The organism is Streptomyces sp. NPDC088812 (assembly GCF_044750285.1).
Taxonomy (GTDB): domain Bacteria; phylum Actinomycetota; class Actinomycetes; order Streptomycetales; family Streptomycetaceae; genus Streptomyces.
Window position 1 is genome coordinate 185,341 of sequence record NZ_JBIVJP010000004.1, and the last position, 55,600, is coordinate 240,940.

General features: G+C 73.1%; 54 protein-coding genes, 1 other RNA gene, 2 pseudogenes and 1 riboswitch (2 of these 58 running past the window's edge). Of the genes and pseudogenes, 31 read left to right on the forward strand and 26 right to left on the reverse strand.

The window, feature by feature from the left end; all coding sequences use genetic code 11:
* The 3 genes from ACIP67_RS09155 to ACIP67_RS09165 all read right to left on the reverse strand — a co-directional run.
* Window positions 1-543 carry the start of an FAD/NAD(P)-binding protein gene (locus ACIP67_RS09155; RefSeq protein WP_401690301.1) on the reverse strand. It extends 1,422 nt beyond the left edge of the window, so only the first 543 of its 1,965 coding nucleotides appear in the window; the start codon lies at window positions 541-543; its stop codon lies beyond the left edge, outside the window.
* 163 nt (window positions 544-706) lie between these two features.
* Window positions 707-2,332 (reverse strand): alkaline phosphatase D family protein, encoded by a 1,626-nt coding sequence (locus ACIP67_RS09160; RefSeq protein ID WP_401689721.1) that lies wholly within the window; start codon window positions 2,330-2,332, stop codon window positions 707-709.
* 212 nt (window positions 2,333-2,544) lie between these two features.
* The gene (locus ACIP67_RS09165; protein WP_401690303.1) at window positions 2,545-3,189 is read right to left on the reverse strand and encodes an HNH endonuclease family protein; all 645 of its coding nucleotides are present in this window, start codon (window positions 3,187-3,189) and stop codon (window positions 2,545-2,547) included.
* Window positions 3,190-3,611: 422 nt separating this feature from the next.
* On the opposite strand from ACIP67_RS09165, the gene ACIP67_RS09170 reads away from it, so the two are divergent.
* The gene (locus ACIP67_RS09170) at window positions 3,612-4,193 is read left to right on the forward strand and encodes a TMEM165/GDT1 family protein (RefSeq protein ID WP_401689723.1); all 582 of its coding nucleotides are present in this window, start codon (window positions 3,612-3,614) and stop codon (window positions 4,191-4,193) included.
* A gap of 402 nt (window positions 4,194-4,595) precedes the next feature.
* Window positions 4,596-5,273 (forward strand): HAD-IA family hydrolase, encoded by a 678-nt coding sequence (locus tag ACIP67_RS09175; RefSeq protein ID WP_401689726.1) that lies wholly within the window; start codon window positions 4,596-4,598, stop codon window positions 5,271-5,273.
* Window positions 5,274-5,575: 302 nt separating this feature from the next.
* On the opposite strand, the gene ACIP67_RS09180 is transcribed toward ACIP67_RS09175, so the two are convergent.
* Entirely contained in the window at window positions 5,576-7,240 is a 1,665-nt protein-coding gene (locus ACIP67_RS09180; RefSeq protein ID WP_401689729.1) for a peptidoglycan-binding protein, read from the reverse strand.
* Between the two features lie 144 nt (window positions 7,241-7,384).
* Here ACIP67_RS09180 and ACIP67_RS09185 point away from each other — a divergent pair, with 144 nt between their 5' ends.
* A complete protein-coding gene (locus ACIP67_RS09185) occupies window positions 7,385-9,433 on the forward strand; it encodes a DHA2 family efflux MFS transporter permease subunit (protein WP_401689732.1) in 2,049 nt (682 codons plus the stop codon).
* Window positions 9,434-9,582: 149 nt separating this feature from the next.
* On the opposite strand, the gene ACIP67_RS09190 is transcribed toward ACIP67_RS09185, so the two are convergent.
* Entirely contained in the window at window positions 9,583-10,521 is a 939-nt protein-coding gene (locus tag ACIP67_RS09190; RefSeq protein ID WP_401689735.1) for an alpha/beta fold hydrolase, read from the reverse strand.
* A 277-nt stretch (window positions 10,522-10,798) separates the two neighbouring features.
* Between ACIP67_RS09190 and ACIP67_RS09195 the strand changes: the two genes are divergently transcribed.
* The 3 genes from ACIP67_RS09195 (at window position 10,799) to ACIP67_RS09205 (ending at window position 13,275) form a co-directional block, all read left to right on the forward strand.
* The gene (locus ACIP67_RS09195; protein WP_401689738.1) at window positions 10,799-11,389 is read left to right on the forward strand and encodes a TetR/AcrR family transcriptional regulator; all 591 of its coding nucleotides are present in this window, start codon (window positions 10,799-10,801) and stop codon (window positions 11,387-11,389) included.
* A 285-nt stretch (window positions 11,390-11,674) separates the two neighbouring features.
* Window positions 11,675-12,352: a hypothetical protein gene (locus ACIP67_RS09200; protein WP_401689741.1), complete on the forward strand. Its 678-nt coding sequence runs from the start codon at window positions 11,675-11,677 to the stop codon at window positions 12,350-12,352.
* A 5-nt stretch (window positions 12,353-12,357) separates the two neighbouring features.
* The gene (locus ACIP67_RS09205; RefSeq protein ID WP_401689744.1) at window positions 12,358-13,275 is read left to right on the forward strand and encodes a hypothetical protein; all 918 of its coding nucleotides are present in this window, start codon (window positions 12,358-12,360) and stop codon (window positions 13,273-13,275) included.
* 109 nt (window positions 13,276-13,384) lie between these two features.
* Here ACIP67_RS09205 and ACIP67_RS09210 read toward each other — a convergent pair whose 3' ends face one another.
* Entirely contained in the window at window positions 13,385-13,810 is a 426-nt protein-coding gene (locus ACIP67_RS09210; protein ID WP_401689747.1) for a DUF1992 domain-containing protein, read from the reverse strand.
* A 99-nt stretch (window positions 13,811-13,909) separates the two neighbouring features.
* Between ACIP67_RS09210 and ACIP67_RS09215 the strand changes: the two genes are divergently transcribed.
* Window positions 13,910-14,302 (forward strand): hypothetical protein, encoded by a 393-nt coding sequence (locus tag ACIP67_RS09215; RefSeq protein WP_401689749.1) that lies wholly within the window; start codon window positions 13,910-13,912, stop codon window positions 14,300-14,302.
* Window positions 14,303-14,325: 23 nt separating this feature from the next.
* Here the strand turns inward: ACIP67_RS09215 and ACIP67_RS09220 are convergent, their stop codons facing one another.
* Window positions 14,326-14,997 (reverse strand): O-methyltransferase, encoded by a 672-nt coding sequence (locus ACIP67_RS09220; RefSeq protein ID WP_401689752.1) that lies wholly within the window; start codon window positions 14,995-14,997, stop codon window positions 14,326-14,328.
* A gap of 168 nt (window positions 14,998-15,165) precedes the next feature.
* Complete coding sequence (locus ACIP67_RS09225; protein ID WP_401690306.1) at window positions 15,166-16,398, reverse strand: DUF2330 domain-containing protein; 1,233 nt, start codon at window positions 16,396-16,398, stop codon at window positions 15,166-15,168.
* Between the two features lie 393 nt (window positions 16,399-16,791).
* Between ACIP67_RS09225 and ACIP67_RS09230 the strand changes: the two genes are divergently transcribed.
* Both ACIP67_RS09230 and ACIP67_RS09235 read left to right on the forward strand, forming a co-directional pair.
* Window positions 16,792-18,828 carry a bifunctional glycosyltransferase 87/phosphatase PAP2 family protein gene (locus ACIP67_RS09230; protein ID WP_401689755.1) on the forward strand — a complete coding sequence of 679 codons (2,037 nt, stop codon included), beginning with the start codon at window positions 16,792-16,794 and terminating at the stop codon, window positions 18,826-18,828.
* A gap of 118 nt (window positions 18,829-18,946) precedes the next feature.
* A complete protein-coding gene (locus ACIP67_RS09235; protein ID WP_401689758.1) occupies window positions 18,947-19,618 on the forward strand; it encodes a hypothetical protein in 672 nt (223 codons plus the stop codon).
* 6 nt (window positions 19,619-19,624) lie between these two features.
* Here ACIP67_RS09235 and ACIP67_RS09240 read toward each other — a convergent pair whose 3' ends face one another.
* Window positions 19,625-20,002, reverse strand: coding sequence for a hypothetical protein (locus ACIP67_RS09240; protein ID WP_401689760.1), 378 nt, complete (start codon window positions 20,000-20,002; stop codon window positions 19,625-19,627).
* A gap of 102 nt (window positions 20,003-20,104) precedes the next feature.
* On the opposite strand from ACIP67_RS09240, the gene sigJ reads away from it, so the two are divergent.
* Entirely contained in the window at window positions 20,105-21,007 is a 903-nt protein-coding gene (sigJ, locus tag ACIP67_RS09245) for an RNA polymerase sigma factor SigJ (RefSeq protein WP_401689763.1), read from the forward strand.
* A gap of 21 nt (window positions 21,008-21,028) precedes the next feature.
* Here the strand turns inward: sigJ and ACIP67_RS09250 are convergent, their stop codons facing one another.
* A complete protein-coding gene (locus ACIP67_RS09250) occupies window positions 21,029-21,478 on the reverse strand; it encodes an ATP-binding protein (RefSeq protein ID WP_401689766.1) in 450 nt (149 codons plus the stop codon).
* A gap of 91 nt (window positions 21,479-21,569) precedes the next feature.
* Here ACIP67_RS09250 and ACIP67_RS09255 point away from each other — a divergent pair, with 91 nt between their 5' ends.
* Together ACIP67_RS09255 and ACIP67_RS09260 are read left to right on the forward strand one after the other, a co-directional pair.
* Window positions 21,570-22,406: a helix-turn-helix domain-containing protein gene (locus ACIP67_RS09255; RefSeq protein WP_401689769.1), complete on the forward strand. Its 837-nt coding sequence runs from the start codon at window positions 21,570-21,572 to the stop codon at window positions 22,404-22,406.
* Window positions 22,378-22,569 carry a DUF397 domain-containing protein gene (locus tag ACIP67_RS09260; protein ID WP_401689772.1) on the forward strand — a complete coding sequence of 64 codons (192 nt, stop codon included), beginning with the start codon at window positions 22,378-22,380 and terminating at the stop codon, window positions 22,567-22,569. The genes ACIP67_RS09255 and ACIP67_RS09260 overlap by 29 nt, the downstream gene beginning before the upstream one ends.
* Window positions 22,570-22,584: 15 nt before the next feature.
* On the opposite strand, the gene ACIP67_RS09265 is transcribed toward ACIP67_RS09260, so the two are convergent.
* The 4 genes and pseudogenes from ACIP67_RS09265 to ACIP67_RS09280 form a co-directional block, all read right to left on the reverse strand.
* Complete coding sequence (locus ACIP67_RS09265) at window positions 22,585-23,274, reverse strand: YoaK family protein (RefSeq protein ID WP_401689774.1); 690 nt, start codon at window positions 23,272-23,274, stop codon at window positions 22,585-22,587.
* Between the two features lie 116 nt (window positions 23,275-23,390).
* Window positions 23,391-23,810, reverse strand: coding sequence for a transglycosylase SLT domain-containing protein (locus ACIP67_RS09270; protein WP_401689777.1), 420 nt, complete (start codon window positions 23,808-23,810; stop codon window positions 23,391-23,393).
* A gap of 426 nt (window positions 23,811-24,236) precedes the next feature.
* Complete coding sequence (locus ACIP67_RS09275) at window positions 24,237-24,572, reverse strand: hypothetical protein (RefSeq protein ID WP_401689780.1); 336 nt, start codon at window positions 24,570-24,572, stop codon at window positions 24,237-24,239.
* Window positions 24,573-24,685: 113 nt separating this feature from the next.
* A riboswitch (TPP riboswitch) is annotated at window positions 24,686-24,875 on the forward strand.
* Window positions 24,876-24,930: 55 nt separating this feature from the next.
* A pseudogene (locus tag ACIP67_RS09280) lies at window positions 24,931-25,189 on the reverse strand (hypothetical protein); the annotation flags it as partial.
* 398 nt (window positions 25,190-25,587) lie between these two features.
* Between ACIP67_RS09280 and ACIP67_RS09285 the strand changes: the two are divergent.
* Both ACIP67_RS09285 and ACIP67_RS09290 read left to right on the forward strand, forming a co-directional pair.
* Window positions 25,588-25,803: a hypothetical protein gene (locus ACIP67_RS09285; protein WP_401689783.1), complete on the forward strand. Its 216-nt coding sequence runs from the start codon at window positions 25,588-25,590 to the stop codon at window positions 25,801-25,803.
* A 506-nt stretch (window positions 25,804-26,309) separates the two neighbouring features.
* On the forward strand, window positions 26,310-26,762 hold the full coding sequence (locus tag ACIP67_RS09290; protein ID WP_401689784.1) for a hypothetical protein: 453 nt from the start codon (window positions 26,310-26,312) through the stop codon (window positions 26,760-26,762).
* A 117-nt stretch (window positions 26,763-26,879) separates the two neighbouring features.
* On the opposite strand, the gene ACIP67_RS09295 is transcribed toward ACIP67_RS09290, so the two are convergent.
* A complete protein-coding gene (locus ACIP67_RS09295) occupies window positions 26,880-27,536 on the reverse strand; it encodes a GNAT family N-acetyltransferase (protein WP_401689787.1) in 657 nt (218 codons plus the stop codon).
* A 233-nt stretch (window positions 27,537-27,769) separates the two neighbouring features.
* Window positions 27,770-28,477: a hypothetical protein gene (locus tag ACIP67_RS09300; RefSeq protein ID WP_401689790.1), complete on the reverse strand. Its 708-nt coding sequence runs from the start codon at window positions 28,475-28,477 to the stop codon at window positions 27,770-27,772.
* A 64-nt stretch (window positions 28,478-28,541) separates the two neighbouring features.
* Here ACIP67_RS09300 and ACIP67_RS09305 point away from each other — a divergent pair, with 64 nt between their 5' ends.
* Window positions 28,542-29,033: a CGNR zinc finger domain-containing protein gene (locus ACIP67_RS09305; RefSeq protein WP_401689792.1), complete on the forward strand. Its 492-nt coding sequence runs from the start codon at window positions 28,542-28,544 to the stop codon at window positions 29,031-29,033.
* 144 nt (window positions 29,034-29,177) lie between these two features.
* Here ACIP67_RS09305 and ACIP67_RS09310 read toward each other — a convergent pair whose 3' ends face one another.
* Window positions 29,178-29,837 carry a TetR family transcriptional regulator gene (locus tag ACIP67_RS09310; protein WP_401690309.1) on the reverse strand — a complete coding sequence of 220 codons (660 nt, stop codon included), beginning with the start codon at window positions 29,835-29,837 and terminating at the stop codon, window positions 29,178-29,180.
* 280 nt (window positions 29,838-30,117) lie between these two features.
* Here ACIP67_RS09310 and ACIP67_RS09315 point away from each other — a divergent pair, with 280 nt between their 5' ends.
* The 3 genes from ACIP67_RS09315 to ACIP67_RS09325 are packed head-to-tail and all read left to right on the forward strand — an operon-like array spanning window position 30,118 to window position 33,547.
* On the forward strand, window positions 30,118-31,680 hold the full coding sequence (locus tag ACIP67_RS09315) for a glycosyltransferase family 4 protein (protein ID WP_401689795.1): 1,563 nt from the start codon (window positions 30,118-30,120) through the stop codon (window positions 31,678-31,680).
* A complete protein-coding gene (locus ACIP67_RS09320; protein WP_401689798.1) occupies window positions 31,674-32,480 on the forward strand; it encodes a class I SAM-dependent methyltransferase in 807 nt (268 codons plus the stop codon). Before ACIP67_RS09315 ends, ACIP67_RS09320 begins: the two co-directional genes overlap by 7 nt.
* Window positions 32,477-33,547 (forward strand): prenyltransferase, encoded by a 1,071-nt coding sequence (locus ACIP67_RS09325; protein ID WP_401689801.1) that lies wholly within the window; start codon window positions 32,477-32,479, stop codon window positions 33,545-33,547. Before ACIP67_RS09320 ends, ACIP67_RS09325 begins: the two co-directional genes overlap by 4 nt.
* 103 nt (window positions 33,548-33,650) lie before the next feature.
* Here ACIP67_RS09325 and ACIP67_RS09330 read toward each other — a convergent pair whose 3' ends face one another.
* A complete protein-coding gene (locus tag ACIP67_RS09330) occupies window positions 33,651-33,944 on the reverse strand; it encodes a hypothetical protein (protein ID WP_389511844.1) in 294 nt (97 codons plus the stop codon).
* 168 nt (window positions 33,945-34,112) lie between these two features.
* On the opposite strand from ACIP67_RS09330, the gene ACIP67_RS09335 reads away from it, so the two are divergent.
* From ACIP67_RS09335 to ACIP67_RS09345, 3 genes are read left to right on the forward strand one after another with little or no spacing between them, the layout of a single operon-like run.
* Window positions 34,113-35,468 carry a hypothetical protein gene (locus ACIP67_RS09335; RefSeq protein WP_401689805.1) on the forward strand — a complete coding sequence of 452 codons (1,356 nt, stop codon included), beginning with the start codon at window positions 34,113-34,115 and terminating at the stop codon, window positions 35,466-35,468.
* Window positions 35,465-37,051 (forward strand): substrate-binding domain-containing protein, encoded by a 1,587-nt coding sequence (locus ACIP67_RS09340; RefSeq protein WP_401689807.1) that lies wholly within the window; start codon window positions 35,465-35,467, stop codon window positions 37,049-37,051. The genes ACIP67_RS09335 and ACIP67_RS09340 overlap by 4 nt, the downstream gene beginning before the upstream one ends.
* Window positions 37,038-37,820: a hypothetical protein gene (locus ACIP67_RS09345; RefSeq protein WP_401689810.1), complete on the forward strand. Its 783-nt coding sequence runs from the start codon at window positions 37,038-37,040 to the stop codon at window positions 37,818-37,820. Before ACIP67_RS09340 ends, ACIP67_RS09345 begins: the two co-directional genes overlap by 14 nt.
* 118 nt (window positions 37,821-37,938) lie before the next feature.
* Here ACIP67_RS09345 and ACIP67_RS09350 read toward each other — a convergent pair whose 3' ends face one another.
* The 3 genes from ACIP67_RS09350 to ACIP67_RS09360 all read right to left on the reverse strand — a co-directional run bounded on the left by ACIP67_RS09350 (window position 37,939) and on the right by ACIP67_RS09360 (window position 41,573).
* Window positions 37,939-38,739, reverse strand: a complete 801-nt coding sequence (locus ACIP67_RS09350) for a hypothetical protein (RefSeq protein WP_401689813.1) — start codon at window positions 38,737-38,739, stop codon at window positions 37,939-37,941.
* Window positions 38,740-38,909: 170 nt separating this feature from the next.
* Window positions 38,910-39,854 (reverse strand): N-acetylmuramoyl-L-alanine amidase, encoded by a 945-nt coding sequence (locus ACIP67_RS09355; RefSeq protein ID WP_401689816.1) that lies wholly within the window; start codon window positions 39,852-39,854, stop codon window positions 38,910-38,912.
* A 195-nt stretch (window positions 39,855-40,049) separates the two neighbouring features.
* Window positions 40,050-41,573: an MFS transporter gene (locus ACIP67_RS09360; RefSeq protein WP_401689819.1), complete on the reverse strand. Its 1,524-nt coding sequence runs from the start codon at window positions 41,571-41,573 to the stop codon at window positions 40,050-40,052.
* A 316-nt stretch (window positions 41,574-41,889) separates the two neighbouring features.
* Between ACIP67_RS09360 and ACIP67_RS09365 the strand changes: the two genes are divergently transcribed.
* Together ACIP67_RS09365 and ACIP67_RS09370 are read left to right on the forward strand one after the other, a co-directional pair.
* The gene (locus ACIP67_RS09365; protein WP_401689822.1) at window positions 41,890-43,629 is read left to right on the forward strand and encodes an MFS transporter; all 1,740 of its coding nucleotides are present in this window, start codon (window positions 41,890-41,892) and stop codon (window positions 43,627-43,629) included.
* 109 nt (window positions 43,630-43,738) lie between these two features.
* Window positions 43,739-44,389: a class I SAM-dependent methyltransferase gene (locus ACIP67_RS09370; protein WP_401689825.1), complete on the forward strand. Its 651-nt coding sequence runs from the start codon at window positions 43,739-43,741 to the stop codon at window positions 44,387-44,389.
* Window positions 44,390-44,489: 100 nt separating this feature from the next.
* Here the strand turns inward: ACIP67_RS09370 and ACIP67_RS09375 are convergent, their stop codons facing one another.
* A complete protein-coding gene (locus ACIP67_RS09375; RefSeq protein WP_401689827.1) occupies window positions 44,490-45,983 on the reverse strand; it encodes a hypothetical protein in 1,494 nt (497 codons plus the stop codon).
* A 263-nt stretch (window positions 45,984-46,246) separates the two neighbouring features.
* Here ACIP67_RS09375 and ACIP67_RS09380 point away from each other — a divergent pair, with 263 nt between their 5' ends.
* Window positions 46,247-47,104, forward strand: coding sequence for a MaoC/PaaZ C-terminal domain-containing protein (locus ACIP67_RS09380; RefSeq protein WP_401689830.1), 858 nt, complete (start codon window positions 46,247-46,249; stop codon window positions 47,102-47,104).
* Between the two features lie 225 nt (window positions 47,105-47,329).
* On the opposite strand, the gene ACIP67_RS09385 is transcribed toward ACIP67_RS09380, so the two are convergent.
* Both ACIP67_RS09385 and ACIP67_RS09390 read right to left on the reverse strand, forming a co-directional pair.
* A complete protein-coding gene (locus ACIP67_RS09385) occupies window positions 47,330-47,482 on the reverse strand; it encodes a hypothetical protein (protein ID WP_401689833.1) in 153 nt (50 codons plus the stop codon).
* A gap of 95 nt (window positions 47,483-47,577) precedes the next feature.
* On the reverse strand, window positions 47,578-48,822 hold the full coding sequence (locus ACIP67_RS09390; protein WP_401689836.1) for a hypothetical protein: 1,245 nt from the start codon (window positions 48,820-48,822) through the stop codon (window positions 47,578-47,580).
* 194 nt (window positions 48,823-49,016) lie between these two features.
* On the opposite strand from ACIP67_RS09390, the gene ACIP67_RS09395 reads away from it, so the two are divergent.
* From ACIP67_RS09395 to ACIP67_RS09405, 3 genes are read left to right on the forward strand one after another with little or no spacing between them, the layout of a single operon-like run.
* Window positions 49,017-49,865: a Nif3-like dinuclear metal center hexameric protein gene (locus ACIP67_RS09395; protein ID WP_401689839.1), complete on the forward strand. Its 849-nt coding sequence runs from the start codon at window positions 49,017-49,019 to the stop codon at window positions 49,863-49,865.
* A complete protein-coding gene (locus ACIP67_RS09400) occupies window positions 49,862-50,605 on the forward strand; it encodes a zinc ribbon domain-containing protein (protein WP_401690312.1) in 744 nt (247 codons plus the stop codon). The genes ACIP67_RS09395 and ACIP67_RS09400 overlap by 4 nt, the downstream gene beginning before the upstream one ends.
* 12 nt (window positions 50,606-50,617) lie before the next feature.
* A complete protein-coding gene (locus ACIP67_RS09405; protein ID WP_401689842.1) occupies window positions 50,618-52,012 on the forward strand; it encodes a bifunctional RNase H/acid phosphatase in 1,395 nt (464 codons plus the stop codon).
* Window positions 52,013-52,154: 142 nt separating this feature from the next.
* Here ACIP67_RS09405 and eda read toward each other — a convergent pair.
* A pseudogene (gene eda / locus ACIP67_RS09410) lies at window positions 52,155-52,793 on the reverse strand (bifunctional 4-hydroxy-2-oxoglutarate aldolase/2-dehydro-3-deoxy-phosphogluconate aldolase); the annotation flags it as partial.
* 76 nt (window positions 52,794-52,869) lie between these two features.
* Entirely contained in the window at window positions 52,870-53,652 is a 783-nt protein-coding gene (gene yaaA, locus ACIP67_RS09415; protein ID WP_401689845.1) for a peroxide stress protein YaaA, read from the reverse strand.
* Window positions 53,653-53,826: 174 nt separating this feature from the next.
* Between yaaA and ACIP67_RS09420 the strand changes: the two genes are divergently transcribed.
* The 4 genes from ACIP67_RS09420 to ACIP67_RS09435 form a co-directional block, all read left to right on the forward strand.
* Window positions 53,827-54,405, forward strand: a complete 579-nt coding sequence (locus ACIP67_RS09420; RefSeq protein ID WP_401689848.1) for a Uma2 family endonuclease — start codon at window positions 53,827-53,829, stop codon at window positions 54,403-54,405.
* Window positions 54,406-54,468: 63 nt separating this feature from the next.
* Window positions 54,469-54,872, forward strand: an RNA gene (gene rnpB / locus ACIP67_RS09425) — RNase P RNA component class A.
* 103 nt (window positions 54,873-54,975) lie between these two features.
* Complete coding sequence (locus ACIP67_RS09430; protein ID WP_401689851.1) at window positions 54,976-55,305, forward strand: plasmid mobilization protein; 330 nt, start codon at window positions 54,976-54,978, stop codon at window positions 55,303-55,305.
* Window positions 55,302-55,600, forward strand: the 5' portion of a protein-coding gene (locus tag ACIP67_RS09435; protein ID WP_401689853.1) for a hypothetical protein. 187 nt of this gene lie beyond the right edge of the window; 299 of the gene's 486 nt are visible here — the first part of the coding sequence; the start codon lies at window positions 55,302-55,304; its stop codon lies off the right edge, out of view. Before ACIP67_RS09430 ends, ACIP67_RS09435 begins: the two co-directional genes overlap by 4 nt.

Here is a 55,600-nt window from a genome sequence, read left to right on the forward strand (position 1 = left end):
GCCCTGCGCGAGGACCACGGCGGCCAGTCCGGGCAGGATCCGGCCGTCGTCCAGGGTGAGCGCCTGACGGCCGTCCACGGCGTCGTCCAGCCGGACCGCGCGGGCCGCGTGCGTCTCCACCCGCACCTCGGGCGGGGCCTGGCGGACGGTCCGCGCGAACACCCACTCCAGGTAGCGGCCGTAGTCGGCGCGGGTCGGGTAGTCGTCCGGGCCCAGTGTGCCGGCCGCCCACTCGTGCAGGCTGGGGCCGGGCCGGACGGGGCCGGCGCAGTCCACGCTGTCGTCGGTGAACAGCGTCACCTGGGAGGCCACGGTGTTCATCAGCAGCTCCCGCGACTGCGCCGTACGCCACACCCGGCCCGGTCCGGGCGGTGCCGGGTCGACGACGTGGACGGTCAGCCGCACCCCGGGCGGGAGCAGCTCCGGGGCGGACGCGCAGAGGCGTTCCAGCACACTCGTGCCGCGCGGCCCGGCACCCACCAGGGCCACGGCGACCGACGCCGGTCGCGGGGTGTCGAGGGGGGACGCCGGTACCGCGTTCACTGAGGACAAAGGGATGACTCCCGGGCGTGTGAGGCGCAATGGAGCGAGCCGTCGAACGCCTCCGCGGGCTTCGGTGGGCCCTCGGGAAGCGGACGGTCCGCCTCATCATGCCCCCGGCACCCACGGAAGCCAACGCGCGTCCCACAGGCCCCGGTTGTCCCGCTCAGGAGGTCAAGTCGGACTCCTCCACGGTTGTCAGCCCGCCCTTCTCCCGCGCCTGCTCCAGCCGCAGCCGGGCCGAACGCCCGTTCAGCGTCAGGGTCATGAGCTGGTTGCCGAACCAGGGCCCGCCGGTCTTGCGCCAGTCCACGACCGGCCGGGGGCAGCGCCCGTGCCGTGCGAGCCGGCGTCCGAGGGCGCGGGCCGGGGCGCTCCAGCCGACGCGGAAACCGAGCCGCATCGACAGGGGGATGGAGTTGTGCACGGGCGAGCAGGTGAGCTGGAGCACCCGCGCGTCCGGAGCGGCCGCCCGCCACCGCGGCTCGGCCACGTACGCGTGGTGCACGTCCCCGGACAGGACGAGCACGCTCGCCGGCGCCTGCGGTCCCGAACCGACCGCGGCGAGCAGCTCGGCGAGCGCGGTGAAGGAGGTGGGGAACGCCGCCCAGTGCTCCAGATCGGCCGCCCGCCGCACCTTCTCCGAGAACCGCGCCCACCGCGGGCCCCGCTCCCCCCGGCACAGGGCCGCGTTCCACGCCTCGGCGTCGTGCACCAGGTGCGGCAGCAGCCAGGGGAGCGAGGAGCCGACGAGGAGGTGGTCGTAGGAGCCGGGTCCGTCCAGGGCCTGTTCGCGCAGCCACGCGGCCTCGCCCGGGTCGAGCATCGCCCGCCCGCCCTCCTCCAGCACGCGCGCGGCCCTGCTGTCCACCATCAGCAGCCGGACGCGCCCGAAGTCGCGCCGGTAGCTCCAGCGCACGGAGGCGGGGTCGTCGTCCGCCCGGTAGGCGAAGTCGCGCAGGGCGTCGGTGCCGTCGGGGGCGTCCCGTACGGTCGCGAAGAGCGGGTCGGCGGCGAGTTCGGCCGGGGAGAGGTTGCCGATGTGCTGGTGGACCCAGTACGACATCAGGCCGCTGAGGATCCGCTCGCGCCACCAGGGGGTGGCCCGCATGTCGGCGAGCCAGGCGGCGGAGGTGTTCCAGTCGTCGATGACGTCGTGGTCGTCGAAGATCATGCAGCTGGGGACGGTGGACAGCAGCCAGCGGACGTTGGGGTCGAGCCAGGACTCGTAGTAGAGCCAGGTGTACTCCTCGTAGTCCGCGACCTCGCCGCCCGGCGGCTCGGCCGGGTCGCGGCGGGTCGCCAGGCGCCGCCGGGTCGCGTCGGAGGTCTCGTCGGCGTACACCTGGTCACCGAGCAGCAGCAGGACGTCGGGCCGCTCCCCCTCCGGGTCGGCGGCGATGCGCGCGGCCAGGCTGTCCAGGGCGTCGGGGCCCACCGGGTCCTGCTCGTCGGCCGGGGGCGCAGCCCACCGGCAGGAGCCGAAGGCGACGCGCAGCCCGTCGTCGCCGGCCGGGGTGCGGATGACGGACGGCGGCAGGCGCGCGTCGGGCGGCGGCCACACCTGGGTGCCGTCGAGGAGGACCTCGTACGCCGTCGCGGTGCCCGGGGTCAGCCCGGTCACCGGGACCAGGGCGTAGTGATGCCCCGCCACCTGGAAGGTGCCGGCCGTGCCGCCGGCGCCGTCCGCGCACCGCACCTCCGCGACACACGGACGGCTCGCCTCGACCCAGATGGTCGCGGACGAGCCGTCGGTGTACCTCAGCAGGGGTCCCAGCCGTAGTCCGGCCACGTGATCGCCTCCTCCGTCGATCCGTACGGTACGGAACGACGGCGGCCGCGGGCGAGGTCCCGACGCCGAAATCCGGCCGTACGGCGCCGGGGGACTCCGTAGGTGGCGGTGCGGTGCGTCGCCGGGTGCGGGTGGTCCGTGGCTCGTCGCGCCGTTCCCCGCGCCCCTTCGGGGGCGTGCACCGCACGCACCTCAGGGGCGCGGGGCCGGGATCAGCAGGCGGAGAGGTAGCTCGTCAGCGCGCTCTTCTCGGCCGAGTCGACCGAGAGGCCGTAGTAGTACTTCACCTGGACCCAGGCGCGGACGTAGGTGCAGCGGTAGGACGTGACGGACGGCATCCAGGTGGCGGGGTCCTGGTCGCTCTTGGCCTGGTTGACGTTGTCGGTGACGGCGATGAGCTGCGGGCGGGTCAGGTCGTTGGCGAACGCCTGGCGCTGGGCGGTGGTCCAGGAGTCGGCGCCGGAGTCCCAGGCCTCGGCGAGCGGCACGAGGTGGTCGATGTCCAGGTCGGAGGCGGCGGTCCAGGTGGCGCCGTCGTAGGGGGAGTACCAGCTGCCGCTGGTGGCGGCGCACGCGGAGTCCTGGACGACGTTCGTGCCGTCGCGCTTGAGGACGACCTCGCGGGTGTTGCAGGTGCCGGACTGGGTGATCCAGTGCGGGAAGAGGTCGCGGTCGTAGCCGGTGCGGTCCTCGGTGGCCACGGTGAGCGAGGCGAGGTACGTGCGGGCGGTGGCGGCGCTGACCGGCGTCGGCAGGGCCGCGGAGGCGGTCGGGGAGTTGAACAGCGCGACGGAGGCTATGAGGCCGGTGAGCGCCGCGAGTATGCTGACCCGTCGACGCGCGTAGACCTTCGACATGCGTGACATGCGAACTCCCTGGGGGGTGTGGGGCGTTGGGGTGCGAGCGAGTGAATGCTCGTGGCGCCTCGTTGCGGGGGGATGTGCGCGCGGTAAGAAACTAGTGACGCGTACATGACAAGACAAGACGTGTGACATGACTTTCACCCCCGCCGGACCGGCCCGAACGTCACGTAGGATGGGCGGCGCAGAAGGGGAGTAGCTCTTCGCCGGACCGTCGACACACTGCTCAGCCCGTCCCCCGGGACGGCCGAGCCGGCGCCCGGAGGCAGGCCCGTGGACGGGTCGGCCAGCGAGACCTTCGGCAAGCAGTGCACACCTGTGCCGTACGGCACGGGTGCCATGTGTGCTGCCGTGCCGAGGCGTCTTCGAGCGAAGGAAGCAGCACTCTCGGTGGGGCGGCCCCGACCGATTGAGGACCCTTGATCAGCCTGACCGTGACGGCGCTCGTCTTCGGCGTCGTCTTCCTCGCCGAACTGCCGGACAAGACCGCCCTCGCCGGCCTCGTCCTCGGCACGCGCTACCGCGCCTCCTACGTCTTCGCCGGCGTCGCCGCCGCCTTCACGCTGCACGTCGTTCTCGCCGTGGCCGCCGGCAGCGTGCTCACCCTGCTCCCGCAGCAGATCGTGCACGCGCTGACCGGTGTGCTCTTCCTGGGCGGCGCCGCGGTGCTGCTGATGAAGAAGGACGAGGGCGAGGAGGAGATCCGCAAGCCGGAGAACCAGTCCTTCTGGAAGGTCTCCGGGGCGGGCTTCATGCTCATCCTCGTCGCCGAGTTCGGCGACCTCACCCAGATCATGACGGCGAACCTCGCCGCCCGCTACGACGACCCGCTCTCCGTCGGCCTCGGCGCGGTCCTGGCCCTGTGGGCGGTGGCCGGACTCGGCATCGTCGGCGGCAAGGCCCTGATGAAGCGGGTGCCGCTGAAGCTGATCACCCAGATCGCTGCCGTCCTGATGCTCGGCCTCGGCGTGTGGAGCCTGTGGGAGGCGATCGCGGGGTGAGGCCGCAGACGCCGGGCGCTCGGCATCGGGTGCTCGGGGGCGGGCGCTCGGCTCCGGGCGCTCGGCTCCGGGCACTCGGCTCCGGGCACTCGGCTCCGGGCGCTCGGTACCGGGTGGCCGTGCTGCGGCGGCCGGTGTGCCGGGGTGACGGCGGCTGGTGTGCCGGGCTGACGGCGGGCTGTGTGTCGGGGTGGCGGCGGCCGGTGTGCCGGGGTGGCGGCGGGCGGGGGAGCGGAACGGAAAGTGAACGCTTTCCGGGGGGAGTGGCGTGCGGCCCCGATTGTTTTGTACCGTGGGGAAACAAAGTGGCTCCCGCCCGTTTTCCCTGACCGGCGGGCGGGGCCGCCTTGTTTCCCCCGGGGGACCGGCCTGAGCGTCCCCCGTCCCTGCCTGGAGTCGCCGATGCCGGCCGCCGCGTCCGCCACCGTCCTGACCGCCCGTGCCCTCCTCCTCGACATGGACGGCACCCTCGTGAACTCGGACGCCGCCGTCGAGCGCGTCTGGCGGCGCTGGGCCGAACGGCACGGTCTGGACGGCGACGAGGTGATGAAGGTCGTCCACGGACGCCAGGGATACGCGTCGATGGCCGTACTGCTGCCCGGCCGGCCGATGGAGCGGAACCTCGCGGACAACGCGCGGATGCTGGCGGAGGAGACCGCCGACCTGGAGGGCGTCGTACCGGTCCCCGGGGCGCCCGGGTTCCTCGCCTCGCTGCGGGACGTTCCGCACGCGCTGGTGACCTCGGCGGACGTCCCGCTGTCCACGGCCCGGATGGCCGCCGCGGGGCTCCCCCTGCCGGAGGTCCGGATCACCGCGGAGTCGGTGGGCGCCAGCAAGCCGCACCCGGAGGGCTTCCTCAAGGGCGCGGCCGAGCTGGGCGTCGACCCGGCGGAGTGCGTGGTGTTCGAGGACTCCGGGGCGGGGATCGCCGCCGGGCGGGCGGCCGGTATGCGGGTCGTCGGCGTCGGGCCGCGGGCGGTGGCGCACCGGCCGGACGTGGTGGTGCGGGACCTGACCCGGGTGCGGGTGGAGACCGCCGCGGAGGGTGTCCGGATCCACGTCACCGGGGTGCGGGGCTGAGGCTGTCGCCGGGGTGCGGGGGTTGAGGCTGTCGCCGGGGTCCGGGGGCTGAGGCTGTCGCCGGGGTCCGGGGGTTGAGGCTGTCGCCGGGGTGCAGGGCTGAGGCCGTCACCGGGGTCCGGGGGCTGAGGCTGTCGCCGGGGTGTGGGGGAGGCCGTCGCCGGGGTGTGGGGTTGAGGCCGTCGCCGGGGTCCGGGGGTTGAGACTGTCACCGGATGCCGGATGCCGGATGCCGGATGCCGGATGCCGGATGCCGGATGCCGGATGCCGGGTGCCGGGGCTGAGGCCCGCACCGGCCGGCCTCACGGCTCCTCGGTCACCGCCTCCAGCTTCGCCCGTGTGGCCGCCCCGTACACGCCCAGTTCCTCGCCCTGGATCCCCCGCGACCACTGGAAGTTCCGCAGCGCCTCCTCGACCCTGCCGGTGAAGACGCCGTTCACGTCGTCGTTGTAGAGGTACAGCTGCTTCAGCCGCAGCTGGAGTTCGGTGACCTCGGGCCCCCGGTCCCCGCGCCGCAGCACGGTGGCCGCGGGGCTGCTGTCGGCCTCGTCGACCTCGTCGGCGCCGCTCTCCGGGGTCAGGGAGCCCGTGGCCTGAGCGGTCGGCGTGCTCGGGCTCGGCTCGGCCGTCTCGGACGCGGACGGCGAGGCGCTCGAGGCCGACGGCGACGGCGAGGAGCTCTCGCTCTCGGACGGGGACGGGGAGGCGCTGGACGCCGAGGGGGACGCCGAGCGGCTCGCCGACTCCGACGCCGCCGCGGTGCTCCGCGAGGTGTCCGGTACGGCCACCCGCACGTCCTCGGGGGCGGCGCCGTCACGGCTCGGCGTCTCGTAGGAGAACAGCCCGCTCGCGAACCCGGCCGCCGCCACGACGGCCACGGCCGCACCGGTGCAGGCGACCAGCAGCATCCGCCGGCGCCGACCGTGCGGCCGCTCCTCGTCGGCCGGGACGTGCACGGTGTGCCCGTCGGCGTCCACCGCCTCGAACAGGCTGAGGTCGGTGGCGTTCGGCTCGGAGACAGCCGGGGCGAGGGGCGTTGGCAGCGCCGCGGCCGACGGCTCCCGGCGGCCGGCCGGATCCACCGCCCGCAGGGTCATCGTCGACTCGGAGACGGACGGCACGGGCACGGTCGCGTCGGTGACCGGGGGCAGGGCCATGGTCGCGTCGGTGACCGAGGGGAGAGCCCCGGTCGCGCCGGAGGCCGACGGCGACGGCGCGGTCGCGCCGGAGGGCGGCGGCACGGGCGCGGCCCCGTCGGTGACCCGCGGCAGGGGCATGGTCACGTCGGCCGGCGCGGACGCCTCCGCCGCACCCCGGCCGACCCCGGGTGTCTGACCGACCCCGGGTGCCTGGCCGGTCCCGGGTGTCTGACCGACCCCGGGTGTCTGACCGACCCCGGGTGTCTGACCGGTCCCGGGTGCCTGGCCGGCCCCGGGCATCTGACCGGCCCCCGCGCTGTCCGTGCCGCCCCCGCCCGGTCCGTTCCGCCCGTCCTGCCCGCTCCCCATGCCCATGCCCACGCCCACGCCCGCGCCCGCACGCGCGGCCGAGCGCGCGGCCGCGTCCGACGCGTCCGCCGTCGCACGTCCGGCACCCGCCGTCGGGCCCTCGACGCGGTCTACGCCCCCTGTGGCCCCTACGCCCCCCGTGGCCCCTGCGCCCTCTGTGCCTTCTTCGCTCTCCGCGCCCTCCGCGCCCTCCGCGCTCTCCGCACCCTCCGCGCCCTCCGCGCTCTCCACGAGCTCGACGTACGGCCGTATCCGCAGCGGATCGAAGTCCTCCGCCGCGGCCGCCTCCGCCTCGCGGGTGTCGCGCAGGGCCTCGGACGCCCGCAGGGCGCAGCCGCACGAGGGTGTGTTGTCCGCCGCGCGGAGCGCTCCGCACTCCGGGCACGGATGCCCGTGCTGCCCGGGCCGCGGTCGCTCGCGCCGCCCCATCGGTTCGTCCACCTGTTCGTCCCTCCCCATGCGAACTTCAGAGATTATGCAGATCCTCCACACAACTTCTCGCCCGCGACCCCCGGAACGGCCGGTTCCGAAAGGACTCGGGAGGCCATAACGGGACACACCGATCACGATGGAAAGATGTCACGTGAGCCTCGGGAGGCATCCATGGCCTTGGACGCGCACGCCAGGACCGGGGATCCACGCGATCCGCGACAGGAGCATGTTTCCGGCAACGTCCTCGTCTCCATCGGCGCGCTGCTGCTCGGCATGCTGCTGGCCGCCCTGGACCAGACCATCGTGTCCACCGCGCTGCCCACGATCGTCAGCGAGCTCGGCGGTCTGGAGCACCTGTCCTGGGTGGTCACGGCGTACCTGCTGGCGTCGACGGCGGCGACGCCGCTGTGGGGGAAACTGGGCGACCAGTACGGGCGCAAGAGGCTGTTCCAGACCGCGATCGTGATCTTCCTGCTGGGTTCGGCGCTGTGCGGAACGGCGCAGGACATGCCGCAGCTCATCGCCTTCCGGGCGGTGCAGGGCGTGGGCGGCGGCGGGTTGATGGTGCTGTCGATGGCGATCGTCGGTGACCTCGTGCCGCCGCGTGAACGCGGCCGGTACCAGGGTCTGTTCGGCGCCGTCTTCGGTGCGACCAGCGTCCTCGGCCCCCTCCTCGGCGGCCTGTTCACCCAGCATCTGAGCTGGCGCTGGGTCTTCTACGTCAACCTCCCCGTCGGGGTCGTCGCGCTCGCCGTCATCGCGACCGTCCTGCACGTCCCGCGCACGGCGACGCGGCACGTCATCGACTACCTCGGCACCTTCCTCATCGCCGCCGTCGCCACCTGCCTGGTCCTCGTGGCCTCCCTCGGCGGCACCACCTGGGGCTGGGGATCGCCGCAGATCGCCGGTCTCGCCGTGCTGGGCGTCGTGCTCGCCGTCGTGTTCGTGGCCGTGGAGCGCGGGGCGGCCGAACCCGTCCTGCCGCTGAAGCTGTTCCGCATCCGCACCTTCACCCTCTCCGCGGTCATCAGCTTCATCGTCGGCTTCGCGATGTTCGGCGCGATGACCTACCTGCCCACCTTCCTCCAGGTCGTGCACGGCGTCTCGCCGACCATGTCGGGCGTGTACATGCTGCCGATGGTGGCCGGTCTGCTGCTGTCGTCGACGGTGTCCGGGCAGATCGTCAGCCGCACCGGCCGCTGGAAGGTCTTCCCGGTCGCGGGCACCGGCGTGACGGCCCTCGGCCTGCTCCTCCTGCACCAGCTCGACGCGGACAGCTCCACCGCGGAGATGAGCGCGTACTTCCTCGTCTTCGGCGCGGGCCTCGGCCTGGTGATGCAGGTGCTGGTCCTCATCGTGCAGAACGCGGTGTCCTACGAGGACCTGGGCGTCGCCACCTCCGGCGCGACCTTCTTCCGCTCCATCGGCGCGTCCTTCGGCGTCGCGATCTTCGGCACGGTCTTCGCGGGACGCCTGGGCGACATGCTCGCGAACGCCTTCCGGGGCGTCGACCTGCCGCCCGGTGTCTCGGCCGGCGCGCTGGAGGCCGACCCGCGCCTCGTCGGCGACCTGCCGGCCGCCCTGCGCCCGCCGGTCCTCGACGCGTACGCGTCCGCCATCACGGACGTCTTCCTGTACGCCGCCCCCGTCGCCTTGCTGGGCTTCGTCCTCGCCTGGTTCCTGCGGGAGGACCGGCTGCGCGGTTCGGTCACCGCACCGGACGGCACCGAGACCCTCGCCAGCAACCCCGTCGAGCGGTCGTCGTACGACGAGGTGTGCCGGGCGCTGTCCGTCCTCGGCACCCGCGAGGGCCGCCACGAGATCTACCGCAAGATCACCGACCGGGCCGGCTACGACCTCCTCCCGGCCGCGAGCTGGATGCTGCTGCGGATCAAGCGGTACGGCAGTGTCGAGCCCGGCATGCTCGCCGAGCGCACCAACGTCCCGCTGCCCGCGGTGCTGGAGGCCGCCCGCCAGATCGAGGAGCGCCGCCTCGCCCGGCGTGAGGGACTGGACCTCCTCCTGACCCCCCGGGGCCACGAGGTCGCCGGACGCCTGGCCCGGGCCCGCGAGGAGTCGCTGGCCGAACTCCTCGGCGACTGGTGGGGCCCCGACCGCCCCACCGACCTGACCCGCCTGGTGACGGAACTGAACGAGGAACTCTGCGGATCGGACCGCGAACAGCCCCACGACATGCGGCCGGTCGTACGGCTCGGGTGAGGAGCGAACGGGCGCCACCCGCCGGGGTGTCGACCGGACAACGGGCGACACGCCGGGCGCGCGGGCATCCCCCGCATGGCCTGGTCGGTGGACGTTGCGCATCCGAACGGCCGAGGAGCGCACGAGGACCGCACGGGACAGGACCGGTGTCAGTCGCCGGCGAGGATGAAATCGGCTAGAGCGGCAGCGACGGCTTCGGGCTGCTCATCGGGGATGAAGTGCCCCGCGTCGGGCACGACGACTCCGGTGGCGCCGTCGGCCCATGGGCTGATGGAGGCCGCCATGTCCGGGATGGAGCCATGGCTGCCGGAGATTCCGAGGAGGGGCACCGTCAGGTGCTGCCGCTCGAGCGCCTCGTGGTTCTTGCGCGCCGACTCGGCGGCGTCCCGGTAGTAGGCGAGGGAGGCGCGGAGGCCACCGTCGGCGGCGATGGCCTCCGCGTAGTGGTCGAGTTCGGCGTCGTCGAACGTGTCGGGAGAGAGGGCCTTCGTTCTCAGGAACCAGCCGACATAGTCCCGTTCGCGGCCGGCAAGCAGTGTCTCGGGCAGGTCGGGCACGAGGTGGAACGCGAAGTGCCAGGTCTTCCACGCGCGGTCCGGGTCGGTGGGAATCGCCTCGGGCAGGGTGATGCCGGGAATTCCGGCGTCGAGCAGAGCGACCCCGCGTAGGTGGCTTTCGTATGCGAGTGCGAGGGAGAAGGCGACCCAGGCGCCGATGTCGTGGGCGACCAGCCAGTAGGTCGACACTCCGAGAGCCTTCACGGCGGCGTGGACATGCGCTGCGACCGTGTGCGTGTCGTAGCTGCGCTCCGGACGCTCGGAGTGGCCCTGCCCCGGCAGGTCGATCGCGATGACGTGGAACCGGCCGGCGAGGCTGGGCATGACCTTTCGCCACGCCCACCAGGTCTGCGGGAATCCGGCGAGCAGGACAACGGCCGGGCCGGTCGGCCGGCCGCCTTCGACGGCATGAAGACGGACGCCGTCGGCGTCGACCCAGCAGTGGGTGAATCCCGCCAGGTCGTGCAGGGGCAGATCGCGGACAGGGTTGCTTTCGCAGCCGTGCCGAGCGCTGGTCGCAGGGTCGGTCACAGGGATCCTCCGTCGGTGTCAGGTGTTCTGGTTCCGGCACTTCGCCCGAGGAGCAGGCCCTGTCGTCACCTGCCCGTCGTCGCGTCGCCCGAAGGGCGGCCCTGGGGCGTCAGGTGCGTGCTCCGGGGGTCCCCCCGGCCGAAGGCCGGGGGAGCGGGCCGACGCCCGGCCGTCACCAGGCTTGGACGCTAACACATCTTGAACTGATTGGTTCAAGATAGGATGGTGCGCAGCGCAGCGCAGCCCAGACATCGACATGCCGGCAAGGAAGTGCCACGTGGCAGGCAGGAAGCAGTTCGACATGGACGCGGCACTTGACGCCGCGATGATCCAGTTCTGGCGTGCCGGCTACGCCGACACCTCGGTGGACGATCTGTCCCGGGCGACCGGCCTGAACCGCAGCTCCATCTACTCCTCGCTCGGCGACAAGGACACGCTCTTCCTGCGCTGCCTGGATCGCTATGCCGCGCGCTACGGCGACGCGTACGACGCCGCCCTGTCGTGTGCCGCCTCGGAGCCCCTCGCCGCCGTTCGCGCGTTCTTCGACGTCACCCTCGAGCGCATCGCCGATCCCGAACTGCCGGACGGATGCCTGGTCGCCCAGTCGGCCATGGCGATCCCGGTGCTGAGCCCGAGCGTCGCGGCCCGCGCGAAGGAGGCGCTGGGCTTCCAGCGCTCGCGTCTGCGCGCCGCGCTGAAGGCCGGCCGCATGACCGACCAGGACGCCGAGGCCTTCGCCGAACACGTGGCGGCCGTGAACCAGTCCCTCGCCGTCATGAGCAGGGCCGGGGTGAGCCCGGCGCAGCTCCGGGCCGTTGTGCGCGTCACCGCCGACGCGCTCTCGCAGGCGTTGCTGGCGCGCAACTAGGTGTCCGGTGTCAGATTCGGATCACGTCGGCCGGAGGCTGCGGATCCCGATGACGGCAGCGCGCAGGCGGAGTCCGACGGGGTGGCTGGTGGCGGTCCCGTCGTAGCGGGTGGCTGGTTCGGCTCGACGACCGTGGACAGTCGCCCCGTCTTCACGTCGTAGGCGTAACGGCCGATCTTGAACTTGGCGGAAAGGGCGCCGAAGGCCGGGTGCCGTTTGTCCGGCGCCGTCCGGGCAACCCGAATCGTGAACCGGCCCGAGGGGCCGACACACCGGAAGGCAACCATGTCCACAGGCCTGATCATCGCTCTGATCGTGATCGTGGCGGCCGTCATCGCCGTCGCGGCCGTCCTGGCCGTGCGGGCCCGAGGGTCGCAGTCAGGACGCAGCCTGAAGCAGCGCTTCGGGCCCGAGTACGACCGGGCCGTCGCCCGGCACGACGGTGACGTCAAGGCGGCCGAGCGGGAACTCGGCACCCTCGTGGAGCGGCACGGCGGCCTGCACGAGCGGCCGCTGGAGCCCGCGGAGCGCGAGCGGTTCGAGGCCGCCTGGACGGCCGCGCAGGAGCGCTTCGTCGACTCGCCCCGCGAGGCGGTCGCCGAGGCCGACCGACTGCTCGCCGACGTGGCCGGAGCCCGGGGCTTCCCGGCCGGCACGCAGTACGAGGAGCAGGTCGCCGCGCTCAGCGTGCACCACGCGCGCCACGTGCACGGCTACCGGCGCGTCCACCAGGTCGCCCGCTTCCACACGGACGGCGGCGCCCGCAGCGGCCAGGCACCCGGCACCGAGGACCTGCGGTCCGCCCTGGTCGAGGCCCGTGCCCTCTTCGACGACCTGCTGACCGACGGCCGGTCCGGCTCAGGCCGCCACGCACTGACCCGGCCGGCGAGCCGGGAGACCAAGGCCCGCGAGGGCCACCACATGCCGTGGGGCTTCCACCGGCATCAGACGAAGCAGGGGTGAGAAGGATGCCCGACGTGACACCGAGCGGCGAGGAACGACGCGGGACGCGGCCCGAGCAGCGGGACGCCGAGGCCGGGCGGACCGACCGCCGCGCCGAACAGCAGTCCGAGTGGATCGAACGCGGCGAGCGCACGTCCGTAGTGGGCGGCGGCCAGGAGGCGCCGGCGACGGCCGCGGAACGGCGGGGCGCCTTCGCCGAGATGAGCGGTGACGCCCGGGACGAGACGACCGGCGGCGTGCGGGAGGCGCGGAACGCCCGTGAGGCCCGCGAGGCCAGGGAGATCAGGAGCGCCCGTGAGGCCAGTGGCGCCGGAGAGGGGAACGCGATGAGGGGCGGGACGAGGACCGGGGCGGGCGCGTACGAGGGCAAGGACGCGGACACCGGTCAGGACGCGTACGCCGGCAAGGACGCCTACGGCGGCCGGGACGCGTACGCCGGCCAGGACCCGGAGCCGTACGGCGGCGGCGACGCGTCCGGCGAGCAGGGCCGCACCGGTGCCCACGCCCTCCGCGGCACCGAGCCGGGATCGCCCACCGCGGCCGGTACTGCCACCGAGGCCGGTACCGCCGCCCCGGCGGGCCGGTCCGAGCGGACCGGCCAGGCCGCCGCCCCGCACACCGCGTCGTCGGCCTCCTCCCTGCTCCCGGGCGACCAGTGCGACAAGCTCACCGCGCGCATCCAGCACGCGGTCGCGGAGTTCGTCGACCGTCCCCACGACGCCGTCGAGGAGGCGGACCACGTCCTGGAGGAGCTGACCGCGTCGTTCACCGACGCCATGAACCGCCGCCGCCGTACGCTGCGCGGCTCCTGGCAGCTCGCGGACGACACCCGGGGCGACCGCGACACGACCGCCGACACCGAGCAGCTCCGGCTGGCCCTGCGGGACTACCGCGAGCTCACGGAACGGCTGCTGCACATCTGACGGCCCGCGCGGCCGGTGCACGGCCCGCTCCTCGGCCCGGCCTGCCCGGCCCGTGTGCCCCGGCCCGGCCTGCCGGCCCGTGTGCCCCGTGGCCTACTCGGCCCGCGTACTACTCGGCCCGCGTGCCCTCGGCCGCCGCCCGGCGCTCCCGCCACTCCCGTACGACCGTCTCGACGTCGTAGGGCTTCATACCCAGCGGGGGGCCGGGCGGCGGCTTGAACATCATGTCCCGCAGCTTGACGTTGACATCCGTGACGATCTTCCGGACGAGGCGTTCCGAAGGGGCCGCGTACGCCGCCGCGAGCGCGTCCTCCGCCTCCTTGCGCAACGCGAGCGCCGGCGGAAGCACCGAGAGCCCCTCGCGCGCCATCTTGCGCCGGACCCACCACAGTTCGTCGTACGAACTCTCGATCTCAGGGGGCAACGGCCTGCCCGCACCCGGGAGTTGATCGAACTCGCCCCGCCGCTCCGCGTCCCGGATCTGCTTGTCCACCCAGGACTCGAACGGAACGCCGGGTGGCTTTCGCTCGGTCATGCGTCCATTGTGCCGGACGCCACGGCCCCGGGCGATTTAGTATGCGGCCGCTGCACAAAGGTCACACAGCAACCGTCGGACACCTCACGAGGAGCGCACGTGCTCGAACTCACCATGGCCACCGTCTCGGGGACGGAAGAGGGTGCCACGGCCGGCATGCTCATGGCCGACGCGCCCAGCGACCCGGGGGCCGTGCTGCGGGTGGGCCGGGACAAGTCCGTCTGCCGTCTCGTGACGCCCGAGGACTGGCTGTTCGTCTCCCGGGTCCACCTGGAGTTCCTGTGCGGCCCCGAGGGCGTCTGGCAGGTCACCTGGCTGCGCGGCTCCCAGCCGGACCCGTCCTCCGAGGTGCGGCTGGTGGTCGGGGAGTACGCCCAGACCATCGCCTACGGCGGGACCGTGCAGCTGCCGCGCGGCGGCGCCGGCGAGATCATCGTCGTGGACCGCACCGGGCCGCGCAGCGTCAACGTGGGCTTCTACCACGAGGCGTAGCCCTCACCGGCCCGGCCCGGCCCTCACGCCAGGACGCGGGCCAGCGCGAACCCGTCGTACCCCTTGGAGCCCACGGTCTGGATCGCCGTACCGCTCAACCTGGGGTGCGCGCCGATGAGTTCGATGGCGGACCGGGTGCCGAGGACGTCCCCCGCGTCGCTGGCGGCGTCGGTCACCCGGCCGCCCCGGACGACGTTGTCGACGACGATCAGGCTGCCCGTGCTGGTGAGCCGCAGCGCCCACTCCAGGTAGTGCGCGTTGTTGACCTTGTCGGCGTCGATGAAGACCAGGTCGAACGGGGGCGGGTTCTCGTCGGCCAGCCGCGGCAGCGACTCCAGGGCCGGGCCCACCCGTACCTCCACCAGCTTGTCGAGTCCCGCCCGCGCGATGTTGCGGACCGCGACCTCCGCGTGCCGCGGGCTGTACTCCAGCGAGATCAGCCGGCCGTCCGCCGGGAGCGCGCGGCCCAGCCAGATCGTGCTGTACCCGCCGAGCGTGCCGATCTCCAGGATCGTGCGCGCCCCCTGGATCTCGGCGAGCAGCTGGAGGAGCTTGCCCTGGGTCGCCGTGACGTTGGCCTGCGGGAGCTCGGCGGCCTCGCTGTCGCGCAGCGCGGCCGCGGTCACCTCGTCGTCCGGGGCGAGGTGGGTGGTGAAGTAGGCGTCGACGGCGTCCCAGACGTGCGACTCGCTCATGCGCTCTGCCTCTCGTGTACCTGACGTAACCGTGGCCTGCGTGGATCATCCCGTTAGGAGCGCTAACTACTATGCCAACGGCGCCGGTTGCGCCCGGGTTCCCCGTCCGGGGCGCCTCATGGGTTTCCCCGGCCGGGCCAATGCGGCCGTTCGGTCCGCAAGGCGGATTCAGCCGGTACGGGGGCCCGGGGGCGGCGAGGCGGGCGGCACCGGCGGCCGAGGGGGCACCGTGGGCCGGGGCGGTGCCGCGGGCCGGGGAGGCGCCGCGGGCCGGGGAGGCGCCGCCGACCGCGCGGGTGGAGGCGCCACGGGGTGCGCGGGCCGGGCGCCCCGGTGCCGTCGCGCCCCCGTGTACCCCCGGCGCACCCGCCCCCGGCGCACGCCGAGCACCACCGCGCCCGTCACCAGCGCCGCGGCCACGCCGGCGACCGTCAGCAGCCACACCGGCGCCCCGCCCACCGTGAGCAGCCGGTTCTCGTAGACGACCTGCCGGAACGCCGTGTCCTTCGCCGTACGGCGCAGTTCGTGGTCCGCCGAGATCGACGACGGCACCGGGAACTCCTGCACGAGGGCCGTCAGGAACGGCGTGCCGTCCGCGAGCTCGCCCAGCGGCCCCGCCGTCGTGCCGATCCGCCCCGCGAACGTCACCCGGGGCCGCTCCCCGCCGATCCGTGACACCGGCTCCATCCGGTGGCCGGCCAGGACGTACAGGCTCAGCGACTGCGGGGTGGCGGCGAGCCGGGACAGCCGCATCGGATAGACGAGGGTGTCGCTGGCGAAGCTGAGGTGCAGCGGCTCCAGGTCACCGCGGAGCGGGGTGCCGGCGGTCTCCGGGGCCAGCCGTACCGCCACGTACTCCCAGCGCCGGTCGACGTACGGCTGGAGCGCCGTCTCCAGACGGGGCGGGAAGACGAAGCCGTTGTCGCCCAGCCAGCCGTCCAGGGCGGCCGGGTCGGTGGCCGTCAGCCGGGCCACGTCGAACGGCCCGAGCCGCTCGCGCCCCACCACGCCCACCCCGGGCGCGGCGCCCGGCGGCGGAGGGGCCGCCCCCGCGACGCCGTCGCCCGTCGTCAGCGGCCAGTCGCCGTCCTGCGGCCAGAAGTGGTAGCGGGTGCGCTCCTCGGGCGCCGTGGCCTCGGTCAGCTGGGAGAACACCTCCGGGTCGCCGAGCCGCACGTCCGCCCGGTTCGGCACCGGCATGATCCAGGCGGCCCGGTCGGCGTCCCCCGTGACCGACAGCCCCATGACGATCTGCTCCCGCTCCCCGTCCCAGCGCACCGCGGAGACCTCCCGGCGCACCGCGACCTGCCGCTCGTCGCCCGGGACGAGCGCACCGCAGCCGCAGGCGTAGGCGGGGGCGACGAGGGAGCCGAGCTGGGTCGCGAGGAGCGCGAGGAGCAGGACCGCCAACCGTCCCCGCCACGCCCTCCGCGACACCCCTTGCCACACCCTCCGCGACACCCCCCGCCATACCCCGCGTTCGTGTCGTTCCCGCAGGAAACCGACCATGTCGCGCAGCCCCTCCGTCACTGGTCACCGCCTGTGGACCTACGACGGTACGAGCGAAGATCCGGTTCCGTTCGGCTCCGTCCGCGCTGTGACTCAGATCGCACCCCGCGGAGGCAACCCTCCCCCCGGCGCACTATCGTCTTCCGGACAAAAGGAGAGCGGACGTCAGGTGAGAACAGGGTGGCCTGCGTCCCTGTCCGGGGGTGGTGCGAGCCTCATAGGGTTCGCAAAGTACACCTCACGCGTGTGACGCGTGGGACGAACGGGGCGGGAGGCCGACGAGGCGTGGCGAATGCGGAGCACAGCGGACGGCCGGCGGAACCCTTCGGGGCGACGACGGCCGACACGGCGAGGGCGCGCCTGCGCGTGGCCCGCCTCGGCCTGTGGCTGGTGGCGGTGGTCCTCGCCGTCCGGCAGGTGGCCGTCGTCCTCGGCACCCCGAGCGGAGAGCGGCTGACGGACCTGGAGACCTGGGTCGGACCGGACGGCGTCCTGCACGTCAACGGTTCGCTCTACGACTCCACCCGCTTCACGGGCACCCCCTTCGGCGGGCTCGTCCTCAAACCCCTCACGCGCGCCGCCGAGCAGGCCCTCGGCTGGGGCTGGACCTTCGGCACGCTGCTGCTGGTCGTGGCGCTGGGCCTGGTCGCGGCGCGCGCCCTGCCGCAGCCGGTCAGCAGACGCACCTCGCTGCTCGCCGCGCCCGTCGCGATCGTGCTGCTGATGCTGTCGCTGCCGGTGCGCAACACCCTCTGGCTCGGCCAGACCAGCATCATCCCGGTCCTGCTGGTCCTGCTCGGCTGCCTGGTCGTGCGGGGACAGCGGGCGGGCGGCGTGCTCATCGGCGTCGCGGCGGCGCTCCAGCCGACGGTCCTCCTCTTCGTGCCCCTGCTCTGGTTCACCGGCCGCCGCCCGGCCGCGCTCACCACGGGCGGCACCTTCGCCGCCGCCACGCTGCTCGCCTGGGCGGCGATGCCGCACGACTCGTACACCTACTGGGTCCACCACATGGCGGGCGTCGGCCTCGGCGGCCAGGCGGACGCCCTCGCCAACCAGTCCCTGCACGGTGCCCTGCTCCGCCTCGGCCTGTCCGGCCCACTGGAGATCGTCCTCTTCCTGGCGCTGGGCGCGACGGTCGCCGTGCTCGGCGTGCGGCGGGCCGTGCGCTACGCCCGCGACGGCCAGCTGCTGCTGGCGGTCGCCCTCACCGGCTGCGCGGCGGTCGCCGTGTCCCCGACCACCTGGCAGCACCAGCTCCTGTGGGTCCTCCTCGCCGTCGTCGGCCGCGTCGGCCGGCGCGCCTCCGACCGCTACGTCTGGCCGGTCGCCGTCGCCCTGGTGATGACGCTCCCCGCGCGGATGATGCTGCCGAACGTGCCCGCCCTGCACCCCGTCCGGGACAACGCGGTGCTGCTCGCGGCGGTGGCCGCGGCGACGGTCGTGCCCTTCCTCTCCCGGACGTCGGAGCACTACCGCACACCCGTCCCCACCGAGTACGCCGCCCCCGTCCCGGCCCGCTGGAAGCACGTCCCCCTGCTGCCGTTCCTGCGCCGCGTCCTGACCCGCCCCAACCTCCTCCTGGAGCTGCTGCTGATCCGCGTGACGTACGCGGCCTACCAGCAGGTCCGGCTGGCGGCGACCGGCGGCCGCGAGCGCGCGGAGGCCCACGGCCAGGAGGTCCTCGACCTCGAGGGCGCCCTGCACATCGACATCGAGCACACGGTCAACCACTGGGTGGTCGGCGTCGACTGGCTGCGCCACTTCTTCGACTTCTACTACGAGTCCTTCCACTTCGTGGTGCCGCTGTCCGTCCTCGCCGTCCTGTACTGGCGGCGCCCGGTCGACTACCGCTGGGCCCGCGCCTCCCTCGGCTTCGCCACGCTCCTCGCCCTGCTCGGCTTCTGGCTGTACCCGCTGGCCCCGCCCCGCCTGATGCCCGCCCTGGGCATCATCGACACGGTCCACGGCGTCCAGGACTTCTCCCAGCCGGACTACGGCACCCTGACCGCCCTGACCAACCAGTACGCGGCCATGCCCTCGCTGCACTTCGGCTGGTCGCTGTGGTGCGGACTGGTCATCGCGCTCGTGGCGCCGAAGTGGTGGATGAAGGCGCTGGGCCTCCTCCACCCGCTGTTCACGGTGTCCGCGATCGTCGCCACCGGCAACCACTGGGTCCTGGACGCGGCGGGCGGCGCGGCCGTCGTCCTGGCCGGCTTCGGCCTGGCCTACCTGCTCCAGGGCCCCCGGGCACGGGCGACGGCGATCCCGAGGCAGGCCGTGGCCGCCCCGGCGCTGCCGGAGAAGGACCGGACCCCGAGCTGATCACCGCCCGGCCGGGCCGTACCAGGTGTGACCGGGCCTGACCGGGCCCCTCTGGTCGTGCTCAGGTCACGCGAGGCGTCTAACCTCCTGTGCGGGAGGACTGATGTTCGGAGGAAACGTGCGGAGGGTGTTGGCCGGCGCCGCGACCGCCGCTGTCGTGGTGCTGTCCGGGGCGGCCTGCTCGGGCCAGGACACGGGCGCGGGGGAGGCGAAGAAGGGGGCCGCCGTCCCCTACGACGAGCTGAGGGCCCTGGCCTTCAAGGACGGCGAGGTGCCCGACGTCCATGACACCCCGGTCCAGGAACCCAGCCCCGGGATGAGCGAACCGGCGGCCCCGCCGGTCTCGAACGCGTCCTGCGCGACCGTCCTGGCCGCGGTGAACGCCGCCGGCGCCCCCACCGTCGTACGCCAGGTCTTCAACTGGAAGTACGACCTCTGGGGCGGCTCCTCCACCCTCGCCTCCTACGACGGCGACGGCGCCCGCCAGGCCTTCGGCCGCCTCCGGTCGTCGCTGGGGACCTGCTCGTCCTACAGCGGCGTCTCCTACGACGGCCCGTACACGACCGAGGTCACGCCGGCGAACGCCCCCCGCCTCGGCGACGAGGCCCTCGCCTTCCGCACCACCACGCCCACCAAGGACGGCCTGGTCCTGCACCGCGAACACGTCGTCGTCCGCATCGGCACCCTCACGGCGACCTTCACGAAGGTGGAGGCCGCGGGCGACGCGAGGTTCCCGCGGGAGCTGATCCGGCGGCAGGTGGAGCGGTTGGCTGGAACGCAGCGGGGCTGACCGCCGTCATGACCCCGACCCGTTGCGGGCCGTCAGCGCCAGCACGCTCAGCCCGAACATCAGCACCCCCAGGGGGAGATGGACCGACGGGACGTGCGCGATGCCGAGGACGACCTGGACCGAGGCGAGGAGGAGGAAACCGGACGCGTGCCAGACGGGCCGGGGCGAGCCGCCGCCCGGCTTCCACGCCAGCACCGCCGCGAGCACGTACAGCATCGACGCCCCGTACATCACACGGGCTCCGACACTGTGCAGCGTCTCTCCGTAGGACGCGGTCAGCAGCAGTCCGGCGGAGACCGCTTGAAGGAAGATGGTCAGGGTCTGCAGGACGATCGCGTACCGCAGGAACGAGAAGCTGCGCTGTGCCGTCGCCTGGGTGGCCATGTCACGGTTCTCCTGTTCCGCCCGGAAGCAGTAGATCGATAAGGTCTCACCAGCCCGACGACGCGGGCCTGCGAAAGGTAAGGCGAGGCGGCGGTCGGGAGCATGGGGATGGCTGGGACGAGCACCGATGAGACAGCCGGTGAGCGGCGGCAACTGATCAATGTCGCCTACCGGTTGCTCGGTTCACTGGCCGAGGCCGAGGACGCCGTGCAGGAGGCTTACGCGCGCTGGTACGCGCTTCCGCGAAGTCGGCAGGAGGAGATCGTGGCGCCTGGCGCCTGGCTGACGACGGTGACCGGCCGTATCTGCCTGGACCTGCTCGGCTCGGCGCGGGCTCGGCGTGAACGCTATGTCGGTGCGTGGCTGCCCGAGCCGCTGCCCGACCGCGCCGAGTGGGACCACGGCCACGGTACCGACCTCGCCGACCAGATCGTCCTGGACGAATCGGTGACCATGGCCTTCCTCGTCGTCCTGGAGTCGATGACGCCCGCCGAGCGGGTGGCGTTCGTCCTGCACGACGTGTTCCGTTACCCCTTCGCCGAAATCGCCGGCGTCCTCGGCCGGACCCCCGCTGCCTGCAAGCAACTGGCGGCCTCCGCCCGGCGGCGGATCGGCGTCGTGCGCGCCCCGGTGACGGCGGCCGGGCAGGCTGACGTGGTGCGGCACGTCAAAGAGGCATGGGAGAGGAAGGACATCGCGGCCCTGGTCGGACTCCTCGACCCGGCCGCCGTGATGACCGCCGACGGCGGCGGCATGGTCGGTACCGTCCTGCGCCCGGTCGAGGGCGGCGCCCGCATCGCCCAATACATGGTCGCCATCGCCGACAGGGCTCCGGGGCTCGAACTCCTGGAGCGGTCGGTCAACGGTGTGCCGGGCCTGGTGGCCCAGCGCGCCGGCGTCGTCCTGACCGTAGCCTCGTTCGACGTCTCCGACGGCCGCGTCAGCCGAATCTGGGCCGTCCGTAACCCGGGAAAGCTGCGGCCGTGGGCGCGGGACGGCCGCTAGCCGGGTGCCGCTGAGGCGACGTCACCGGACGGGCGCCGCACAGGGTGGCGGTTCTTCCGGCAGGCACTCGAACCACACCGTCTTCCCGCCCCCGGGCATCGGTGACACTCCCCACGTGTTCGTGACCGCGGCCACGAGGAACAGGCCCCGGCCGCTCTCCGAGGTCGGGTCGGGCTCCGCTGCCGCGCGCGGGAGCCGGTTGTCGCCGTCCCTCACTTCCACCCGGACTCCCGACTCCCGCTTCCGGATCAGCACCTCGCAGCGGCGGTCCGGGACGTGGCGGACCACGTTGGCGATCAGTTCCGTCAGCGCCAACTGCACCGCCTCCGTGAGGTGGTGCAGGTCCCAGTCCTCCAAGTGCCCTCGCGCGACACGGCGGACGTGGCGGGCCGAGTGCTCGCCGGCCGTGAGGGTCAGACGGTGCTGGATCGGGACGGGGGAGGCGAGGACGGAGGGAAAGTATTCGTTCACGGTACGAGCGTGACCTGCCGCTACTACCCTGGGCTACCGCTTGAATACAACCCGTTCAGGCGTGAGCAGCGCTGCGTGAGAGGGGCCTCGCGTGACCCACGTCAACGTCCTCGACCCGGGAGCTTCACCGCTCGACTACTACGGCTTCGAGCTGCGGCGGCTGAGGGAGTCCGCCGGGCTCAGCCAGCGGCAACTCGGCGACATCCTCAACTACACCGGGTCGTTGGTGGGCCAGATCGAGACCGCCAGGAAGGTCCCGACCGTCGAGTTCAGTGAGCGGGTGGATGCCGCTCTGGGGGCCGGTGGCCTGTTCTCGCGGCTCCTGGAGCTGGTGCTTCGCAGTCAACTTCCGGCCTGGTTCAGGCAGGTGGCCGAGCTGGAGGCTCGGGCGATCGAAATCTGCGCCTTCCAGATGCACATGGTGCACGGTCTACTGCAAAGCCCGGCCTACGTGCGTGCCGTTCTCGGAGCGCTGGACGAGAACGACCTCGACGACCGCACCGCCGTACGGCTCGCCCGGCAGCGAATCTTCGAGAAGGCGGAGCCGCCCATCTTCTGGGCGGTGCTGAGCGAGGCGGCGTTGTGCCAGGAGATCGGTGATCGGGAGGTCATGCGGGAGCAGCTCGCCCACCTTGTGTCCTTCGAGCGGAACCCGCGGATCAACATTCAGGTGCTGCCCTTCTCGGCGGGGGCGCACGCCGGGCTGACAGGCTCATTCACTCTCTTCCGCTTCACGAGTGATCCGACGATCCTCTACACCGAGGGGTATGGCAGTGGACATCCGTCCGCCAACCCGGCCACGGTGAAGGATTGTTCACTCCGTTACGATCATCTACGGGCCGCCGCGCTCTCCCTCAAGGACTCGGCGGAGCTGATCCGGCGAGTGATGGAGGAACGCTATGGAGAACAAGGCGATTCAGTGGCGTAAGTCCAGCTACAGCAGCGATCAGGGCGGCGAGTGCGTCGAAGTTGCCGAGACCCCCGCCACTGTGGCCGTACGCGACTCCAAGTCTCCGGCGGGCCCGGTCCTCACGCTTCGACCCGCCGTCTTCACCGCGTTCGTCGCGTGGGCCGGGACCGCCGGCGAGTAATTGGCCCCGGGGTGCTCAGGGACGGCCCGACGCCGTACAGGCCAGTGCGCCCGACAGGAGTGCCGCCAGGAGTAGGGGCACCCCCAGGCCGTGGTGGAGGAGGAGCCAGGCGCCGAGCAGGCCGCCCGTGAACAGGGCGGCCACGGCGGTGGCGCGGCGGCCGAAGCGGGTGCCGTGGCCGCCGCCCGCGTGGGACTCGGAGGCCATGCCGGTCAGGGTCATCGTGAGGACCGTCGTGGGGAGGTCGGGGACGCCGAGGTTGCGGACGGTCGCCGTGCGCAGGCCCAGGGCGAAGGCGGTCAGGACGATCACCGTGTAGATCGTGGCGCGGGCGTCGTCGGGGGCGGTGAGGGCGACGCCCGCCGCGGCTGCCAGCAGGGCTGCCTCCACGGCCAGTGTCAGGCGGGCCCGCAGGCGGTGCGAGCCGACGTCGTGGACCACGCGGCCCCCGGCGACGGCGCCCGCCAGGAAGCAGCCCAGCGAGGTCAGCGAGTGGGGGACCGAGAAGCCGGGGACGCCCGCCGCGGCGAAGCCGACGACCAGGACGTTGCCGGTCATGTTCGCGACGAAGATGTGGTGCAGGCCGAGGAAGCTGACGGCGTCGATCAGGCCGCTGGCCAGGGTCAGGACGAGCAGGACGGGCACGAGACGTAGACCGCGGGCTTCGGGGTCGGGCGCGGACGGTGCCGAGGGCTCGGGGGTCATCCACCCAGTTGATCACGAGCGGGGCGGAAAGCCGCGAAGGTGACGGAAAAGGCGAAAGCGGCGGTCCGGGGATCGGGGACCGCCGCTTTCGCGTCAGTGGGGGCGTGGGGCCGGGATCAGTACCAGCCGTTCGCCTGCCAGAAGGACCAGGCGCCGGTCGGGCTGCCGTAGCGGGAGTTCATGTAGTCGAGACCCCACTTGATCTGGGTCTTGGCGTTGGTCTTCCAGTCGGAGCCGGCCGAGGCCATCTTCGAGCCGGGGAGAGCCTGGACGAGGCCGTAGGCGCCGGAGGAGGCGTTGGTGGCGTCGACGTCCCAGTTGCTCTCGTGCTGGACGATCTTGCTGAACGCGTTGAACTGCGCGGCGTCCGGAATCATCTGGTGCGCGATCGCCTGGGCCTGGGAGGCGGAGGCCATGGCGGGGGCCGCCTGGGCGGGCGCCGCGGTCAGGGCCATGCCGGCGGTGGCGGCGGCCACGGCGACGGCGGTGAGGGTCTTCTTGGGGGAGGCGATGCGGCGGATGACGGAGACGGACACGGAGAACCTTTTTCCTCGGGGACGATGACGTCGCGGGGCGTGCCGGAATCACGCGGTACGTGGCCGGACCGCGTGAGGTGCGGTGGGTGGCTGGCATGCCGTGGCGCCGAGGCCCGGGGGCTTGTCGGCGCCGTGCGACGTCATCCAGAGAAGCAGGGCGGGCGGGTGTCCGCAATGACCCCTTTTACTAGTTGTGGCCGCATGTGCTCTGCCTGGTGCGGCTGTGAGCTGGCTCTCAAAGTGCAGGTCAGAGGCCTGATTTCCATGTGCATGACGTCCGAATTGTCCAACTAGGCCGGATCGTAGGTGACGTGCGTCATGTGCGGTGCTTCACCGGTCCGCGGCCCTCGTCTCACGCGCCGCGCACGCGTGCTCACGGCCCCGGGGGGTGCGGCACGGCAAGGGGGACGGCGGTGGCGCGGCGGATCACGGCTGCTTCCGGCGGCCGCTGATCAGGAAGCCGATGCCGATGCCGGCGACGAGGAAGACCCCGACGGTCCACCAGGTGCCGTAGCCGTCGTCGGAGTCCTTCTCCTTCTCGCTCGGGTTGTCCGACGTCTGCGTCGTCGCCGGTGCCGGGTCTGTCGCGTTCAGTGCGGCGACCAGGTCCGTGCCGCCGTGCACACCGGCGGGGATCGCCACCAACGGCGACGGCGACGGTGGCGGTGACGTGGACGGGGGCAGGTTGGCGGCCGTGGCGGGTGCCGCCGCCGCGATCATCGCGGTGGCGGCCAGGGCCGCTGCGCTGTGGCGGACATTCATCGGCGGATGCCTTTCCCGGTAGGACGGTTCATTGTGTCCTGCCGACCACTCTAAAAATCTTCTTCTTTGGGGGTTGCATCACACTATGGGCGTTCTATCCTGGTAGTGGCCTACGAGGCGAGTGAGGGAGTTCGACCGGAGTAGCCGACTTCGGCGAGACGGCGTGGCGGGACGTCACGGCATCCGCCGGTGGCCGACATCGACGGTCGGGCTGAGAGGCCGGAAGGCGGTAGTCGAGCCGGACGGCGACCCCCATTACCTGATCCGGGCAATACCGGCGAAGGGAACCCGTCTCGTAGGTTTTTCGTGTGCCCGCACGGCCGGTTTCCCGTGCACTCGCACGGCCCGTTTCCGGTGCGCTCAGCTCCGGGTCGCGGAGCCGAGAGGTGATGAGTCCGTCCGGGCGCCTGGGCTGCTCGGCGGTGATCACGGCGGCGGCTCGCGGTCCTTCCTCGCGGCCGTCGGCCGGTTGGGGCCCGACGGGGTGGAGCGTGCAGTTCCAGCCGCCGTGGAAACGGTGCCGGCTCATCGGGAGCGCATCGATCTCGGCGTCGGTGACCTTTACCCCCGGTGAAGTAGGTGCCCGGGTCGAGTTCGGCGCGGACTCTCAGTCCGGTGCGGGGGAACCGGTGAACTCGCCAGACTCCACACCCCGACGGACGTGGCCGCCCACCTCGATACATACGGCAGCCAGGCCCCGAGGGAGATCAAGCCCGCATGTTGATCCTCCGCGAGCCCTTGGACAGAAAAAGGCGGCCGACCTCCAGAGGGGCCGCCATGCCTCCCCCGGAATTCAATTTCATCCCGCACTAAACTACCCTTACGGGCATCCTCGCTCCTGCCCTTCACCCGTTTGGGGGAGCGCAGAATGCTGCGAGTTTCGTGCGCCGGTGTGCTTCTGGATGGAATGCCTTGCTCCGCCTATACACCTTCAATGGCGGTACTCGGTGTATCGAAAGCGCGCGCCCGCGGCCTTGACCCGCACTCCGCGCCCCCACCACCAGAGGAGAATCCCGTGGCTACCGGAACCGTGACCATCAACGGCCAGACCCACACCGACCCGCACGGCTGCTACAACATCGACGGCGGCCAGGCCGAGATCACCTACGACATCGACGTCCCCCTCACCGTGTACTCCGAGGCCGACGGCAAGGGTGACACCGTCTCCCACGTGGGAGGCGGCAGCGGAACAACGACCATCGCCCCTGCCGGAAGCGTCGTCATCGGCTGACCTGCTCACCCGACGACCGCACCGCGCCCGCCTCGACCGCAGAGCGAGTTGATCCGACGACGGGACCCGCCGATCTCGTCGTCGGCGACCGAGGCGAGCGGGCGCGTCTCGCCGAGGCGTTCTGCGGTGCTGCCGACCCCGATCCCGGAGTTGCGGACCTTGTTCGCATTGCCGAGCGAGTCGAGGAACAGGAATACGTCGGCCCCGGGGCGGACGGTGAATGCCGTCCCGGCGGGCAGCCGTACGCGTGTCGGTACCGCCTCCTCTTGCCGCAGACAACGGAGCCGCTTTGCGCACGACCTTCCGGCCGTTCCCGCAAGTCGTGATCAGTCGTCCCGCAGATAATCGCCGAGTTCACTCGCGAAACTCATCCCCGTCGCCGTTCGTGGCGGCGCTCCACATGCGGAACCCGGTTATCGGTTCTAAGTTTCTTGGAGAGGTTTCGCCGGTCATCGTTCGCTATGGGATGGCTAGGCGCCTTGTCACCTACCTGGAGGTAAGCGTCCATGAATCCGCAGAGCCGCGCCCCGAAGGGAAGCTTCGCCGACAGCGTCGAATCGGCGCCATCGGAACTTGTACGGGGCGAGCGACCGTTCAAGATCAGACTCGCTCACAACGGCACCCCCCAGGGGTACCTGGGCCTCTACGGAAACGGCTGGTGCATTCTGTCCGGCGACGGCCTCGTGTTCGACGCGTACACGCACGAGAAGGAAAAGACGTACTTCCGCGTCACCCAGGGCGACTGGAAGGACTACTACCTGTCCGTGAACAGCAGCGCCTACCTGGGGCTCTACAACTGGAGCAACGCGGTCGGCTGGGACTTCGAGGCCGTCAACGGGAAGGAACGACTGCGGTGCCTCTGGAACCACCAGGTGGCGTCGTTCCACTCGGACGAGGACCAGTACGTCTACGCCTGGGACGACTACCACAAGCTGGAAGCACACAAGGAGCACGTGTAGTCCGAGCGTCCGAGCCCGCGGCCTCCACTCAAGAGAGCAATTGAAGGCACTCCCTGGAAGCAGGGCGGTTCCGCGTCGCGTGTCGGCGGGCGGGCGGGCGGCGGCGGGTTCGTTCCGTCAGGCCGGGTTCGGTCGGCCCCGCCGCTCCTCCGGCCGGGCGAGCACCGTGGCGTCGGGCCAGGTGAAGCGGAGCTTGGCGGGGGAACCGGTGAGCCGGGAGGGGACTCCGCCGGGGGCCGCCACCGCGGCCCGTTCCGCGCAGGTGCCTCCCAGCGCCAGGTAGAACTCCTGAGCCGCGGTATTTTGCTCGAGCACCCACAGGTACAGCGCGTCGGCACGCGCGTGTTCGGTGACGGCCTCGGCGGCGCGGGACAGCAGTTCGGTGCCGAGGCCGGTGCGACGGCGGCGCGGGCTGACGTGCAGGCCGTCGATGAGACTGCCCCAGCGGCCGTCCTCGTCGAAGACGACATGGACGAGTCCCGCGAGCCCGGCGTCGTCCTCGGCCAGGACCGTCGCGGTGCCGTCCGGGCTGGACAGACGCGAGGACCAGGCGGTACGCCACTCGGCCACCAGATCGCCGTCCAGGAACGTGTCGGAGAACGCGCCGCGGTAGTGGCGGCGCCAGTTGGCCACCTGCAGCCGTGCGATGGCATCGGCGTCGCCGGAACCGGCCGGACGGAACCGCGGTGGTGCCGGAGGCGAACCCGTGAAGTGCGAGGACACCGACGACTCCGGGGCCGCCGCGTTCCTCCTGCCGAAATTGCTCTCGCTCAACCTGAACTGCTCCCTTCGCTGTGAGACGTCGAGGGTGGCCCGTACGACCGGTGCGCAGCGCTGCTGCGCGGGCCGAGTGGCGGCCGAGGGTGGCCGTGAGGCCCGTATCGTCATCGCCCTGAGTCGGTGCGGGATGCGGGGATGCGGGGACGCGGGATGCGGGGACGCGGCAACGCGGCCGGGGCCTCGGGCCGGCCCCGGCGCGCTCCGTCCGGGGCCCGGCGCTCGGCGGCTCAGTCCTCGAACAGGAGCCAGGCGATATGCAGTTCTTCCGCGCCCGGGCGGAAGATCCGCAGGAGCTCGGCGCGCTCGGGGTCGCCTTCGGGGAGGTACTCGGCCAGCAGCGCCTGCGCGGCGATCGTCTGCGGGCGGGCGCCGAGCGCGGCACGCAGATGGAGCGAGCGGCGCAGCATCGCCAGCCGCTCCGCAGGCTCCTTGTGCGGCGCGAGGTGGCGGATGATGTAGGACTCGAAGAGCCCGTCGCCGGACTTCGTCGCGACCTCGAGCGCCGTCTCGTACCGCGGGAGAGCGCCGGCCGCGTCTTCGTCGATGTTGTCCAGCAGGACGGCCCAGTGGTACTCGGCCCAGGCGCTCAGTATCTCGTCGCCGTCCTCGGCTGCCGCGCGGTAGGCGGCCTCAGCCGCGGCGCGGTCGTCGGCCTCAGCCGCGGCGCGGTCGTCGGCGCAGGTGTCGCGTCGCCGGAACAGCAGGCGGCTGTAGGCAAGCCGTCCGGTGAGCAGCTGTGCGGTCGGTGACGCGGGATCGAGTGCCGCTACCGCCTTCTCGGCCTCCGCGTGGTGTTGCCTCCGGAAGAACCACCGGTCGACGGCGATCTCCGCGCGCAGCTCCGGCGCGGCGTCCGGGCCCAGGACGGCGAGCGCGGCGTCCCACTCCCCGAGCAGATGCAGACGACTGGCCATGTAGGCGTCGTTAGATATCATGGCGCCTACAGTACGAAGGAGCCATGTAGGGGGTCAAGTGCAATACGGTGACTACATCGGGAACGTGACGCGGCTGGCCGTCGAGCTGGCCAATACCGGAACCCTCGACCAACACGGCGAACTGGTCGCCGCGTTCTTCGCAGAACACGAAATCGTCCCGCCGCCGGAGGGTGACTACGGCGACCTTCCCGAGCTCGTACGCACGGCCCTGGCGCAGATGGTCGACGGCACCGACCCCGACGCCGTACACCGCCTGCTGCGCGACTATCCGCCGGAGATGCACCTGTCCGACCATGACGGCCTCGGCGGCTGGCACATCCACTTCAGCCGCAACGGCGCCCCGGCCAAACGCTGGGTAGGACAGCAGATCGCCGCCAAGTTCGCCCTGGTCACCGCCGGGGATCCGGCGGTGACCCTGGGACGGTGCGCCGCGGCCGGGTGCGGGAACTACTTCGTGGACCAGTCGCGCAACCGCACACGGCGGTTCTGCTCCAACGCGTGCGCGAGCCGGACGACAGTCGCGGCCTATCGGGCCCGCGCGGCGAAGAACTCCTAGCCTCGCGCTGTCACGAGGTGGGCTGTCCGAGAGTTGATCAGAAACACGGAAAGTGCCTTTGGCCTGCAATGCCGGTGATGTGGATCGTCTTTCGGCTGGTCGAGCCGACCAGAGCCACCTCGACCAGCCGGAAAACGACCCGAATCACCGGTACCGGACCTGGTCGTGCCCCCGCGGATCCGTCACCTCGATCAGCCGGCACGCCGTCTCGATGTCGGCGCGCACCTGGGCGATGGAGGCCCGCCCGGAGAGCCAGGTGACGAGCGCCGAGTGCCAGGTGTGCTCGATGACGCGGACCGCGGAGAGCTGTGCGGGCGTCGGGTCGGCGGTGAGGTCCATCGCGTCGAGGATGATCGCCGTCGTCCGACGGGAGACCTGGTCGACCTCGGGGCTGACGCTGCGGTCGGCGAAGGTGACGGCGCGGACCATCGCCTCGGCGAGACGGGGCTCGCGCTGGAGGGCGCGGAAGGCGCGCATCAGGGTCACCGCCACACGCTCGGCCGGGGTGTCGCCCGTCGGGGGCCTTTTGCGCAGCGTGCCGTGCAGGTGCTCCAGCTGGTCCTGCATGACGGCGACCAGCAGGTGCACCTTGGACGGGAAGTAGCGGTAGAGGGTGCCCAGGGCGACCTGGGAGGACTCGGCGACCTCCCGCATCTGGACCGCGTCGAAACCGCCGCGGCCCGCCAGCCGCGCGCTCGCGTGCAGGATGCGCCGGCGGCGGGCCTCCTGCCGCTCGGTGAGGGGCGGCGAGGCCGGGCGCGCGGTACTGGCTTCCACCTTGTCCCCCTTGGCTTCCGCGGTCATGGGTCCGGTCACTTCCGCAGTCATGGGTCCCGTCATGGGTCCCGTCATGGGTCCCGTCATGGGTCCGGTCATGGGTCCCGCTCCGTGACGGTCGGTGAGGGCCCGCGATCGCACCGCACTCCAGGGCGCCCGGCCGTGGCGTGAATCACCTGATCAACTGCTCCGCGCATCCCTACCTGCCGGTAGATTCAGAGCCTCCCGAACGATCAAGTCTGGAACTTGTTCTAGATTAACGTCCCGTCGTAGTCTCGCGGGACAGTGCAGGCAGAAGGGGGCCGGAGTGACCGCTGAGGCCAGTCAGGCGGGGCCTGGGCAGGCCCCCGCCGCGGACGGCGGGCGACCGCTCGACATCGCGCTCCTCACCTACAAGGGGAACCCGTTCTGCGGTGGCCAGGGCGTCTACGTACGGCACCTCTCCCGCGAACTCGTCCGCCTCGGCCACCGGGTCGAGGTCATCGGCTCCCAGCCGTACCCCGTCCTCGACGACCTCGGCGACGACCTCGACGGGCGCCTCTCCCTCACCGAGCTGCCCAGCCTCGACCTGTACCGCCAGCCCGACCCCTTCCGCACGCCGGGACGGGACGAGTACCGCGACTGGATCGACGCGCTGGAGGTCGCCACGATGTGGACCGGCGGCTTCCCCGAGCCGCTGACCTTCTCGCTGCGCGCCCGCCGCCATCTGCGCGCCCGGCGCGGCGCGTTCGACGTCGTCCACGACAACCAGACGCTGGGATACGGGCTGTTGGGGGACGTCGGCGCCCCGCTCGTCACCACCATCCACCACCCCATCACCGTCGACCGGCAGTTGGAGCTCGACGCCGCCGAGAGCCGGCAGCGCCGCTGGTCGGTGCGCCGCTGGTACGCCTTCACCCGCATGCAGAAGCGCGTCGCGCGCCGGCTGCCGTCCGTGCTCACCGTCTCCGGCTCCTCACGCCAGGAGATCGTCGACCACCTCGGCGTCCGTGGGGACCGCGTCCACGTCGTGCACATCGGCGCCGACACCGACCTGTTCTCGCCCGACCCGTCGGTGCCCGTCATACCCGGCCGGATCGTGACGACGTCCAGCGCGGACGTCCCGCTCAAGGGCCTGGTCTTCCTCGTCGAGGCGCTCGCCAAGGTCCGCACCGAGCACCCCGACGCCCACCTCGTCGTCGTCGGCAAGCGCCCCGAGGAGGGGCCCGTCGCCCAGGCCGTCGAGCGCTACGGCCTCGCCGGCGCCGTCGAGTTCGTCAAGGGCATCTCCGACGCCGAACTCGTCGACCTGGTGCGCTCGGCGGAGGTCGCCTGCGTGCCGTCCCTGTACGAGGGCTTCTCGCTGCCGGCCGCCGAGGCCATGGCGACCGGGACCCCGCTCGTCGCCACCACCGGCGGCGCCATCCCCGAGGTCGCCGGGCGCGACGGCGAGACCTGCCTCGCGGTCGCGCCGGGCGACTCCGGCGCGCTGGCTGCCGCCCTCGGCCGGCTGCTGGCCGACCCCGCGCTGCGGTCCCGCCTCGGCGCGGCCGGACGGGAACGGGTGCTGGAGCGGTTCACCTGGGCGCGGGCCGCCGAGGGTACCGTCGCCCGATACCGCGCCGCCATCGAGCGGGCGGGCGGCGGGCGTTCCCCGCGCCCGGCCGGGCCGGACGCCGGCCCCGCCGTGCGCACGCGCCGTACGGCTCCCGCGACGGCGACGGCGACGGCGGCTGCGGCCGCGGCTGCGGCTGCGACTGTGACCAACGGTATGGCCGCGACCACCGGCACGGCCGCGACCACCGGCGTGCCCACGGCCACGACCGCCTCCGAAGCCGTTGACGTTGACGTTGACGTTGAATCCGATCGTGAAAGCAGGGCCACGTGCTGACCGTCGACTTCTCCCGGTTCCCGCTCGCCCCCGGCGACCGTGTCCTGGACCTCGGCTGCGGAGCCGGCCGGCACGCCTTCGAGTGTTACCGGCGCGGCGCGCGGGTCGTGGCGCTGGACCAGAACGGCGAGGAGATCCGCGAGGTCGCCAAGTGGTTCGCGGCGATGAAGGAGGCCGGCGAGGCCCCCGAGGGCGCCACCGCCACCGCCATGGAGGGGGACGCCCTCGCGCTGCCCTTCCCCGACGAGTCCTTCGACGTCGTCATCATCTCCGAGGTGATGGAACACATCCCCGACGACAAGGGCGTCCTCGCCGAGATGGTGCGCGTCCTCAAGCCGGGCGGCCGGATCGCGATCACCGTCCCGCGCTACGGCCCCGAGAAGGTCTGCTGGACCCTCTCCGACGCCTACCACGAGGTCGAGGGCGGCCACATCCGCATCTACAAGGCGGACGAACTGCTCGCGAAGATCCGCGAGGCCGGCCTGAAGCCGTACGGCACCCACCACGCCCACGCGCTGCACTCGCCGTACTGGTGGCTGAAGTGCGCCTTCGGCGTCGACAACGACAAGGCGCTGCCGGTACGGGCGTACCACAAGCTGCTGGTCTGGGACATCATGAAGAAGCCGCTGGCCACCCGGGTCGCCGAGCAGGCGCTGAACCCGTTGATCGGCAAGAGCTTCGTGGCCTACGCGACCAAGCCGCACCTGCCCGCTGTGGACCCGGCTGTGAACCCCGCCGTGGACCCGGCCGCGAACCCCGACGTGAACCCCGACGTGGACCCCGCCGTGGACGCGCGGTGACCACTCCCCGCACGGAACACCTGGTCCTGCCCGGGGTGCTCACCGCCGAGCAGGCCGCCGTGACCGTCCGCGGCATCCTCGCCGTACAGCGGGAGGACGGCGCGATCCCGTGGTTCCGGGGACACCACCTCGACCCGTGGGACCACACCGAGGCCGCGATGGCCCTCGACGCGGCGGGCGAGCACGAGGCCGCCGCGCGGGCGTACGCGTGGCTCGCCCGGCACCAGAACGAGGACGGCTCCTGGTACGCGGCCTACGCCGACGGCGCCTTCGACGACGTCACCGACCGGGGCCGGGAGACGAACTTCGTCGCCTACGTCGCCGTGGGCGTCTGGCACCACTACCTGTCCACCGGCGACGACACGTTCCTGGACCGCATGTGGCCGGTCGTCCTGGCGGCCGTCGAGTACGTGCTGCGGCTCCAGCAGCCCGGCGGCCAGATCGGCTGGCGGCGCGACGACGACGGCACCGCCACCACGGACGCGCTGCTGACCGGCTCCTCCTCGATCCACCAGGCGCTGCGCTGCGCGCTGGCGATCGCCGAGCAGCGGGAGGAGCCGCAGCCGGACTGGGAACTGGCGGCGGGCGCGCTGCGGCACGCCCTGCGCCGGCACCCGGAGCGGTTCCTGGACAAGGGGCGCTACTCGATGGACTGGTACTACCCGGTCCTGGGCGGCGCGCTCACCGGTGCGGAGGCCAAGGCCCGCATCGAGGAGTCCTGGGAGCGGTTCGTCGTGCCGGGGCTGGGCGTGCGGTGCGTGGTGCCCAACCCCTGGGTGACGGGCGGTGAGTCGGCCGAACTCGCCCTCACCCTCTGGGCGATGGGCGAGTCCGACCGCGCGCTGGACATCCTCCAGTCCATCCAGCACCTGCGGGACGCCGAGTCGGGCCTGTACTGGACCGGCTACGTCTTCGAGGACGAGGCGATCTGGCCGCGGGAGCTGACCACGTGGACGGCCGGCTCCCTGCTGCTGGCGGTCGCCGCGCTCGGTGGCCACGAGGCCACCTGTGCGGTGTTCGGCGGCGAGCGCCTGCCGGCGGGACTGGACCCGGACTGCTGCGGCTAGCCCCCGGCGGGTGCGCCTCGGAGCGCGGGGGTGCCGCCGCGGGCCGGGTGCGGGTCCGCGGTGGCCGGTCGCGCAGTTCCCCGCGCCCCTTCGGGCGCGGGGCTCAGTGGCGGTGGACCCGGTTGGCGATCGCGTGGCCCACGAACAGGTAGACCACCGCCGCCAGACCGTAGCCCGCGACGACCCGCGCCCACGCCTCGTCGAACGTGAACAGGTCGTGCGACCAGCCCGCCAGCCAGCGGGCCACGTCGTGCACGAGCTGCACGAAGTCGTTGCCCCGGTTGGCGTCCAGCAGGTACATGAGGATCCACAGGCCCAGGATGAGGGCCATGACGTCGGCCACGACGGCGATGACCGTACCGGCCTGGTTCGCACCGTTCCGATATCGAGGTGACATGCTGTTCGGTTTGCCGTTCGAAGCGGGATGAAACCCGGCCGGTTCCCGCCGGTTCCCGCCGCCCATGGGCCTCGGTTTTCCCGTCGTTGGTATGGAGTTCCCCCTTCCGGGGGACATCGTTCGAACACGTGGTTGATGATCCTGGCCCCTTGAGTGGCAGGAGGGCCGTTGTCCGACACCGCACGAGCCCACACCGGAAGACCCGCGCCGGAAGAGCCGCGGCTCACCACGCGCCAGGCCAGACGCCGTCCCGTCCCCCGCCGGGTCCTCGTCGCGCTGGTGCCGGCGCTGGCGGGCCTGCTCTCCCTGACCATCTCGGGCAACACGTTCCGCCCCTTCGAGCGGATCACCACCCTGGAGGCGCGGATGGCCTCCAAGTCCGACTTCTTCAAAGACCCTGAAGTGCAACGGCTGTTGCTCGAACACGGCTTACGGGTCGACATCCACCGCCTGGGCTCCCGGGGCATCGCCACCCAGTCCCTGACGGACATGGACGTCGTCTTCCCCTCCGGGCAGCCCGCCGCGAAACTCGTCCTCGACCGGCAGGACACGTCCGTCCGCTCGGTCCGCCCGTTCGTCACGCCCCTGGTCCTCGGCACCTTCCGCGCCTACGCCGAGACCCTGGTGAAGGCCGGCGTCGCCACCCCGCAGGAGAACCCCGACGGCGGCCCCACCCTCTACTACGACCTCGACATGGCCGCGTTCATGACCCTGCTCGACGGCCGGGAGGACGGCCGGACCACCGCCGACCAGGACGGCGACGGCCGCGTCGAGGGCGCCGACACCTGGAACGGCATCGGCTACGACCGGGACGGCGGCAGTGGCGACGGCGGCAGCGGCGACGGCGGCAGTGGCGACGGCGGCCGCAGCAACGGCGGCCGGGTCCTGGTGCGCACCTCCGACGTCTGCGAGTCCAACTCCGCCGGCACCTACCTCAGCCTCCTCGCCTTCGTCGCCAACCGGAACAGCACCCCCGGCACACAGAACACCGACGACCCCCGGCTCGCGGCGGACGCGGTCACCGCACTCGCCGCGAAGATCAAACCCCTGATCAACCTCCAGGGGATGTGGGCCGACGAACAGGCCGACAGCTACTTCTCCGACCTCGGCGAGAGCATCGCGCCCCTCTCCCTCCTCTACGAGCACCAGTACCTGGCCCACCAGCTCACCTACCACGAGCAGCACGACAAGCAGGACACCAACCGCGTCCTGCTCTACCCCACGCCCTACGCCCTCACCGAGCCCCAGCTCATCTCCCTCACCGACCAGGGCGACCGGCTGGTCCGACTGCTCCAGGAGAACGAGGAACTGCGCGACCGGGCCATCGAACTGGGCTTCCGCGTCCGCGTCTCCGGCGAGGACGGCACCGGCGAGCGCCTCGGCGACCACCTGCGCGACCACGGCATACAGGAGCCCGTCCCCAACCGGGACCAGACCAAGTCCTACGAACCCGAACTGGACGTCCTGGAACGGATCATCGACCACGTCGGCACCTGCCCGCCGCCCGCCCAGGACACCCCGTGACACGGCGTCCCGGCACCCTCGTGGCCGTCCTCGCCCTCGCCCTGCTGACCACCCTCACCCCGGCCTGCACCGCGGACGACGACCAGGTCACCCTGCGGGTGCTGGCCAGCCCCGAACTGGCGGACGTGGCACCGCTGCTGGACCGGCTGGAGGAGGAGACCGGCGTCGGGCTGGAGATGGACTACACGGCGACCGCCGACCTCGCCGGCCAGCCGCCCGCCCCCGGCGAGAAGGCGACGTACGACCTGGCCTGGCTCGCCTCCGACCGCTCCTTCCACCTGCGCGTCCAGGACTCGGCGGGCCGCCTCGCCCGGCCCGAGTCCACCGCGATCATGCGCTCACCCGTCGTCGTCGGACTCACCCCGGACACCGCCGACGCGCTGCGCGCACGGGCCCCCGGCGGCCGGATCTCCTGGGCCGACCTCGCGGACGCCGCCGCCGACGGCACCGTACGCTTCGGCATGGCCGACCCCCGGCGCAGCGACACCGGGCGGGCCGCGCTCGTCGGCGTCGCCACCGCGGCCGCCGACACCGGCGGCGCCCTCCGGGAGGAGGACGTCTCCTGCGACCGGCTGCGCGGCTTCCGCTCCGGCCAGACCCTCACCGGCGCCAGCTCGCGCGAACTGATCGACACCTACGTCGACCACCAGGACGCCGCCGACGCCCTGATCGCCCACGAGTCCGAACTGCTCACCCTCAACGCCCAGGGCCGGCTCGACCGCCCCCTGGAGATCGTCCACCCGGACGACGGCATGGTCCTCTCCGACTTCCCGCTGCTCCTCCTCGACCCCGGCGAGCGCGCGGCGTACGGCAAGGTCGTCGACTGGCTGCTCGGCGCCGACGTCCAGCGCGAGCTGATGCGGCGCACCCACCGCCGGCCCGTCAACCAGGACGTCGAGCCCTCCCGCGAACTGCGCGCGCCCGTCGGCAACGCCCTGTCCTTCCCCGACCGGCTGTCCATCGTGGAGCGGCTCGTCGACGACTACGGCGACCCGGTGCACGCCACCGGCGACCAGGTCGTGTTCGTGCTGGACTTCTCCACGTCCATGCGCGGCGAGCGCATCGCCGCCCTGCGGGCCGCCTTCGCGGGCCTGAGCGGCGCCGACCGGTCCGCCACCGGCAAGTTCGCCCGCTTCTACCGGGGCGAGCGCCTCACCGTCGTCCGCTTCGGCGGCCGGGTGCTCCAGGAGCGCACGGTCACCGTCCGCTCCGACGCCGACCTGCGCACCCTCGACCGGATCGTCGCGAACGGCGGCTTCGACGACGCCACCGCCGTCTGGTCGGCCCTCGACCGCGGATACCGCATCGCCACCGACGCCGTACGGGCCGCGCCCGAACGTCCCGTCGCCGTCGTGCTGATGACGGACGGCGAGAACAACGCGGGCCTGTCGTACGCCGAGTTCCTGGGCCGGCACGACCGGCTCGGTTCCGCGGCCGACGCGGTGCCCACCTTTCCCGTCCCGTTCGGAGAGGCCGACGCCGGCGCCCTGGAGCGGGTCGCCACGGCGACCGGCGGCCGCGTGGTCGACGCCGGGCTCTCCTCGCTCTCCGACGCGTTCAAGGAGATCCGTGGGTGTCATTGACAGTCAGTGGTGGGGCCTGTGGTGGCCGTGGCTGGTCGTCTGGGCGGTGACGGCGGCGTCCCTGGCCGTCGTCGCCCGGCACGCCCTGCTGCGCCTGGGCCGGTCGCGCCGCCGCCGCGACGACGGGCGCACCGTCCACGGCATGTGCTTCTTCCTGCACGACAAACGGGTCATGGACCTCTACCAGTACGGCGGGTTCGCCGACGCGCTGGAGGCGGAGGTCGCCGACCGGATGAACGTCGACACCGGCATCGGGCTGCGCGCCCGGCTGGGTCTCGGCGGCTCGGGCGGGGCGCACCGCCAGGTCACCAAGGAGCGGGTCACCGCCTACATCCAGCAGAGCACGCCGATCACGGTGATCCGGCTGCTGATGGACACCATGCGCAAGGAGGACGCCGTCGTGCACGCCGACCTCACCACCGGCGTGGTCACCCCGAACCGGGCGCTCGAGGACTCCCTGGGCGACCAGGGCGGCGACGGCAGGGTGCCGCTGACCGCCGTGGGCGTCGCGTCGGCGTTCGTCTCGGTCACCGGCCGGTTCACCGCCGTGCGCGCGGAGAACGGCGACATCGTGCTGAGCGCCCGGTACGGCACCGGACGGCCGCCCGCGCGGGTGCGGATCGTCTGCGAGGCGGCCGGGGTGCGCGAGGGCTTCCAGAACGCCGACTACTTCACCGGCGAGTTCCAGGCCCGCTGCCTCGGCAAGGTGCCGACCTGGAACCGCGAGCGGGGCGAGCTGACACTGAACCCGATCGCGATTTTTCTCTGAAGACGACTATGGCAGAGGTGTGCTGACGGTCAGTCAGCGACGCGCGGAGTGGTACGGCGACGGCCCCCCGCCCGAGCGGGCGAGGGGCCGTGCGGTGGTGCGGTGGTGCGGGCCGGGCTCAGCCGCGCTGGATGCCGGAGGTGTCCCGCAGGACACCGCGCCGGCCGTCCTGGGTCTGCGCGATGAGACCCTGGGCGCCCTGCTCGACGGCCAGGTACCAGGTGCCGGGCGCCAGTTCGGCGATCGGGGTGGGCGCGCCGTCCTCCGCGAACAGCGGACGCGGCACCGGCACGGCGAACCAGAACGGCGAGAAGTCCGGGGCCGGCGGCTGCGCCGGACCCGGCTGCGCGCCGAACGGCGGCTGCCCCGGCTGCCCCGGCTGCGGCTGCCCGCCGAACGGCGGCTGCTGCGCGCCCGGGTAGCCGTAACCACCGGGCGGCTGGGCGCCGTAGGGCTGCGGCGTCGGCGGCTTCGGGGCCGGGATCAGCGCCGCCTGGAGGGCCGGCACCAGCGGGCCGGCGATGGCGGCCGCGGCCAGCAGGAGGGCGGCGATCAGGCCGAGGATGAGGCCGGCGCCGGTGTCGATGTCCGCGCCGTCGAAGGCGTCGGTGAACGCGCCCAGCGGGTCGATGATCGACCAGAACGACGTCCACGCGGCGAAGACGGCCAGCGCGACGCCCAGCTGGCCGAGGTCGAGGCCGGCGACCTTGCGCGGCTGCGGGAGCGCGCGGGCGACGACGATCAGCGCCGCCCCGATGATCCCGCCGATGTACATGCTCATCAGGAGGCCGAGGTTGTCCCAGGCGTTGGGGACGTCGTCACCGGAGCCGTCGAACGTGTCCAGGAACGACGCGATGAACAGCAATACCGCTGCTCCGATCACCACGCCGTCGCCTCGAGTGAGGGAGCGGATATTCACTTCAGGTCCTTCGTCAGTCGTCTCGTCATCGGTCCACGCATCGGTAGAGGCGTCGCTGTCACCATGTCGCCGTCAGGCCCGGGTGGGAAGCGCGGGGGCGGCCCCTGATCGTAGGGACGACACTATCGTCCGTACGATCGGACTGTCCGCCGGGATCAGTGCGCCGATCGCTACCCGCGCAGGAAACTCACGATTCCCTCAGAGATCCCTTGCGCCGCCTTCTGCCGCCAGGCACCGCTGGTCAGCAGCGCCGCGTCCTTGCTATCGCGCATGTTGCCGCACTCGATGAACACCTTGGGAACCGTTGACAGATTGAGACCGCCCAGGTCCTCGCGCGTGACGAGACCGCTGCCGTCGCCCACGTAGTTGGCGGGGGCGCTGCCCGTGACGCGCCCGAAGTCCGTGGCGATCAGCTTCCCGAGTTCCCGCGAAGGGCCCACGATGGCACGGGTGTCGGCGGCGCCCGCGCGCACCTCGCCCGGCAGGATCACGTGGTAGCCGCGGTTGCCGGTCCCCGAGCCGTCGGCGTGGATCGAGACGACCGCGTCGGCGTGCGCGGCGTTCCCGATCCGGGCGCGCTCGTCGACGCAGGGGCCGTAGGGCCGGTCCGCGTCCTGCGTCAGCGTCACCGTGGCGCCCTGCCCTCGCAGCAGGGCGCTCAGCCGGTGCGCCACGTCCAGGGTGAACGCGGCCTCGCTGTAACCGGAGTTGGTGGACGTGCCGGTGGTGTCGCACTCCTTGCGGTGGGTGCCGACGTCCACCTTGCCGTTGATCTCGTCGGGGTGCCGGAAGTTGGTCGGGTTGTGGCCCGGGTCGATGACGACGACCTTCCCCGCGAGGGAGGCGGCCGTGGCCGTGGCCGTGGCCGTGGCGGACGGTGAGGCGGAGGCGGCGGGCTTCCCGTCGCCGTCGCCGGCCGCCGTCGCCCCCGGCCCGCCCGACGCCGCCCCCGTCACCCGGCCCGCCCCGCCGTCCCCGGTCCCGCCCAGCGCTTCGTACCCCAGCCACCCGAGCAGCGCGCCGGGCACGAGCACGGCGAGCGTCACGGCGAGGGGGCGGCGCAGCCGCGAGCGCCGGGGGAGCGGATGATCGAATTCCGGGCCTGTGTACGACACGCGTGCCACCCTAGGCCCTGTCGTGGACCGTACGGCGCGACCCGGGGGCGACGGCCGGACGAGTCGTGGGTACGGGGGCCCCGGCCCGGGACCGCGTCGGAGCCGTTGCCGTCCCCGGCCCGGGACCGCGTCGGAGCCGTTGCCGTCCCCGGCGCGGGAGTCGTGTGCGGGGGTGCCGGCCGGCCGCCCGGCGGCTCACTTCACGGGTGTGCGGGAACCCTCCGTGGCCGAGGAGGCCTCGGCGACCGGGGCGCCCGTCGCCGGCCTCCGCGGCAGCCACACCAGCATCAGCGCCGCCGCCGCGAGCAGCACCCCCGTACCCGTGCGGAACGCCAGCGCGTAGCCCTCGGTCAGCGCCTCCGGCGTGGGGCGGCCGTCGGTGCGGGCGGCGGCCACCGTCGACAGCACCGCCAGGCCCAGCGAACCGCCCATCGTGCGGGAGGTGTTGACCAGCCCGGAGACCAGACCGGCCTCGCCCGGCGCCGCCCCGGAGGTGGCGAGCGCGGCGAGCGGGGTCGCCGACAGGCCCGCGCCCAGCATCATCAGGACGCCCGGCAGCATGATGGCGGTGAGGTAGGCGCCGTCGGCGGTCATCGTCGACTGCCAGCCGAACCCGGCCGCCGCGACCAGCGCGCCCAGCGCGGCCACCGTGCGCGCCCCGGCCGTCCGCATGAGGCGGGGCGCGAGCTTCGAGCCGAGGACGATGGCCAGGGAGCTGGGCATCAGTGCCAGGCCCGCCCCCAGCGGTGTGTAACCGAGCGCGTTCTGCGCGTACAGCGTCATGAAGTACCACATGCAGAACATGGCCGACCCGGTCAGGAACATCGCCGTGTTCGCCGACGCCACCGGACGCAGCCGCAGCAGCCCGAGCGGCATCAGCGGGGCCGCCGTGCGGGCCTCTACGGCCAGGAACAGGGCGATCAGCGCGAGCCCGGCGGCCAGCGGCACCAGCACCGCCGCCGCGGTCCACCCCTCGGCCTCGGTCCGGGAGATCCCGTACGCCAGGGTGGCCAGCCCGGCCGTCACCAGCAGGGCGCCCGGCAGGTCGAGGCGGCGGCCGTCACCGGCCCGGCTCTCGGTCAGGCGGGCGAGGGCGCCGGCCAGGACGACCGCGCCGACCGGCACGTTGATCAGCAGCACCCACCGCCATGACAGCAGGTCGACCAGCACGCCGCCGACGAGTCCGCCCGCGGCACCGCCGCCCGCGCCGACTGCGGTCCAGGTCGCGATCGCCCGGGCCCGTGCCGCGCCCTCCGGGACGGCGGCGGTGACGATCGTCAGCGTGGCGGGCGCCAGCACGGCCGCGCCCAGCCCCTGCACGGCCCGCGCGAGCAGCAGCTGCCAGTCGTCCCGGGCCAGCCCGCCGGCCAGCGAGGCCACCGTGAACAGGGCGAGCCCGACCAGGAACATCCGCTTGCGCCCGTACAGGTCACCGGCCCGTCCGCCGAGCAGCATGAACCCGGCGAAGGAGATGGCGTACGCGTTCACCACCCACTGGAGACCCGCGGCGCCCATCCCCAACTCGGCCCGTATCGACGGCAGCGCCACGTTCACGACGGAGACGTCGAGGACGACGAGGAACTGCCCGGCGCAGGCGAGCGCGACGACGAGCCAGGCGGGGGAGGAGGCGGAGGAGGGGGAGGCGGAGGAGGCGGAGGAGGGGGAGACGGGGCGGCGGGGCGGTGGCACGCTGTCGGTCGCTTCGGGCATGGACGTCATGGTCTCAGGGCTCTGTCGCCCCTTGCATCGGGATTCGGGCGTAGGTCCCGGGCCGTAGCCCGGCAGGCCCGCGGCAGGCGCTCGCCAGGCCCGCGGCAGGCCCTCGGTAGGCCCGCAGCAGGCCCGCGGCAGGCCCGCGGCAGGTCCGCGGCAGGTCCGCGGCAGGTCCGCGGCAGGCGCTCTCTCCCAAGAGAAGGTCAAGATTTCGTTAGTGTGCCGAAGCATCGGAATAGTTGCTCATGCATACGTGGTTCAACATGCACGTATCCCACCCTCATCTCGTCTCACCTCACCTCAGGCCTGGAGGCCCCCCTTCATGACGCACACGCCGACCGACCGGCCCCGACGCGGAGCGAACGGTGCCGTAGTCCCGGTGCTCGCCTTCGCGGGCATCGTGGTCGCGGTGATGCAGACCCTGCTCGTCCCGGTCGTCAAGGACCTGCCGCAGCTGCTGGGCACCGCCCCCGGCGACGCCACCTGGGTCCTGACCTCCACCCTGCTCTCCGGCGCCGTGGCCACGCCCATCATGGGCCGCCTCGGCGACCTGTACGGCAAGCGGCGCATGCTGATCCTCAGCCTCGCCGTGATGGTCGTCGGCGCGCTGGTCAGCGCCGTCACCAGCGACCTGCTCACGATGATCGCCGGCCGCACCCTCCAGGGCTTCGCGATGGGCGCGATCCCGCTCGGCATCGGCCTGATGCGCGACATGCTGCCCCGCGAACGGCTCGGCTCGGCCATGGCCCTGATGAGCTCCTCCATCGGCGTCGGCGGCGGCCTCGCCCTGCCCGCCGCCGCACTGATCGCCCAGCACAGCGACTGGCACGCCCTCTTCTACGGCGCCGCAGGCCTCGGCGTCCTCGCCATCGCCCTCACCCTCCTCGTCGTCCCCGAGTCCCCGGCGCGCGCCGAGGGCTCCTTCGACCTGCCCGGCGCGCTCGGCCTGTCCGCCGGACTCGTCCTCTTCCTGCTGCCCATCACCAAGGGCAGCGACTGGGGCTGGACCTCCGCCACCACGCTCGGCCTGTTCGCCGCGGCGGCGGCCGTCCTCGTCCTGTGGGGCGTGATGGAGCTGCGCCTGAAGGCCCCGCTGGTCGACCTGCGGACCACCGCCCGCCGCGAGGTCCTCCTCACCAACCTCGCCTCGATCATGGTCGGCGTCAGCTTCTACGTCGTCTCGCTCGTCCTGCCGCAACTGCTCCAGCTGCCGACCAGCACCGGCTACGGCCTCGGCCAGTCGATGGTCACCGCGGGCCTGCTCGTCGCCCCGCTCGGCCTGACGATGATGTTCACCGCGCCCGTCTACGCCCGGCTGTCCGCCCGCTACGGCCCCAGGATCACGCTGATCCTCGGCATGCTGATCATCGCCGTCGGCTACGGCGCCGGCCTCGGCCTGATGAGCGCCGCCTGGCAGAGCCTGGTCATCGCGGTGGTCCTCGGCGCCGGCATCGGCCTCGCCTACTCGTCCCTGCCCGCGCTGATCGTCGGCGCCGTCCCCGCCTCCGAGACCGGCGCGGCCAACGGCCTGAACACGCTGATGCGGTCCATCGGCACGTCCGTCTCCAGCGCCGTCATCGGCATGGTGCTCGCCAACACCGCGCACACCGTGAACGGCGTCGCCGTCCCCACCCTGCACGGCTTCCGCGTCTCCTTCCTGATCGCCACCGCCGCCGTCGCCGTGGGCCTGGTCCTGGCTCTCCTCCTGCCCGGCCGCACCCCGTCGGCCGTGCCGCAGCTGCGCGCCAGCAGCGAGGAGGACGCCAACCTGGAGCGCGCCGAGGCCGCCCTGCGGGCCTTCCGCGGCCGCGTCCTGGACGCCGGCGGCACCCCGGTCGCCCGCGCCCGGGTCACCCTCATCGACCGCCGCGGCCGGCAGGCCGGCGCCACCCTGTCCGCCGAGGACGGCAGCTACGCCCTCACCGTCCCCGCCCAGGGCTCCTACGTCCTCGCCGCCCGGGCCACCGGCCACGGCCCCCACGCCTCCGCCGCGACCCACACCGGCGACGACCGCCCGGTCGACGTGGACCTGGCGCTGCCGGGAGAGACGGTCACCGCGTAGGAGCACCGCCCAGGCCTCGGAGTTCGCTCGCCGCACCCCCCGTCGCAGCGCCGACGGGGGGTGCGACAGCATGGGGCGCCGACACACCCGTACGACCGAGGGGGACCCCATGACCGCGGCACCCGCGCCCGAGATCCTGGCCGCGTTCGAGGCCGCGAAGGGCTTCATGCCCGTCGACGAGGGGCTCGCCCTGTACGCGGCGGCCGCGGCGGCGGGGCGGCTCGGCCTGCCGCTGCTGGAGGTCGGCACCTACTGCGGGCGCTCCACGATCCTGCTCGCCGGCGCGGCCCGCGCCGCCCGGGTCACCGCCCTCACCGTCGACCACCACCGGGGCAGCGAGGAGCAGCAGCCCGGCTGGGACTACCACGACCCGGAGACGGTCGACCCCGGGACCGGCCTGATGGACACCCTGCCCACCTTCCGCCGCACCCTCCACCGGGCGGGCCTGGAGGAGCACGTCGTCGCCCTGGTCGGCCGTTCGCCGCAGGTGGCGAAGGTGTGGGGCACTCCCCTCGGCCTGGTCTTCGTCGACGGCGGCCACACCGACGAGCACGCGAACGCCGACTACGAGGGCTGGGCCCCGCACCTCGCCGACGGCGGTCTGCTCGTCATCCACGACGTCTTCCCGCACCCCGCCGACGAGTTCACCGGCCAGGCCCCCTACCGCGTCTACCTGCGCGCCCTGGCCTCCGGAGCCTTCACCGAGGTCTCGGACACCGGCTCGCTGCGGGTGCTGCGGCGCACGGGCACCGGGATCTGAGGGGGCGGCTGAGGCCACCGCGAACCGAGGGGCGACGGCGGTCACCGCGATCCGGGGCGACGGCCACCGCGATCCGAAGGGTCGCGGCCGGGAGCGGCTCTCAGCCCGCCCGCTGCTGCCGCTGCCGCCCCCGGCGACGGCAGCAGCGGGCGGCCGCCAGGGCCACGGCCACCGCGAACGCCCCCGCGGCCCACAGCCGGGCGTCCCGCTGGGGCCGGTAGGGCAGGGCGGGCGACGCCCGGAGCGGGATGGCGGCGGTGTCGTTGCCGGGAGTGCGGTCGTAGGGGTTGTACGTGCGGATGGTGCCCCGCGCGCCGGGGACCTGCCGGTCGATGCGGACGCGGAAGCCGATGGCGGTCGTCCCCCCTTCGTGCCGCACCTCGTAGAACCGGTCGTGCCCGATCTCGCAGACGAACGCCCCGCCGGGCTCCTCCGGCCGGTCGCACGCCCACCGGCCGCCCGAGTCCTCGAAGGTGTACGGGACGGAGGTGACCGTGGTGCCCTCCGGCGGGACCACCTCGAAGCGGCCCAGGTCCTCGCTGTCGAGGATCCGGCCGGGGCCGAGGTCGCGCACCCCGAGCCGCACCTCCACCGTGTCGCCGACCCGGCCCCGCACCGTCGCGGTGACCGGCCGGTAGTCGACCTGCACGGTGGTGCCCACGCCGAGGGTGCCCTGCCCGCTGTCGAAGCCCCGGTCCGCCGTGCGGACCAGGGTGAGCGCGGCGCCCGTTCCGCGCACGGTGTGGCCGGCGGGCCGCTGCGGGGACGCCGACCAGGTGTAGGTCACCGTGCCCTTCAGCTCCCCGGGCGGGGCCGTGTACACCAGCGGCGCGCCGGTGCGGAAGGCGGCGCCCGCCGTGGCCTCCGCCGGGAACGTGCACCACGCCGAGGTGGGCGCCGAGCCCGCGTAGAAGCAGTTGCGGTACCGGGGCGTCAGCGTCAGGCCCGTCACGTCGACCTGGAGGGCGACGCCCTGCGGGGTGGGGAACGCGGAGTGGTTGGCGAACCCCGGTGTCACCGTCGCCGCCGTGCCCGGCTCCAGCCCGCTCACCGCCGGCTCCTCGCCGGGCGCGTACAGCGTCGGTCCGCCGACGACCATGCGGGTGGTGCCGGTGACGGGGGCGGCGTTGCCGGCGGTGGCGGTGTACGTCACCGTCCCGCTGTCGCCCGGCCGCACGCCGTCCAGGCCGTGCAGGGTGAAGGGCGCGTTGGTCTCGCCGTCGCCGTTCTGGAGGGTGCCGTACGTGCAGGTGAACACCGGTCCCTCGCCCGCGCAGTTCCCGTAGCCGCCCTTCACCGCGCGGGCGACACCCGCCAGCCCCGAGGTGTCCACGACGACGGTGACGTCGCGGGCCGGGCCCCCGTCACCGCGCACCACGGCGACGGGCACCACGAAGTCGTCGTTCTCGGCCCGCGCGCCCTCGTCGGCGTTGTACATGGTGAAGCTCTCCGGGGCCTCCAGACGCAACGCCACCTGCCCGGAGCCGTCCGCCACGGCGGGAGCGCCGGCCGTGGCGCCGGCCGTGACGAGAACGGCGGCGAGACTCACCGCCAGTGCGGCCGCACGTCTGCTGATCCGTATCGGTAGGAGCATGCGGGCACTATGCCAGCGTGCCGCCCACTGCCGGCCGCCCACCGTCCACCGTCCATCGCCCGTTGCCCGAAGCCCGCACCCCACGGCCCGCTGCTGCCCGACGCCCGCCTCCCACCGCCCGCTGCTGCCCGAAGCCCGCACCCCACCGCTAGCTGCTGCCCGAAGCCCGCACCCCACCGCCCGCTGCTGCCCGCTTCCCGCCGCCCACCGCTCGGTGTCACCGTCACCGCCGCGCGACGCCCGCCGCCACCGTCAGGAGTCCCATGCCCATCGACGCAGCCGAGGCGCTCGCCGCCGCGCCCCGCTCCCGCGAGATCACCTGGACCCCCGAGGACGTCCTGCTCTACCACCTCGGCATCGGCGCGGGCCGCCCCGCCACCGACCCCGACGAGCTGCGCTACACCCTGGAGTCACAACTGCACGTCCTGCCCAGCTTCGCCACCGTCGCCGGCGCCGGTGCGCCCGGGGTGATCGAGGCACTGTCCATGCCCGGCGTCGACGTCGACCTCGCCCGCGTCCTGCACGGCGGCCAGTCGCTCGTCCTGCACCGCCCGGTCTCCGCCGAGGGCACCGCCACCGCCACCAGCCGGATCACCGCGGTGTACGACAAGGGCACCGCCGCCGTCCTCGTCCTGCGCACCGACGTCACCGACGCCGACGGCCCGTTGTGGACCGACGACGTCCGGATCTTCGTACGGGGCGAAGGCGGCTGGGGCGGCGACCGCGGCCCCTCCGCCCGTCCCGTCCCACCGGCCGGCGACCCCGACACGGTGCTCGAACGGCCCGTCCGCGAGGACCAGGCCCTGCTCTACCGCCTCTCCGGCGACCGGAACCCGCTGCACGCCGACCCCGACTTCGCGCGGCGCGCCGGATACGAGCGGCCCGTCCTGCACGGCCTGTGCACCTACGGGATCACCCTCAAGGCCGTCGTCGACACGCTGCTCGACGGGGACGTGACCCGGGTGCGCTCGTACACCACCCGCTTCGCCGGAGTCGTCTACCCGGGGGAGACCCTGCGCGTCCGTCTGTGGCGGGGGGCGGGCGCCGTGCGGGCGGCGGTGAGCGCGGTGGAGCGGGACGACGCGCCGGTCCTCACCGACACGCTCGTCACACACGACTGAGGCTCCGGCGGAACGAGGAACGCGGAGCCCGGAGCCGGACGCGGAGCCCGGAGCCGGACGCGGAGCCCGGAGCCGGACGCGGAACCGGGACCGCGGAGCTCAGACGGCGGGGCCCGGACCGCGAAGCCCGGACCGCGAAGCCCGGACCGCGAAGCTCAGACCGCGCAGCCCGGCACGCAGAAGGCCCCGCCCGTCTCGCGACGGGCGGGGCCTCCCGGCGTACCGTCAGGCAGCCGCCTCGGCCTTCTCCACGGCCGGCTTGCGGTGCCGGCCGCGGGGAGCGGACTCGCCGTCCTGGGCCGCGACCGGGCCCCGGTGACGGCCGTGACCGGTCTCCTGGGCGTCGGCGGACAGCGGCGTGGTGCTTGCGTCACTCATCGGAAGTGTTCACCCCGTCAACATGATCCTTTTACAGCCGGGAGAGTTTATCCGGCGTACCTCGGGGCGGGTGCAGGCGGCCGCGCCGACCGCTGCTAATTCGTTACAAGCCGGTCGAGTGGGGCCTGCTGGAGCGGGACGGGACGGGGGGCACCGGGTGCGGAGGCACCGTGGCCGGGTCCGGGTCCGGGTCCGGCGGCGGAGGCAGGGGCGTCGGCGGGGGCGGGGCCGGGGCCGGGGGGTTCGGCGGGGAGGGGGCCCGGTGCGGAGGCCGGCGGCTGCGCGGCCCGCGGCTCCGCGGCCGTGCTCCGCGGGGGCACGGCCACGCGCGCCACGCCGCACGGCTCCGCCGCCGTCGCGTACGGCAGGCACAGCACGCCGTCCCGGGTCCACAGGCCGCTGCCCGCCAGCCAGCCCTCGGGAGCCGCCACCTGGCGCAGGTGCCGTTCCACCGGGCGCCACACGCCGAGCCGGCTGCCGAACGGGCCGTCGACGCGGAGCGCCACCGCGCACGTCTCCGGCAGCAGCACCTGACCCGGCTGGATCGCGAACGGTGTCAGGACGCAGCCCGGCATCCGCAACGACTCCGGGAAGCGGACCGGGAACGTGCTGCCGAGCACGCCCCAGCCGAGGCGCGGCTCACCGGGCGAGGGCGCGTCCGAGCGGATCAGCAGCAGACCGCTGTCCGGGTCCGCCAGCAGCAGACGGTCGTCGCTGTCGGCGGTGATCTGCAGCAGCGGGGACACCTCGCCGCCCCGCTCCAGGTCCACCACCACGGCCTTCGTGCGGCCGCCGGTCTCCCGGTCCAGCGCCAGCATGCGTCCCGTCCGGTCCAGCCACACCCCGCCCGAGCAGCGGCCGGGCAGGTCGGTGACGTGCTCCGGGCCGAACGCGCCGCCCGCGACCAGCCACAGCGTCGTCGAACGCGGGCCCACCGCCAGGGCGTACGCCCGTTCGCCGCACGGCGCCGGCGGCAGCAGGCGCAGCCGGGTGCCCACGTCCGGGCACTCCACCGCGCCCAACGGCAGTTCTCCCGTGCCGGGGCCGGTCGGGTAGAGCAGCGAGAAGGCGTGCCGCCCCTGCACCCGCCGCCGGATCAGGACCCGGCCGTCGCCCATCGGGTGCACGTCAGTGCCGGGCTCCTCCGGCTGGTGGACGGGCAGCGGTACGGCGTACGGCTCGGGGCCGTCCAACGTCCAGCGCTCCGGGTACCAGGACTCGCCGTCCCGCGCGAGACGGGCGGCGTAGGCGCCGTCCGCCGTGATCACGCAGGGCGCGTGCGGCGTCCGGTCGTCGTCTTCCTCGTCCTCCGCGGTGGATTCGATTGCACAGGCCGTCATGGCTCGGTCACCTCCGGTGACGAAGCTAAGGTCGTGCGCCCGGGCCGGGGATCGGCGCACGGGGGCTTCGCTCGTACGAGTGGTGCAGAAGCGATTCGCCTCCGGAGGGCCGGGGGGCTGTGCTGTCCGCCCGCCCGGCCCCCTCCACCCCGCGCCGGTGCACCCCCGAGGACCGGCCAGGTAGCCTTTTCCCCGTGCCCCGTCTGTCTGAAGTCATCGCCGCGCTGGAGAAGCTGTGGCCCGCCGAGCGGGCCGAGGCCTGGGACGCGGTCGGTACGGTCGTGGGCGACCCCGACCAGAAGATCGCGCGGGTCCTCTTCGCGGTCGACCCCGTCCAGAAGATCGTCGACGAGGCGGTGAAGCTGGACGCCGATCTGCTCGTCACCCACCATCCGCTGTACCTGCGCGGGACGACGACCGTCGCGGCGTCGACCTTCAAGGGCCGGGTCGTGCACGATCTGATCAAGAACGACATCGCGCTGCACGTCGCCCACACCAACGCCGACACCGCCGACCCGGGCGTGAGCGACGCGCTCGCCGGGGCGCTCGATCTGCGGGTCGTCCGCCCCCTCGTCCCCGACGTCTCGGACCCCGAGGGGCGGCGCGGGCTCGGGCGGGTCTGTGAGCTGGACCACCCGCTGACCGTGCGGGAGTTCGCCGCGCGGGCCGCGGAGCGGCTCCCGGCGACCGCGCAGGGACTGAGGGTGGCGGGCGATCCGGAGGCGGTCGTACGGACCGTCGCCGTGAGCGGCGGATCGGGGGACAGCCTGTTCGACCACGTGCGTGCGGCCGGCGTCGACGCCTTCCTCACCGCGGACCTGCGCCACCACCCGGCGTCCGAGTTCATGGCGGCCGGCGCCCACCGTCCCCTCGCGCTGTTCGACGCGGCGCACTGGGCCACCGAGTGGCCCTGGTGCGAGCTGGCCGCCGCCCAGCTCGACGAGATCTCCGACCGGAACGGATGGGGCCTGCGGGTCCACGTCTCCACGACGGTCACCGACCCCTGGACCCTTCACTCCCCCTCACCTGGAGCCCCCAACTGAACGCCGCGCCCGCCGACCAGATCCGACTCCTCGACGTCCAGGCCCTCGACGTCCGCCTGCAGCAGCTCGCGCACAAGCGGAGGTCGCTGCCCGAGCATGCCGAGATCGAGTCGCTGACCAAGGATCTGACGCAGCTGCGCGACCTGCTCGTGGCCGCGCAGACCGAGGAGAGCGACACCGCCCGCGAGCAGACCAAGGCCGAGCAGGACGTGGACCAGGTGCGTCAGCGCGCCGCCCGCGACCAGCAGCGGCTCGACTCCGGCGCCGTCACCTCCCCGAAGGACCTGGAGAACCTCCAGCGGGAGATCGTCTCCCTCGCCAAGCGCCAGGGTGACCTGGAGGACGTCGTCCTGGAGGTCATGGAGCGCCGTGAGGCCGCCCAGGAGCGGGTCGCCGAGCTGACGGAGCGGGTCTCCTCCGTCCAGACGAAGATCGACGACGCGACCGCCCGCCGGGACGCCGCGTTCGAGGAGATCGACGGCGAGACCGCCACGGTGACGAAGGAGCGCGAGGTCGTCGCCGGCGCCGTCCCGGCCGATCTGCTCAAGCTCTACGACAAGCTGCGCGGGCAGCAGGGCGGCATCGGCGCGGCCAAGCTGTACGCGCGCTCCTGCCAGGGCTGCCGCCAGGAACTCGCCATCACCGAGCTGAGCGAGATCCGCAAGGCCGCGCCCGACACCGTCGTACGGTGCGAGAACTGCGGCCGGATCCTGGTGCGCACCTCCGAGTCCGGGCTGTAAGGGGCTGACGGAGTGCGGGAGTTCATCGTCGAGGCCGACGGCGGGTCGCGCGGCAACCCGGGACCCGCGGGCTACGGCAGCGTCGTGATCGACGCGGCGACGGGGGAGACGCTCGCCGAGCGCGCCGAGTACATCGGCGTCGCCACCAACAACGTGGCCGAGTACCGCGGGCTGCTGGCCGGACTGCGCGCCGCCCGCGAACTCGACCCGTCGGCCCCGGTGCGCGTCCGGATGGACTCCAAGCTGGTCGTCGAGCAGATGTCGGGGCGCTGGAAGATCAAGCACCCCGACATGAAGCCGCTGGCCGCGGAGGCGTCCCGCGTCCTCCCGCCCGGCCAGGTCACCTACGAGTGGATCCCGCGCGAACGCAACAAGCACGCCGACCGGCTGGCCAACGAGGCGATGGACGCGGGCAAGCGGGGCGAGCAGTGGGACCCCGGGGCGTCCCGGGCCGCCCTGGACGCCCCGGCGCGGCCGGCCGCCACCGCGGCGGCGCCCGAGCCGTCCGGTCCGCCCGGGGACGCGGCCGCGGGGGCGGCCAGGGCCCGTGCGGCACTGGCCGAGGCGCGTCCGACGACGGCCACCACCCCCGCTCCCACACCGGGCGCGAAGGCCGACGACCGCCGTGCCGCCCGCACCGTGGCCACCCCCGCCCCCACCCTGCCCGCCGCTGCCGCGACGCAGGCCGCCTCCGCCTCCGCTTCAGCCTCCGCTTCCGCCTCTGGCTCCGCTTCCGCCTCCGCGCAGCCGTCCGTCGGCTGGGGCTCGGCGCCCGACCTCGGAGCGCCGGCCACCTTCGTCCTGCTGCGGCACGGAGAGACCCCCCTCACCCCCGAGAAGCGTTTCTCCGGCAGCGGCGGCACCGACCCCTCCCTCTCCGGCATCGGCCGGGAGCAGGCCGAACGGGTCGCCGCCGCCCTCGCCCGGCGCGGCACCGTCCAGCACATCGTCGCCTCCCCGCTCGCCCGCACCCGGGAGACCGCGGCGGCCGTCGCCGCCCGGCTGGGGCTGGAGGTCACCGTCGACGACGGGCTGCGCGAGACGGACTTCGGAGCCTGGGAGGGGCTGACGTTCGGCGAGGTCCGCGAACGCCACCCCGACGACCTGAACGCCTGGCTGGCGGACCCGGAGGCCGAACCCACCGGCGGCGGCGAGAGCTTCGCGGCGACCGCCACCCGGATCGCCGCCACCCGCGACAAACTGGTCGCGGCGTACGCGGGCCGCACCGTGCTGCTGGTCACCCACGTCACCCCGATCAAGACCCTCGTACGGCTCGCGCTGGGCGCGCCGCCGGAGTCTTTGTTCCGGATGGAGCTGTCGGCGGCCTCGCTGTCGGTCGTGGCGTACTACGCGGACGGCAACGCCAGCCTCCGCCTCCTCAACGACACGTCCCACCTGCGTCCCTGAGGGGTGCGGCGGCATCCCCTAGGGGTGCGGCGGTATCCCCCAGGGGTGCGGCGGCATCCCCTAGGGGTGCGGCAGCGTCCCTGAGGCGGGCGGCGGTGTCCCCCAGGGGTGCGGCAGCGTCCCCGAGGCAAGCGGCGGTATCCCCGAGGCGGGCGGCGGCCCGCGCCAGCTCCTCGATCCGCCCCCAGTCCCGGGCCGCCACCGCGTCCGCCGGAACCATCCAACTCCCGCCTACGCAGCCGACGTTGGGCAGCGCCAAGTACTCCGCGGCGTTGTCCGGGCCGATCCCGCCCGTCGGACAGAACCGGACCTGTGGGAGCGGCCCGGCCAGGGACCCGAGATACGCCGTCCCCCCGGCCGCCTGCGCCGGGAAGAACTTCATCTCCCGCACCCCGCGCTCCAGCAGCGCCACGACCTCCGACGTGGTCGACACCCCGGGCAGGAACGGGAGCCCGGACGCGCGCATCGCCGCCAGCAGGGCCTCCGTCCAGCCGGGGCTCACCAGGAACCGCGCGCCCGCCGCCCGGCACCGCGTCACCTGCTCCGGCGTGATCACCGTCCCCGCCCCGACGACCGCCTCGGGCACGGCGCCGGCGATCTCCCGGATCACGTCGAGCGCGGCGGGCGTGCGCAGCGTCACCTCGACGACCGGCAGCCCGCCCGCGACCAGCGCCCGCGCCAGCGGTACGGCGTCGGCGGCGTCCCGCAGGACCACGACGGGCACGACGGGGGCGAGACCCAGGACCGAGGCAGCCGAAGGGGAGGGCAGCAGTGAGGTCATGCGCCTCATCCTGCCCCCGGCGCGCAACACGCGCAAAGGTCATTGCACATGATGCAACGACGAACGCCGCCGTCGACTAGTGAACCTGCTCCACCAGCACGTCCAGCGTCCAGACGGCCCCCGCCCGCGCCGGGGCCTTCTCCTCCACCACGTAGCCGAGGTCGCGCAGCGCGACCACCAGTTCGCCGGGACCCTTGGGGGCGATCCCCGCCGTCAGCAGACTCCGTACGATCCGCCCCTTGGTCGCCTTGTTGAAGTGGCTGACCACCTTCCGGGTCGGCGCGTGCAGCACCCGCACGCTCGCCGTCCGCCCGGCCACCTCGCCCTTCGGCTTCCACGCCGCCGCGTACGCCGCCGACCGCAGGTCCAGCACCAGCCCGTCCCCGGCCGCCTCGGGCAGCACGTCCGCCATCGGCACCCGCCAGTGGGCGCCCAGCGCCCCCAGCCCGGGCAGCTTCACCCCGATCGAGCAGCGGTACGACGGGATCCGGTCCGTCACCCGGACCGCCCCCCACAACCCCGAGAACACCAGCAGCGACCCGGCCGCCCGCTCCTTCGCCGCCGCGTCCAGCGAGGCGAGGTCCAGCGCGTCGTACAGCACACCCGTGTAGATCTCGCCGGCCGGCCGCGCGCCCGCCGTGCGCAGCGCCGCGTTCTTGGCGACCTCACCGCGCAGCCCCTCGCTCAGCCCGAGCACCTCGCGCGCCTTGTCCTCGTCCCCCGCGCACAGCTCGGCCAGCTCGGCCAGCACGGCCTCCCGCGCGGCGGCGAGCCCCGGCAGGGACAGCGACGCCGGCTCCAGCGGTGCGCCACCACCGGACGCGGCCTTTCCTTCGGACGGGGGCAGCAGGACGAGCACGCGCGTTTCTCCTTCGTAGGGGGCTCCGCGCCAGCGTACTGGGGCGCCCCGGGCGAGCCGTGCCCCGACGGTGGCGGTGATCATGTGCCACGATCGAGGGAAGGGTTCCCGATCTCACGGACAGGTGATCCGGCGATGTCCGAGTCTGGCGAGCGACCGAAGGAGGGGCGTGACATGACCGCCATGGCCCACGAGCCGCTCACGCAGGAAGAGGTCCTGCTGGAGGGCTTTCTCGCCCTGGACACCCCGGAAGGTTTCCGGGCGGAGCTCGTCGAGGGGGAGATCGTTGTGACACCGCCGCCGGACGGGGATCACGAGCACTACATCAGCCGGATCGTGCGGCAGACGATCAAGTGGTCACGGACCGAGATGGATTTCTCCGGCAACAAGGGACTGAAACTGAAGAAGGCGGAGGGCTGCCCCAAGGACCACGTGATCCCGGACGGCACGTTGGCTCCGGCGGCGCTGCAACTGTATCGAGGCGCGGACTCGTGGATGCCCTGCCAGGGCGTCGCCCTGGTGCTGGAGGTGACCTCCACCAAACCCAGGGCCGACCGGGAGGTCAAGCGTCGCTGCTACGCCCGCGCCGCCATCCCGTTCTACTTGCTCGTAGACCGTGACATCTCCGAGATCACGCTGCTCAGCGATCCCAAGCAGGACGACTACCGCCGGCGCTGCACCGTCCCCTTCGGAAAGCCCCTCACCCTCCCCGAGCCTTTCGCCTTCGACCTGGACACCAGCGACTTCCTCTGAGCCGCGGACCCGGCCGCCGCACCCGGGACGGCGCACGCCCGGTACCATGGTCCACACGGCAGACGAGCCGGGCGGACGGCCGCGTGGAGCCCTCTAGGGGGCTTCCCGAGGAACGTCCGGGCTCCACAGGGCAAGGTGGTGGCTAACGGCCACCCGGGGTGACCCGCGGGACAGTGCCACAGAAAACAGACCGCCGGGGACCTCGGTCCTCGGTAAGGGTGAAACGGTGGTGTAAGAGACCACCAGTGCCCAGGGTGACCTGGGCAGCTAGGTAAACCCCACCCGGAGCAAGGTCAAAAGGAGCGCCGTCACAAGCGCTCTGCGCGGACGTTCGAGGGCTGCCCGCCCGAGTCCGCGGGTAGACCGCACGAGGCCGGCGGCAACGCCGGTCCTAGATGGATGGCCGTCTCCCCGGCCGCCGCGAGGCGACCGGGCGACAGAACCCGGCGTACAGCCCGACTCGTCTGCCAGCCTCTTCATGCCATGCCATGCCATGCCATGTCGTGAACGGGCCGGTTGCCCGTCTCCACCGCACTCGCAGTGCCGTCATACGCGTATTACGATGCTTTCGTGGCCAAAGCGCGCATCACCATCAGCTTGGAGCAGGACCAGGCCGAACGCATCAGGCAGCACGCGGAACGGGCAGGCATGGACGTCTCGGCCTACCTGGTGCATGCCGCGACGCGCCAGATGGCCGAGAGCGATGCCATAGAGGAACAGTTCGCCGAGGTGGACGCACTCATCGCCCGGGCGGAGCAGGCAGCGGACGGGCTGCCCGCCGAACCCGCCCCGGGACCGGCCGCGGACCTCACCGAGCAGGAACGCCACGAGGTCGAGGAAGCCCTCGGGCTCGTCCACGGCCGGGACCGGCAAGGCCGCCGTCCGGGGCACGCCGCGTGAGCGCACGGGTGCCGGTCTACGACACCGGCATGCTCATCGCACTCGCCGACCGCAAGGCGAAGGCGGTGGCCCTCCACGAGGGACTGCGCACGGTCCCGCACCGGGCGCTGGTGCTCGGACCGGTCCTCGCCCAGGTGTGGCGCCCCCAGCCGGCGCTGGTGCATGCCCTGTCCGGCGTACTGAAGGACTGCACGGTCCCTCAGGCCCGTACGTCCGAGCCGCCCATGCGCGAGACGAAGGCGGGTCGTCCGGAGTGCCTGGCCTGTGCGACGGGCCCGGACCTCGCGGACTGGCG

What these genes read in the sequence shown, in the direction of transcription:
- ACIP67_RS09165 (WP_401690303.1), bottom strand. Translation starts at nt 3,189, where the DNA reads ATGTCGAAGGTCTACGCGCGTCGACGGGTCAGCATACTCGCGGCGCTC.
- ACIP67_RS09175 (WP_401689726.1), top strand. Translation starts at nt 4,596, where the DNA reads ATGCCGGCCGCCGCGTCCGCCACCGTCCTGACCGCCCGTGCCCTCCTC.
- ACIP67_RS09180 (WP_401689729.1), bottom strand. Translation starts at nt 7,240, where the DNA reads ATGGGGAGGGACGAACAGGTGGACGAACCGATGGGGCGGCGCGAGCGA.
- ACIP67_RS09185 (WP_401689732.1), top strand. Translation starts at nt 7,385, where the DNA reads ATGGCCTTGGACGCGCACGCCAGGACCGGGGATCCACGCGATCCGCGA.
- ACIP67_RS09200 (WP_401689741.1), top strand. Translation starts at nt 11,675, where the DNA reads ATGTCCACAGGCCTGATCATCGCTCTGATCGTGATCGTGGCGGCCGTC.
- ACIP67_RS09205 (WP_401689744.1), top strand. Translation starts at nt 12,358, where the DNA reads ATGCCCGACGTGACACCGAGCGGCGAGGAACGACGCGGGACGCGGCCC.
- ACIP67_RS09210 (WP_401689747.1), bottom strand. Translation starts at nt 13,810, where the DNA reads ATGACCGAGCGAAAGCCACCCGGCGTTCCGTTCGAGTCCTGGGTGGAC.
- ACIP67_RS09220 (WP_401689752.1), bottom strand. Translation starts at nt 14,997, where the DNA reads ATGAGCGAGTCGCACGTCTGGGACGCCGTCGACGCCTACTTCACCACC.
- ACIP67_RS09240 (WP_401689760.1), bottom strand. Translation starts at nt 20,002, where the DNA reads ATGGCCACCCAGGCGACGGCACAGCGCAGCTTCTCGTTCCTGCGGTAC.
- sigJ (WP_401689763.1), top strand. Translation starts at nt 20,105, where the DNA reads ATGGGGATGGCTGGGACGAGCACCGATGAGACAGCCGGTGAGCGGCGG.
- ACIP67_RS09260 (WP_401689772.1), top strand. Translation starts at nt 22,378, where the DNA reads ATGGAGAACAAGGCGATTCAGTGGCGTAAGTCCAGCTACAGCAGCGAT.
- ACIP67_RS09265 (WP_401689774.1), bottom strand. Translation starts at nt 23,274, where the DNA reads ATGACCCCCGAGCCCTCGGCACCGTCCGCGCCCGACCCCGAAGCCCGC.
- ACIP67_RS09275 (WP_401689780.1), bottom strand. Translation starts at nt 24,572, where the DNA reads ATGAATGTCCGCCACAGCGCAGCGGCCCTGGCCGCCACCGCGATGATC.
- ACIP67_RS09290 (WP_401689784.1), top strand. Translation starts at nt 26,310, where the DNA reads ATGAATCCGCAGAGCCGCGCCCCGAAGGGAAGCTTCGCCGACAGCGTC.
- ACIP67_RS09300 (WP_401689790.1), bottom strand. Translation starts at nt 28,477, where the DNA reads ATGATATCTAACGACGCCTACATGGCCAGTCGTCTGCATCTGCTCGGG.
- ACIP67_RS09310 (WP_401690309.1), bottom strand. Translation starts at nt 29,837, where the DNA reads ATGACCGCGGAAGCCAAGGGGGACAAGGTGGAAGCCAGTACCGCGCGC.
- ACIP67_RS09330 (WP_389511844.1), bottom strand. Translation starts at nt 33,944, where the DNA reads ATGTCACCTCGATATCGGAACGGTGCGAACCAGGCCGGTACGGTCATC.
- ACIP67_RS09360 (WP_401689819.1), bottom strand. Translation starts at nt 41,573, where the DNA reads ATGACGTCCATGCCCGAAGCGACCGACAGCGTGCCACCGCCCCGCCGC.
- ACIP67_RS09365 (WP_401689822.1), top strand. Translation starts at nt 41,890, where the DNA reads ATGACGCACACGCCGACCGACCGGCCCCGACGCGGAGCGAACGGTGCC.
- ACIP67_RS09370 (WP_401689825.1), top strand. Translation starts at nt 43,739, where the DNA reads ATGACCGCGGCACCCGCGCCCGAGATCCTGGCCGCGTTCGAGGCCGCG.
- ACIP67_RS09375 (WP_401689827.1), bottom strand. Translation starts at nt 45,983, where the DNA reads ATGCTCCTACCGATACGGATCAGCAGACGTGCGGCCGCACTGGCGGTG.
- ACIP67_RS09380 (WP_401689830.1), top strand. Translation starts at nt 46,247, where the DNA reads ATGCCCATCGACGCAGCCGAGGCGCTCGCCGCCGCGCCCCGCTCCCGC.
- ACIP67_RS09385 (WP_401689833.1), bottom strand. Translation starts at nt 47,482, where the DNA reads ATGAGTGACGCAAGCACCACGCCGCTGTCCGCCGACGCCCAGGAGACC.
- ACIP67_RS09390 (WP_401689836.1), bottom strand. Translation starts at nt 48,822, where the DNA reads ATGACGGCCTGTGCAATCGAATCCACCGCGGAGGACGAGGAAGACGAC.
- ACIP67_RS09420 (WP_401689848.1), top strand. Translation starts at nt 53,827, where the DNA reads ATGACCGCCATGGCCCACGAGCCGCTCACGCAGGAAGAGGTCCTGCTG.